We start from the raw sequence: 55,178 nt of genomic DNA on the forward strand, positions 1-55,178 counted from the left end.
ATGACTATGAGCACCAGGGCATTGGCCAGGGCCGCAAGGACTTCGGCTCGCTGGTAGCCGTACGTCCTGAGGTCGCTGGCCGGACGGGCGGCAATCCACGCGGCCAACAGTGCGACGAACACCCCGGCGGCGTCGGACAGCATGTGGCCCGCGTCCGCCAGCAGTGCCAGCGAACCCGAAACGATTCCGCCCACTATCTGAACCAGGACCACTGCCAGCGTGATAGCCAGGACGGCTATCAGCCGGTTTCGGTGGCGCCCGGTCGCCGTCATCCCGTGTGTGTGGCCATGATCATGTCCCATGCCTACAAGGCTAGTCCCAACGGTGCAGGTGCCGGAGCGGCGAACCCCCAGGAGTCAGTGCTCCGCTCAGCCCCAGCCCAGCTCGTGAAGCCGCTCATCGCTAATGCCGAAGTGGTGGGCAACCTCGTGGGTAACTGTGATGGCAACCTCCTGGATCACCTCTTCACGGGAGCTGCAGATATCCAGGATCGGTTGCCGGTAGATGGTGATGCGGTCGGGCAACGATCCTGCGTCCCACCAGCCGTCCCGTTCGGTCAGGGGGACGCCTTCGTAGAGCCCCAGCAGCACGGTGTCCGGGTCTTCTCCCGGCTGAGGGGTGTAGTCGTCATCGATGAACACCGCCACGTTGTCCATCGCCTTTGCGATGTCCGCGGGAATCCGTTCCAAGGCGGCGCTTACGGCAGCTTCGAAATCCTCAGCGGACATTGGAAAGGGTGCGGAATCGCCGCCATCCGGGACGATCGGAAGGCCCGGCGGCAGGTTTGCTTGCATACCCGAAACTCTAGCGGGATCTGCGCCTCGTCAGGCCCACGCCTACAAGGCAGATGATGCCGCCGATAAGGCCCCAAATGGTGGGGACCTCACTCAGGATCAGCCAGGAAATCAGAATGGTGGTGCCTGGGACGAGGTAGGTGGTGGCGGCCATCTTGCCGGCGTCGATCAGGGACAGCGCGTAGGCCCACGTGGTGAAGGCGATGGCTGTTGGGAAGATTCCCAGATAAAGAAGCCCCAGTGTTGCCGGGATGGGCGCCTGCTGAACCTCTGTGACGAGCTGCCCCGTGAAAGGAAGGCAGCATACTGTCCCGACCATGATCCCGAACCAGGTTGCCTGGGCTGCAGGGAACTTCTTCAACACGGGTTTCTGGATGATCACGCTGACGGCGGCAAGCACGGCGGCAAGGAGGCACAGCAACACTCCCACCACGTCCGCCGTCGACCTTTGACCGGAGCCGACGGCGATCATGGCCACACCGCCGAACGCCAGAGTGCTCCCAATGATCAGCCAGCGGGGAAACCCTTCCTTCAGGATGAAGCCGGCCAGAACCGCCACGATGATGGGGGAGACGCTGATAAGCATCGCGCTGGTCCCCGCGTCCAGGAGGTGCTCGGCGGCGTTCAGGGCCACGTTGTAGCCGCCGAACCACATCACACCGTAGGCAAGGATCGGCCACCACTCTCGGCCACGGGGAAGCCTGCGCAGTGTGGGGAGCACAAACAGGCCCAGGACGACGGCGGCGACCACCAGCCTGCCCAAGGTGAGCGGGCCGGGCGAGAAGCTGGGGCCGATGGCCCTGATGCCCACGAAGGCGGACGCCCAGAGGACTACGGTGATGACGACGGCGGCGACGCCCAGCTTGTTGATGGGTTCCTTGCCGGTGGGGACGGTGCCGGTGGGTAGCTGTTGTTGAGCGGACGCGGCGGCAGTCACCTCAGGAGTCACCTCAGGGGAGCGGGACGGTTGCGCGGGGTTGGTTTCGGCTGTGCTTGCCATCAGGCAAATCTAACCGCTGCGGGGATGGAACGGCTGGCGGAAATCGGCCACGTCTACCCGAAAAACTGCCAACTTTTGGAGAGCCCTTCCCTCCTGTGACAAGGGCCCCATCTCGCCGATTTTGGATAATCCCGGGGTTGCCCCTATAGTTTTATAGGTCCAGTTCGACGGAAACGAAAGGACAAAAACGGAAGGCTTCGGCCCTTAATTTTTGCCCTCGTTCAGGCGGATTGAGTTCTGGCCCCCATCGTCTAGCGGCCTAGGACACCGCCCTTTCACGGCGGCGGCACGGGTTCGAATCCCGTTGGGGGTACGCAAGGAACGCGGTCAAACCGGATGTGAAAGTCTGGTAGGCTAAAAGCCTTGAAAAATTGCAGTAGCGGTATTCATATCGGTGATGCAGAAAAGCAAGAAAAAAGCAAGGCCCTGTAGCGCAGTTGGTTAGCGCGCCGCCCTGTCACGGCGGAGGTCGCGGGTTCAAGTCCCGTCAGGGTCGCTCTGATTGCCAGAAGAAATTCCGGCTGTCATGGTGACATGTCACCTAGGCTCTGTAGCTCAGTTGGTAGAGCGTTCGACTGAAAATCGAAAGGTCACCGGATCGACGCCGGTCGGAGCCACCACTGGGAAGCATCAGTTCTTCGGAACTGGTGCTTTTCTTCTTTAAGCGCCGATCCAAAGTTGGCGCGAGGGTCAAGATCGGGGCAGTAGCCCAGACGGCCAGGAGCGCCGGAGAAAGCAAGTGGTGCTGGCCTCTACTGGGCCAAAAAAACGAGTACACACTACGCGTGTGGAGGGGTGCCACTGCGCGATTAACTGAGAACGGCAGTTAGTGGCGGCCCCACCGAACCTGGACCGTTCCGCCAGTTGCCCAGGTCTCGCGAGAGGGTTTCCCAGGTCACGGCCGGGGAGATTGACGGGGCCGACGATGGCAGAGCCTTCTGAGACCGAGGCTCCCCCCCAGCCGTCGTCGGCCCTTCCCTTTGACTCCACTCTTGGCCCTTTCTGATGCCGCCCTTTCCGCTGCCGGCCCTTGTTGCAGCGACAATTTTCTTGCTGCTGGATGCCCGTATTTTTCGGCACCAGGCCCCTCCCACAAGTCACCCCGCTTGGAAACCGGACAGCATTCCGGGCTAGACTCGCACGCCGGGGACATATGCTGCCGCCAGCGTCGGAAACGACCGGTGGTGCACTTTCAACAGAAACTATCCTCAACAGAAATGTGACTTGTGAAACTCTTTGCACGCCCTCTTGCCGCCGCCCTGTTCACTGTCCTCGCACTGTCCGCATGTTCGGCACCTCAAGCCAGCAGCACTGGCAACGCGCCGGCGTCAGAGGCTGCAGCTCCTTCCGCGACACCCAGCCCCACCATGTCCTCCGGCCCTTTCGGAGGTTTCGCCAGCGCTGCAGAAGCATGCACCACCATCTCGCAGCAGGCCACGGGAGCATCCTTGTTGCCGATGTCGGCGGCCCAGGGCAAGACGCAGGAACTTGAACAGCTCAAAGCCGAACTGGCGGAAACAGCGGAGAAGGCGCCAGACAGCGTTAAGGCCGATTTCGTACACCTCAATGAGGTAGCTGTCGCAGGCCTCACTGACCAGACCGTCTTTTCCAGCGGGAAGTTCAACGCTGCTATGGGGCCGGTGACAGCGTGGCTGGCCACTAACTGTAAATAGGCACGACGTGTGATTGCCCGCGGGCTCCGTCCAGGGACACCGGCCGGGGTCCGCGCGGTTGTCGTGGCCAAGGGATAGGGTTGTTCCAAGAAGAGGGGAGTGCTCGATGGAATACCAGAACCCACAACCCGGCCAGGGGGTCCGTGCGGACGCCGCCGTTGCAGTACCAGGCGGTGGACGTACCGTTATTTCCGAGACCGCCGTCGCAAAAGTTGCCGGCATCGCCGCCCGCGCAGTCCCAGGAGTCTATTCCCTGGGGACGGGGCCGTCGCGGGCCTTGGGCGCCATACGCGACGCCGTCGGCAACTCTGACCACGCCGCAGGCGTCCATGCTGAAGTCGGTGAGACCCAGGTCGCCGTGGACCTCAACTTGGTGGCTGTCTACGGCACCCCCCTTCATTCCCTTGCCAACCAAGTGCGTTCCGCCGTCTATTCGGCGGTGGAAGAGCTTGTGGGCCTGCAGGTGATAGAAGTCAACGTCGAGATCAATGACATTTACGTGCCGGGACCGGTGAAACCCGGAACCAACCCGGAGCCGCGTCCAGTACTCAATACTCCGGCAGTCCCCGGAAGCCGTCCGGAGAGAGAGGCAATCCCATGAGCCTGACTGTTGCGGGAATTGCAATGGGTGCCTTCGTCGCCTTCATGTCCTTCCAGTTCGGAGTCTGGGGCTTCCTGGGTTCCCTCCTTTTTATGGGGATCGGGGCCCTGCTGGGCCGCGCAGCGGAAGGGAAACTGGATCTGCGCAGCGTCATGGACGCCATTACGGGCCGGCGCTCTTCATCATGAGCAGTACGGCCCCGATGACAGAGCAGGGCCGGGTACTGGCGGGGCACAACAGGATCAGCACGCAGGCCCTCACCAGTTTGGCCCGTGCCGCAGCCGCTGAGGCCTTGGGTGTGGAGGCCCACGATGTCCGCGCTGACTGGTCCGACGACGACGGCCTGCTTGCGCTGTCACTGGTTTCCCCTATCAGGATCCCGCCGTTGACTTCTGTACTGCGGAACCCGGAGCGCGTGGCCATCTTTGGGGGTTCCATCCGGGACAGGGCTGTTGCTGCCAAATCGGTCATCCTGGACAGGGTCATGGAATTCAGCGGAGCCCAGCTGAGCCGCGTGGACATAAGAATCAGCGGCACAGCCGTTTCCGAAAGGGGGCGGGTACTGTGAGCCATGCCTACGGAAACAAACCCGACGAGGCACAAACTCCTGTTACAGAACAAGACACCGAAGTTATCGCCGGGCCTGAGCGTGAGCTGAAGGATAAAGACGGGGCAGATTACGGCCCCGGTTCCCTGATGCCATGGATCCTCCAGCGCGAAACACAGTCGTCAAGAGCCGGTGTCGCCGTCATCGCCGGTGTGCTGGTAATCATTCTTTGCGCTTATGCACTCTTGGAGGCTGCTGTGCGTGCCATCGGGCAGCCGCCCTGGCTTATCGATCCGCAGACCGCCGCCCACCGGATAGTCGCCCTCCCTGAAGGTATGCCGCCACTTCTCCTGGGAGTCACCGGAGGAGTCGTATTCATGGCTGGACTGTTTTTCTTCCTCAGCGCGGTGCTTCCTGGACGCAAAGCCCGGCACATCCTCCAGGATCCCCGGGCGGGCGTGCTGGTGGACGATGAAATTATTGCCGCCGCGCTGGCCAGACGGGCCCGGCTCGCCGCCAACGTCACACCGGAACAGGTGATGGTGGTCGTGTCCAGATATCAGGCAGTGGTCAACGTCCGCCCCACGTCCGGCGTGCCCGTCAGGCACGACGACGTTCTTGCGGCTGTGCAGGATGAACTCACCCGAATGGCACCGTCGCCCATGCCGGACGTTCGGGTGAACCTGGCGACGTCCGGGGTAGTGGGAGCATGAACAGCACGCCCCGCCTTCTTAACCGAATCCTGATCGGCATTCTGGGACTGGTTCTGCTGGTAGTCGGCGCCCTCCTGGTTCTGCTGGCAAGCGTCCCTGCTGTCGCCTCTTGGTGGCAGTCGTGGTCTGCGGGATTGTGGTCCGGCGCCCAGCAGTTATTTGACCAGACCAGGTTTCCGGGCCGTCAGGAGAGCTGGGTGTGGATCCTGCTGGTGCTTCTGTTGGTGCTGCTCATCGGCGCCATGGTGGCGTGGATTGCTCAACAGGGTAAGGGCCGGGCCGATCTCATCCTGTTTGAGGAGGATCCCGGTAGCGTGCCGGGTGATGTCCGGATCGGCGGCGGCGTGGCGGAGCAGGCGCTCAAGGCAGCCCTTGCCGACCGTCCGGATCTGGCTGGCGTATCTGTAGCGACGTACGAGATCCGTGGGGAACCTGCCTTGAGAATCAGGTTGCAACCGCGACTGGGGGTGGCTCCGAACGCGTTGGCGGCCGAAGTTTCGGCGCTCGTGGAGGCCCTGGACCATGTTGTTGGCAAACGTACCCCCGTGTTGATTCACCTCGGGGCAGGCACTCGTGCCCGTTTCAGCAGGGCCGAACGCGTCCGCTAAAGCCTGCGCTGTGTTGCGATTCTGATATCAGGTCTCCTTTCGATTAAGGTTTATGTAAACGCTTGCATTTCTGTACGCAGGCTTACTAGGGTGATTGAGGTCACAAAGTCTGCACCGCGATTTTCTCTTGTCACTCAGCGAGGAGTCTCCAGTAATGAAAAGCCCAAAGTTCCTAATTCCGGCCGCAGCGGTCGGTGTCCTGGCCCTAACCGTTACGGCATGTAGTCCCGAAACTGGTGGCGGCGGGGGTGGCGAGGCTGCTGACTGCTCCGCCTACTCCGATTATGGCAAGCACGAAGGCAAGACTGTTTCGGTCTACTCAACCATCGTCGACATTGAAGCCACGAACCTTGAGACAGCCTGGGCGGACTTCGAAAAATGCACCGGCATCACGGTCAAATACGAAGGCAGCAAGGAATTCGAAACGCAGATCGGTGTGCGGGCCCAAGCCGGAAACCCACCGGACGTTGCCATCTTCCCGCAGCCCGGCCTGTTGGCCGCTCAGGCCAGCAACCTGAAGCCGGCGCCGAAGGCCGTCTCAGACCTCGTAGACGAGAACTGGTCGGCCGACTGGAAGAAGTACGGAACCGTCAACGGAACGTTCTATGCGGCCCCCATGCTTGCCAACGTCAAGGGCTTCGTCTGGTACGCGCCAAAGACATTCGAGGACAAGGGCTGGGAAGTTCCCAAGACCTTTGACGAAATGATGACCCTGACAAAGACCATCGCGGACGACGGTGCCATGAAGCCGTGGTGTGCGGGCTTCGAGTCCGGTGAGGCCACAGGTTGGCCGGGTACTGACTGGATCGAGGACGTCATCCTCCGTGAGGCAGGCCCAGAGGTCTACGACCAGTGGGTCGCCCACCAGATCCCGTTCAACGATCCCCGGATTGTTTCGGCCATGGACAAGACCGGTGAGATCCTGCTCAACCCGGACTACGTCAACGGTGGCTTCGGCGATGTCCGTTCCATCCTGACAACCGGCTTCGCCCAGGCAGGCCAACCTGTCCTTGACGGCCAGTGCGCCATGCACCACCAGGCCAACTTCCAGGCCGCAAACTGGCCCGAAGGCACCGTTGTGGCTCCCGATGGTGATGTTTGGGCCTTCATGACACCTCCCATCGACGAGAGCAAGGGCAAGGCCATCACCGGCGGCGGCGAGATGGTGGGCGCCTACAAGGACACGCCCGAGGTTCAGTCATTCCTGCAGTACATGGCAAGTGCGGACTTCGCGAACAACCGTGTCAAGCTCGGCGGTGTAGTCAGCGCCAACAAGGGCCTGGACCCTGCTAACGCCCAGACAGAGCTGGACAAGCTTTCTGTTGAGCTCCTTCAGGATCCCGAGACGGTATTCCGTTTCGACGGTTCTGACCTGATGCCCGCAGCCGTCGGCTCCAACTCCTTCTGGAAGGGAATCGTGGCGTGGATCAACGGCACCCCGTCAAAGCAGGTCGCCGACAGTATTGAAGGCAGCTGGCCTAAGAGCTAAGAGCTGCAGTGCTGCGTTCCCCTGCACGAGCACCCGTGGGGGAACGCAGCATTTTGTCTTCAATCAACTCATCCACCCACACCTTGGAGGTTGGCCATGGAATTCGTCGGAGGGAAACTTCTCCAAGTAGGGATCGCGATCGCGGCTTTCGCAGCCGTCATCGGGCTCATCATGCTGCTTGTAGACAGGGCACCAAAATCAACAAGAGACAAAGTTACAGTCATCGGCTTTCTAGCGCCGGCGGCCATCCTGATGATCGTCGGGCTGGTCTACCCCGCGGTGCAAACGTCCTACCTTGCATTTACAGACGCGAAGGGGACGCCGAACGGAGTGGACAACTTCGTCTGGATGTTTACCCAGCCTGAGGCGGTCATCACGCTGCGGAACACCGTTATCTGGACCGTACTCGTCCCCCTACTATCAACAGTCTTCGGCCTCGCCTATGCGGTCTTCATCGACAAAGCGCGGGGCGAGAGGATCCTGAAGGCCCTGGTATTCATGCCTATGGCCATCTCATTCGTGGGCGCAGGCGTTATCTGGAAGCTGGTCTACGACTTCCGCGGCGCCGGCATCGAACAAACGGGCGTTCTCAACGCACTGCGTGTGGCAGTTGGGATGGAGCCCAAACAGTTCCTCCTCGATGCTCCGGAAAACACCATCTTCCTGATCATCGTCATGGTTTGGATCCAGACAGGTTTCGCCATGGTGATCCTTTCAGCCGCTATTAAGGGTGTCCCTGTGGAACTTGTTGAGGCGGCAAGGCTTGACGGAGCCAACCCGTGGCAGCAGTTCCGTAACGTCACGATCCCCGGGATCCGTGGATCTTTGGTTGTGGTGCTGACCACCATCACCATTGCCACCCTCAAGGTGTTCGATATTGTCCGCACCATGACGGCCGGTAACTTCGAGACCTCTGTGGTGGCCAATGAAATGTACACCCAGGCTTTCCGCGCCGACGAACCCGGCCGTGGTGCCGCCTTGGCCCTTGTACTTTTCCTTCTGGTCCTACCCATCGTCGTTTACAACGCACGTGTCCTTCGTCAGCAAAGGGAGATCCGATGACCGCCACGCCAGCACGGGACGAGGCAGATAAGGCCCTGGTGGGTCTTCCTCTTGGCGAGAAGGGCCTCCAGGCCGCCGATGAGCCCATCATGCGCCGTGTGAAAACCAAGCTCACCTCGCCTTTTGCCACCGCTGCCGCCCTCATCATTGCCGCAATCTGGACTGTGCCCACTTTTGGCCTTTTCGTTCAATCGTTCCGTCCGGCCGCAAAACAGGTGGGCCCCCGCTCCGACGGTTGGTGGAATGCCTTTTTTGACGGGCAGTTCACTTTCAAGAACTATGTCGATGCGACCGCCGCTGCAGGGTCGCAGTCACCCAATCTGTCCCAGTACTTGATCAACTCGGTGGCGATCGTCATCCCCGTCACGTTGTTCGTCCTGGTGCTGGCATCGATGGCGGCTTACATTTTCGCCTGGGGCAATTTCAGGGGGCGCCATGCGATGTTTATCTTCGTTTTCGCCCTGCAGATTGTCCCCCTGCAGATGGCCCTGATTCCTCTGCTGCAGCTCTTCACGCAGGTCCTGCAACTGCCGGCCGGGTCCTATGCCCAGTTGTGGATTGCCCACACGATCTTTGGTTTGCCGTTGGGCATCTTCCTGTTGCACAACTTCATTTCCGAGATCCCCGGGGAAGTGATTGAGGCAGCAAGGGTCGATGGGGCAGGACACACCACAATCTTCTGGCGAATCATCCTGCCACTGTCCGTTCCGGCTCTGGCTTCCCTGGCGATTTTCCAGTTCCTGTGGGTGTGGAATGACTTGCTGGTGGCTTTGGTCTTCTCCGGCGGAACTCCGGACGTTGCTCCTATTACCCAGCGGCTTGCGGAAATTTCCGGCACACGCGGCGCGAGGGACTACCTGAACCCCGCTGCTGCCTTCGTGTCCATCATCATTCCATTGGGGGTCTTCTTCGCCCTCCAGCGCTACTTTGTCCGAGGTCTGCTTGCCGGAGGCCTCAAGGGCTGATCCTCTGCATGACCCGCTTCCGGCTGTGCCGTCTGTAACGTACGGACCTCAGGCGGCCCAGCTGGAGCGCGGGCACTAGACTCATTTGTTGCGGACAGGGAGCACAGCAGCGACTTCCGCGGCATAACCGAATAAGGGGAGATCGTGGCACGGACAACTGAGAGGGCCCAACGGGGAGGCCATTCCGGTGTCAGCATTGAGGACGTGGCAGCCGCAGCGGGAGTGTCCACGGCCACGGTGTCACGGGCGGTACGGGGACTGCCCAGGGTTTCGCCGTCCACACGGGAGAAGATCCTGCGCGTTGCCGCGGAGCTCGGCTATGTTGCTTCCTCCTCAGCCTCCGGACTGGCTACGGGCCGTACCAAGACCATTGGAGTGCTCGCGCCCTTTGTGAGCCGCTGGTTCTTCTCCAAAGCCATTGAGGGAGCTGACCGGGAGCTGCATGCCCGGCAGTACAACCTGTCCCTGTTCAACCTGGGCGGGCACGGGAGTAACCGCGAGCGTCTTTTCAGCAGGACCATGGTTTACAAGCAAATTGATGCCCTGTTGGTCCTGTGTATGGCGCTGACCCACGAAGAACTCAACCATCTGCAAAAAATCGATATTCCCCTTGTGGTGGTGGGGGGCCACGTGGAGGAATGCGCCTACATCGGCATTGATGACTACGCCGCTGCCTCAACGGCTGTCCGCCACCTCATCAGCCTGGGTCACAAGGACATCGCCCTGCTCCATGGCGACGACGAGACGGACCTGAATTTCGACGTCCCCCGGGTCCGCATCAAGGCCTTCCAGGACGTAATGACCGCATCAGGGCTTGACCTGCGTCCGGAGTGGGATGAGGTGGGGGACTTTACAGTCAGGAGCGGGCAGCAGGCGTTTATCAAGCTGTGGGGGAATTCCGGTCCCAAGCCCACAGCCATTTTCTGCGCCTCGGATGAGATGGCTATGGGCGTTATTTTCGAGGCCAACCGCCGGGGCGTACGCGTTCCCGAGGACCTATCCGTGATCGGCATCGACGATCACGATTTCTCTGTGACTCTGGGCCTGACCACCGTTGGCCAACGCCCGGACGTGCAGGCAGAGCTGGCAACCAGGATGCTGCTGGATGAGCTGGATGGCCGCACCGGATCCGTCCGCTCCATGGTTGCGCCGCACCAGCTCATTGTTCGTTCGACGACGGCGCCCCCGCCGGCTCACGGTGCACCCGAACAGAGGGAGCCCCGCCCGGTCAAAGCCTAGGACGCGCGCGCCAGCTGCCGGATGGGAATCCAGCGGGAAGCCAGCCTGCGGTAGGCTGCGGCAGCTCCGGTCATGTCACCTTCGGCAAGGCACTCGATGCCAAGCCGGACGTCCATGGGGGAGTCGTCAGGGTAAACCTTGTCCGCCACTGCTCCGTAATCGAGTTCCACCCAGGAGTCGCTGTGGAACAGTTCCAACCATTCAGTCAGCTGGGCAAGATCATCGAGCATATCCAGGTCCGGGGCAGCCAATGCAAGGTTGGCCACCGCGTAGCGGACCCGCTCCAGCGCATCACCGATGTTGGTCCGCACTCGGACGGTGAGGATGCGGCCACCTGATTCCACCACGTCCTTATGGTCGGATTCCTGGAACAGCGAGAACCAGCTGAACGGAATTCCCCAGGTGGAGGCACGGGTGTGTACCTTGCCGACGCCTTCCTTGGCCTTCACCAGGTCTATGCGTTCCTGATGGCGGTCCCTTTGCTCTTCCGCGATCAGCAATTCTGCCAGCGGTCCGTGGATGCCTTCCATCAGTGCATTCGCTGCCAGGCCTGCCCGGAGAACCAGCTGGCTGGGGCAGTACAACAGCGTGACGGAGGGCTTCCCCTCGGGGGTGCCGCCGTCGGGCTTCCCGGTCAGGGGCATCACCCGGACAAGATCGGTGCGTCCCGTGGGGAACGGATCTCCGCCCGGCCTGGTGATGCGTCCCAGTGACGCGAGGAGTTCGGCGTTTTCCACAGCGGCCCGCGATTTCGCGCGGGCAGCGGAAGCCCTGATGGCAGCGCGCTGCTCCTCCGGAAAAGCAGTCAGAGGCTCGTAGATACGCAGGGTTGAGGAGAAAGGCAGCCCGGCCTGTCCCCGGTAAAGGTTGCCGGTCATGGCAGCCACCTCCCGATCATCCCCTGCGTTGCGTTCATCAGTCAGTCAACTCAACAATAACCGGCGCATGGTCTGAAGCACCCTTGCCCTTGCGTTCTTCCCTGTCGATCGAGGCGCCGGTGACCCTTGCCGCCAGTGCGGGGGAGGCCAGGACGAAGTCGATCCGCATGCCTTCCTTCTTGGGGAAGCGGAGCTGGGTGTAGTCCCAGTAGGTGTAGACGCCTGGCCCAGGTGTGTGGGGCCGGACAACGTCCGTGTATCCGGCAGCCTCGAAGGCGTGGAAGGCAGCACGTTCGGGCGGGCTCACGTGGGTGTAACCCTGTGAAAGGAAAAGGTCGATGTCCCAGACGTCTTCATCCTGCGGCGCGATGTTCCAGTCGCCCATGAGGGCAATCTGGGACTCAGGGTTTTCAGTAACCCAACTCTCGGCGTGGTTCTTGAGGGTGCTCAGCCAGTTGAGCTTGTAGGGCATGTGTTCGTCGTCGAGCGACCGTCCGTTGGGAACATACAGGCTCCAGATCCTGACGCCGCCGCAGGTGGCACCGATAGCACGGGCCTCCGCCACCGGATCCTTCCCGGCTTTGCCGAATGCCGGCTGGTCCAGAAAGGTGCGTTGGACGTCGTCGAGCCCCACGCGGGAAGCGATAGCGACGCCGTTCCACTGGTTGAGGCCGAAATGGGCTACTTCGTAGCCGTCCCGCTCAAAGAGCTCCCAGGGGAAGTTGTCGTCGGAGCACTTGGTTTCCTGGATCGCCAGGACATCGCAGTCACTGCGGCGAAGCCACGCCTCAACACGGTCGGCTCGGGCACGGAGGGAGTTCACATTCCAGGTAGCAATCTTCACAGTTCCTAACTTACCGAACTTGGCCCCCATGATCCCCTCGGCCGGTCCCACAGGCCGTTGCGCGGCGAACAACGCAGGGTAGGCAGCGACCCGCAACGGCTCTGGAATTTAGTAGGAAGTCCGAGTATATTCGGCAGCAGATGGCGTGGGTCGCACTTGCACCGGGCTCACATGTTCCAGTGGCAGGGGACCCAAGGCATCTGCTGCCGGACCGGCATTCCAGGACCCACATGCAAGGGAGCATCGATCATGGTTCGCGAGCTAGGCCATTACATTGACGGACAACGGGTGGAAGGTACCTCAGGACGTTGGGGAGAGGTCTATGATCCCTGCACGGGTGACGTGCAGGCCCGGCTTGCGCTGGCGGCGGGGGAAGAAGTCCAGCGGGCAATAGCGAGCGCCGAAAAGGCCCAGCCGGAGTGGGCAGCGATGAACCCGCAACGACGCGGGCGCATCCTGCTCAGGTTCGTGGAACTCGTCAACCGACACATGGACGAACTGGCCGGATTGCTGGCCTCTGAACACGGCAAGACCCTCCCTGATGCCAAAGGCGACATCCAGCGGGGAATCGAGGTGGTGGAATTTGCCGCCGGCGCCCCGCATCTGCTGAAGGGTGAATTTTCCGACGACGCCGGTGCCGGCATCGATGTCCACTCCCTCCGGCAGCCGTTGGGGGTGGTCGCAGGCATCACCCCCTTCAACTTCCCTGCCATGATTCCGCTGTGGAAGTCCGGTCCTGCGCTCGCAACCGGAAACGCCTTTATCCTCAAACCCTCGGAGCGTGATCCGTCGGTTCCGCTGCGGCTCGCCGAACTGTACAGCGAAGCGGGGGTTCCTGACGGCGTCTTCAATGTGGTCAACGGGGACAAGGAAGCGGTGGATTCTCTTCTGGGGGATCCGCGGGTGAAAGCGATCGGTTTTGTTGGTTCAACCCCTATTGCCCAGTACATCTATGCCACGGCTGCGGCTCACGGCAAGCGGGCACAGTGCTTCGGCGGGGCCAAGAACCACATGGTCATCCTCCCGGACGCGGATCTGGAGATGGCCGCCGATGCCCTGATCGGGGCCGGCTATGGCTCCGCCGGCGAACGCTGCATGGCCGTGTCCGTTGCGGTGCCTGTTGGGCGGGAGACAGCGGATGCGCTGGTGGCCAAGCTCGAAGAACGGGTCAAGGCCCTGAGGGTGGGCCACAGCCTGGACAAGGAATCGGACTTCGGCCCTGTTGTTGCTGCATCGGCTAAAGAGCGGATCGAGGGCTACATCCAGTCCGGCGTCGATCAGGGCGCCACCCTTCTTGCCGACGGACGTGGGCTCACAGTCGAAGGGTACGAGAACGGCTTCTGGGTGGGACCGACCCTCTTCGACAACGTCACCAAGGACATGAAAATCTATCGGGAGGAGATCTTCGGCCCAGTGCTCAGCGTGGTCCGCGCCAGGGACTATGAGGAGGCACTGCGGCTCTGCAGCGAGCATGAATTCGGCAACGGCGTGGCCATCTTCACGAGGGACGGTGATGCGGCCCGGGACTTCGCGAGCCGTGTTCAGGTGGGGATGGTCGGAATCAACGTGCCCATCCCAGTGCCGATCGCCTACTACACCTTCGGTGGCTGGAAAGCCTCCGGGTTCGGCGACCTCAACCAGCACGGCGCCGACGCGTTCCGTTTCTACACCAAGACCAAGACCGTGACCACGCGCTGGCCCTCGGGCATCCGGCAGGGCGCAAGCTTCATCATGCCGGAAGGAAGCTGATGGCAGGCAGCGACCCGGCAGGCAGCGACCCGGCTGGCAGCGACCCGGCAGGCAGCGACCCGGCTGGCGAGCCGGCTGGCGGCGACCCGAACGAGGTGCTCGTTGAACAACGGGGGCACCTTGGCATCATCACCCTGAACCGTCCCAGGGCCGTCAATGCGCTCACGACAGGCATGGTTCACGCCATGCTGGAACAGCTTGCTGACTGGGCGGAGGACCGCGGCGTTGCCACTGTGTTGGTCCAGGGTTCCGGGAGCCGGGGGTTCTGTGCCGGCGGGGATATTGTGGCCATTTACCAGGACATGCTGACAGGAGGGTCCGGGACGGCCGAATTCTGGGAAGCGGAGTATCGGCTGAACGCGATGATTGCCCGGTACCCCAAGCCTTATGTGGCGTTCATGGACGGACTGGTGCTCGGCGGAGGTGTGGGGATCTCGGCGCACGGCTCCGTCCGGATAGTCACGGAGCGCACCCGCACAGGAATGCCAGAGACCACCATCGGATTTGTGCCCGACGTCGGCGGTACCTTGCTGCTCTCGCGCTCGCCGGGTGAAACAGGCACCCACGCCGCCCTGACCGGCGCCCACCTGGACGGCGCCGATGCCTTGTTCCTCGGGCTGGCCGACCACTTTGTCCGCTCGGAGACCCTTCCAGCGCTGGCCGCTGCCCTCGAGAGCGAGACAGCGGAAGACGCCGTCGGCCGCTTTGCAGAACGGGCACCGGACTCCGCGCTGGCAGGTCAGCGGACCTGGATCGATGAGTGCTACGCCGGCAATGATGTTGAAGAAATCCTCGGCCGGCTGCGCGCTTTCGGCGGGGAGGCCGTCGTGGCCGCGGAGACCATAGAGTCGAAATCGCCGACCGCCGTGAAGGTTGCGCTGGAGTCATTGCGGAGGGTGCGGGGGATGACTCTTGAGCAGGCTCTGACGCAGGAGTTCACGGTGGGCCTGCACTGCCTGGCCGGTCCTGACTTCCGCGAAGGGATCCGGGCCCAGGTAGTGGACAAGGACAGGAACCCGCGCTGGCGTCCGGCCACACTGGCGGAAGTGCGGGACGCCGACGTCGTCAGGTATTTTGAACCGCTCGGGGATCGCGAGCTGAATCTTTCAGTAAAGGAGACGGACAATGCCTGAGGTATCACCCAATGGAGCCGGAACCATTGCTTTCCTGGGGCTCGGGCATATGGGCGCTCCGATGGCCCTGAACCTCGTCAACGCCGGTTACCGTGTTGTGGGCTACGATGTGATGCCCACGGCCCTGGAAACCGCCCGGAGCCACGGAATTCCGACGGCGGACACGGCTGCTTCCGCCGTTGAGGGTGCCTCTGTGGTGCTGACCATGCTCCCCAGCGGCAAGCATCTCCTGGATGCGTACAGGGGGCGGGACTCCGCCACCGGCAGCGACTTTTCCGCCGGGAGTGACTTCTCCTCCGGAGGAGGCTGGGAACCCGGACTGCTGGCAGTGGCTGCACCGGGCACCATGTTCCTGGACTGCTCCACCATCAATGTGGATGAGGCCCGGGAGGCGGCAGGGCTGGCTGTGGATGCCGGGCACCGCTCGGTCGACGCCCCTGTGTCCGGGGGTGTTGTGGGGGCTGAGGCCGGAACCCTGACGTTCATGGTTGGCGCACTTCCTGAAGATTTCGAGGCGGTCCGGCCGCTGCTGGAAGTGATGGGCAAGCGTGTTGTCCATTGCGGCGACCATGGGGCCGGGCAGGCAGCTAAAATCTGCAATAACCTGATCCTCGGGGTTTCCATGATCGCAGTCAGTGAGGCCTTTGTTCTGGGAGAGAAGCTTGGTCTCACCCATCAGGCTCTCTTCGATGTTGCCTCGGCGGCGTCAGGCCAATGCTGGGCGCTGACCACCAACTGCCCTGTTCCGGGCCCTGTACCCAGCAGTCCCGCCAACCGCGATTATCAGCCAGGTTTCGCCGGCGCGCTGATGGCCAAGGACCTACGGCTGGCGCTGAACGCGCTGGAAAGCACCGGGGTCGCGGCCAGGGTGGGTCCCCTGGCGTCCGAAATTTACGATACGTTTGCGGCGGAGGGCGGTGCCGGAAAGGACTTCTCGGCAATCATCACGGCCATCCGGGACAAATCCGGTCAGGCACAAGAGCCTGAACGGGCGGCGGAACAGGACCAGGATCAGCGACAGGCGAGGGGCCACGGATGACCGAACAGTACTCAAACATCCTGGTCGAGCGCCGTGGACGGGTAGGGCTGGTGACCCTGAACCGGCCCCAAGCCTTGAACGCCCTCGACAAAGCCACCATGGACGAACTCGTTTCAGCCGTGGGCGCTATGGACAGCGATCCAGAGGTGGGTGCCGTAGTCATTACCGGTTCAGCCAAAGCCTTCGCCGCCGGAGCCGATATCAAGGAGATGGCGGTGAAAGGCTACGTCGACATGTACTCCGCGGACTGGTTCCGCGGCTGGGAGGATTTCACCAGGCTCCGCATCCCGGTGGTGGCGGCTGTTTCCGGCTTCGCTTTGGGCGGAGGCTGCGAGCTGGCGATGATGTGCGACTTCATCATCGCCGGCGACAACGCAAAATTCGGCCAGCCCGAAATCAATCTCGGCGTCCTGCCAGGAATGGGTGGCTCACAGCGGCTTACCCGCGCTGTGGGCAAGGCCAAAGCCATGGACATGATTCTCACCGGACGGTACATGGACGCCCAGGAGGCTGAGCGCTCAGGACTGGTATCCCGGGTGGTTCCGGCCGCCGACGTCGTCGAGGAAGCGCTGCGGGCCGCAGAAGTCATTGCCTCCAAATCCAAGCCGGTGGCAATGATGGCCAAGGAAGCAGTCAACGCAGCCTTTGAAACCGGACTGGCCCAGGGTGTTCTTTTCGAACGCAGAGTCTTCCATTCCCTCTTCGCCACTGAGGACCAGAAAGAAGGCATGGCGGCGTTCAGCGAGAAGCGCACGCCGGAGTTTAAGCACAGGTAGGCCACCATGAGTCATCAACCCAAGGCGCCGGCTGCGGACCGGACCTTCGGCCCGGGTAAGGCGGACAGGACCTCATTGAGCCTGGTCCCTGCAGCGCTGCTGTCCTTGTCAGGTTTTGTCCTCTTCGTCCTGGAGGACCGCGCCGCTGGATACCTCGTGTTGGGAACAGCCCTGGTGCTCGCCGCGATCATCAACCGGTCCCTTCTCACGGACCTCGCGCTGATTTCGGTTGGCCTGATTGCGATGAGCGCCGTTCCCATCACCACGGACATCAGCACCGAGCACATGCTGGTAATGGGAACGGCCATGATCCTGGCGGTTGGAATCCCGTACTCCGTCTCGCGGTTTGTCCTCAAGGACTATGCGATAAGATTCCCCATCCGTACCGGCCAGCCCTGGACCCGGGCCGAGAAATGGTACTTGCCCGCCGTCGTCGTGATTGGTTATGCCTTGATCCCGGTGTACATGATCCAGACCGGTGTCTACAACAACTGGCCTGCGGTCAGTGACCCTGAGGGCATTGCCCGCCTTTTCATCGGAACAAACGGTTTAGGCATCTGGGATGAACTCTTCTTCATCTGCACCGCGTTCACCCTTCTGCGGCGGCATCTTCCGGATTGGCAGGCCAACCTGCTCCAGGCGGTCCTCTTCACCTCCTTCCTCTGGGAGTTGGGATTCCACGCCTACGCCCCGTTTTTTATCTTTCCGTTTGCGCTGCTCCAGGCCCGACTCTTCACGATTACAAAATCCCTGCTGTACATCGTGTGCGTCCACCTGCTGTTCGACTTTGTCCTGTTCCTGGTCCTGGTCCACGCACACAACCGAGAGTGGATCGATATCTTCCTCTACTGAGCGTGCCCTTGCCAGGCGTTATACCGCGGGCGCTACACGGAGACGCGGTGCCGGTAGGCGGCCACCGCCGCTCGGAGTTCTTCTGCCATCAGATCGGAGTTAATCGCGACGGCGGCCGCGGCGCCCCCTGCTGCTGACGACAGCACTTGGGCGCGAAGATCCGCCACGTTCCCCGCGGCCCATACACCCGGAACGCCAGTGGCGCCGTCGGCGTCGGTCTCAAGGTATTCGCCCATTCCGCTGGGATGTTGCTGGATTCTGAGTCCGAGACGGGAAAAGACGTGCGTACGGGCCGTGAAAACCGGCGCCACCGCCAGGGCGTCAACCGAAACGACGCCGCCAGTGGCCAGTTTCACTCCGCTGAGCCTGCCCCGATCCATCTGCAGCCGCTCCACCGCCCCATGCATCACCGTGATATTCCGTGCCGCCAATTGCTCCAGCTCAGCCTCGTCAGGGCTGACGGAGCCGTTGAGGAACAGTGTGATGTTGCTGCTCCATTGCCGGAACAGGAGTGCCTGAAAGACGGCCATCGGTCCGGTTCCCAGGATTCCGATTTCCCGGTCCTGGACCTCCCAACCGTGGCAGTACGGGCAATGCAGAACGTCCTTGCCCCAAAGTTCCTGGATGCCAGGAATATCAGGCAACCCGTCCACCAGTCCGGTGGTAATCAGCAGGCGCCGGCCCTTAATCGTACTTGCCAGAGCCGTCCCGTCCTGGAGCCGTGCTTCAAAGCCCCCGGATTCCCCGTGTTCCCCGTTCAGGCGTTCGACGGCGACGACTCGCCCGTTGAGGATGCGGCCCCCATAGGACTCCACCTCAGTCCGGCCGACCTTGAGCAATTCGGCGGGGTTGATGCCGTCGCGGGACAGGAAGCCGTGGACTGCCTCGGCAGGAGCGTTCCGCGGCTCCCCGGCGTCGATCACCAGCACTGATCGGCGGGCACGGCCCAGCATTTGGGCTGCACTCAGGCCGGCCGCGCCTCCACCGACAATTACCACATCATACATAGCGTTTCCTTTCAGGGTTTTTCGTTGTTCTTATCCTTCTCGCCACCGGCCTGGAGTGGCAAATGATATTGCTGAAATGGCAAACTATCGGTATGGATGAAATGATCGACGACGTTCTTTCCGCGGTGGGGCCCCGCCTCCGTGCAGTGCGCTTGAGCAGGGAAACCACCCTTGCCTCCCTGTCTGACGCAACGGGCATTTCCGTGAGCACTTTGTCCAGACTGGAATCGGGGCAGCGGCGTCCCAACCTGGAACTACTGCTGCCCCTCGCCAAGGCCCATCAGGTGCCGCTTGATGAACTGGTGGGCGCTCCTGCCACCGGAGACCCCAGGGTTCACCTGCGCCCCATTGTGAAGAAGCGGATGACCATCATCCCGCTGACGCGCCGGCCCGGTGGAGTACAGGCGTATAAGCACATCCTGCACGCTGGCGGGCCTGAGCAGCCCGACCCGCAGGTCCACGAGGGCTATGAGTGGCTCTATGTTCTCAATGGGAACCTGCGGATGATCCTGGGTGAGCGGGACCTGATTCTTCCGGCCGGTGAAGCTGCTGAGTTCGACACCAGGGTGCCGCACTGGTTCGGACGGGCTGATACCCAGGCTGTGGAATTCCTGAGCCTGTTCGGCCGGCAGGGGGAGCGGATGCATGTGCGGGCGAAACCGGCAGGGCGGTAAGAAGCAGATTTCTATTGACGTGGGGGAACGTCGGCCCTCCTGTCATGGGCAGGTTTCCTGATTATCAGTAATCCTGATAATTGATCCACAACACATGGCAGCAGCAGCACCTTTGCGGCTACCTCCCTCCGTTTCAATGTCGAAAACCAGGGTGTTCCGATGAACAGCAAGTTTTGCTCCCGCCGTCGTATCTTTCGTCCTTGTCATTGCCGGCCCCGTCCGGGGATCCAGCACAGTCGCCTGGCCCCATTGGTGAACAGGGAGTTACTGGTGCCATGTGGGAAGGCGAAGGACTGATCCATGGACGTTGCGGAGGAGATCCACAAAATCACCGGTGGAGGTGCTCACGCGGCCATCGAGGCCACGGGAAACACGAGGGTTCTCGAACAGGCCATCGGCGCCACCCGGGCGAGGGGACACATTGTGGTGATCGGAGCTCCAGCGTTCGGGGCCACTGTTGCCGTGGACGTGAACTTCATGATGCCCGGACGCCGCATCGAGGGAGTGACTCTGAGTGACAGCGAGATTGAAACCCTGATTCCTTCAATCATCACCCTGATGGAATCGGGGAGGTTTCTCGTGGAACGGCTGGTGCAGACCTATCGCCTGGAAGATATCAACCAGGCCGTGGCAGACACTAAATCCGGAGCCGTGATCAAACCGGTCCTGCTGACCTGAAATGATCAAAGACCCCCAAGCGCAAAAATGGACTGGTCAAATGCGCGTGGGGTCTTGATTCAGGGCTCTGTTAGGTGAAATCGCCTGCGTTCTTCCGAAACGCACTGAGGATCCTGATCAGCTGGTCCACATCCTGGTCAGCGAATCCCGACTGGATGAATACCTCAGAGTTCAGCGCCGCCGTCGCGCTCTTGGCAAGAGTCCGCCCCTCGGAGGTGAGCTCTATTAAGGTGGTCCGGCCGTCAGTAGGGTGGGCGGACCGGACCACCAGGCCTGCGGCCTGCAGTCGGTCGACCGCGTTTGTCACCGAGGTCGGATGGACCTGCAGGAGCGCGCTTGCTTTGTTCATCGGGAGTGCTCCACTGCGGGCGAAACTGAGCAGCGCCAGGAGCTCGTAGCGCGCGAATGTCAGGCCGAAGGGTTTGAGGACGGCCTCGATCCGTCCCAGCAGAATCTGCTGGGTGCGCATGATGGCCGTGACGGCAGCCATGGGGGCTGCCTCATTTACCCAGCCGTGGCCTTCCCAGTTTTGCTGGGCATCCGCGATGGGGTCACGGGGAAGTGGAGTTCCCACCGTTCCTCCTTAGCCTTGCCCGGCCAGGGCGTCTGCTCAGCCTAGTGATCCACATCACTGTGCAATATACTAGGACATCCAAGGGTTTGGAAGAGCGAAGAGGCCGGGGGACGGGTGCAGCCATCAGGACGTCATGAGGGGCCGGCCGCGGACCCGCCGGCAACAGCCGGGATCCCTGCCCCTCTGCCATTTGCGGACGCCGATCTGATGTACATCGCCGGACTCCTGCCCGCTGCCGAGCGTTCCCGGTATCTGGAAGTGAGGGAGTTTCTGCAGTCCCGGATCCGTGCTGCATCCATCGACTACTGGAACCGGGAGGAATTCCCTTTCACCCTGGTTGCGGAAATGGGGAAATATGGGTTGGGAGGCCTGCAAACGGACGGCAGCTCGCAACTGTTTAAGGGCCTGATGTACGTCGAGGTGGCGCGTGCTGACGTATCACTCTCGGCGCTGGTGGGGATCCACAACGAGCTCATCGTGGGGATGATCGATCAGCTCGGTTCCACCGAGCAAAAGAGGCAATGGCTACCGGGCCTCACTGCCTTCACACACCTGGGCGCCTTTGCCCTGACCGAACCCGATCATGGCTCGGACATCGCAGGCGGGCTGGAAACCACTGCACGGCTCGATGGCGAGGAGTGGGTGATCAACGGCGCCAAACGATGGATCGGCGCCGGCACTATCGCTGACTTCGCGCTGGTCTGGGCCCGGGACCTTGAAGACGGCCAGATCAAGGGCTTCATTGTCGAAACCGACCGCCCAGGCTACTCCGCCATGAAAATCAGCAACAAAATCGGCCTCCGGATCATGCAGAACGCGGACATCACGCTCTCGGAGGTTCGGATCCCCCAGGCCAACCTGCTCCCCGGTGCCACCGACTTTTCAAAAGCCAACAGCCTCCTGCGGGATTCGCGCGCCTGGGTGGGCTGGCAAGGTGCCGGAATCCAGTTGGCCGCCTTCGACGTCGGGCGTGCCTATTCATTGCAACGCAAGCAGTTCGGCAGGGAACTTGCGCGGTTCCAGCTCATTCAGCAGCAGCTGGCCGACATGCTGGGAAACGCCACTGCTTCCCTTGCCCTGATGGTCCAGCTCGCGCGGATTCAGGACGAGGGCAAATTGGAGATGGCCCAGGCGGCCATGGCCAAAGCCACCACCACTCGGCTGGCGCGCTCCACAGTAGCCATGGGGCGATCCATCCTGGGCGGCAACGGCATCAGCAGTGATTTTGAAATGGCCAAGTTGTTCGGGGACGCTGAGGTCCTCTACACCTATGAAGGCAGCTACGAAATCAACTCGCTCATTGTGGGGCGCGCCGTCACCGGGAAATCCGCCTTTACCTGATCCGGCCGGGCCTGAACTGGGCCACAGGCTGCTGCCCTGCGTGCCGCTACTCTTTGTCCCGGCGCGGGTAGGCTCAGCCTATGGACGTTGTGGAGTTCCTGCTCGAACGAATCAAGGAAGATGAGAAGGCCGCGCAAAAACTCCTCGGAGACCGTTCTGTCTCCCAATCCGGGCGATGGTACGAGCATCGGCTGCTGCGTGAATGCGAAGCAAAACGGCGTCTCATCGCGGTCATCGAATCGGCCCGGCAGGCCAGCCTGGCCCGGATTGTGGCCTCATCGCCGGGCGAGACCGTCGGTGTCACAGAAGCAATAGCGTGGACTGCCTTGGCCCTGCACGCCCTTGCCTTCCCTTATTCGGACCACCCTGATTTCCAGGAAGGCTGGCGGCTGACGGAATAGCTGTTGGGCTGCTCAGGTTGCTTCGGCTGGAAACAACCTGGCGGTGGTCGGAGGGCGCACGGTCCGGCTCAAGAGTTCGCAAACGGGCAGCGCAGCCGAAACCAGGGCCTGGCTGTGCTCGTGTTGTGGGCGCGTAAAGAACTCCCCGGTTTCGGCTACCTCCACAAGCCGGCCTTTGAACAGCACAGCCACCCTGTCACTCATATAGCGGATGACGTCCATGTCATGGCTGATCAGGACGAGGGACAGACCCTTGTCCCGATGCAAGCGCAGGAGCAGGTTCAGGACCAGCCGCTGAGTCAGGGCGTCCAGCGCCGACGTCGCCTCATCACAGATGAGGATTGAGGGCTCCAGGAGAAGCGCCCTGGCGATGGTGAGCCTTTGGAGCTGACCTCCCGAGCATTGGCCGGGGAGCCGATCCAGCAGTCCCGGGTCAAGCCCTACTTCCTCAATTGCCTGAAGAATGCGTGAGGAACGCTCGTCCTTCGTCAGGTCCTTGCGCCGGAGCAAGGGTGCTTCCAGGCTGGTCTGCAGCCGCATGCGTGGATCAAAAGAATCGTGTGGTTCCTGGAACACGAGCTGAACCCGGGAATGCTGAACGGCCCTCCCTGCATCCTGGAGACCAACATCCTGGGAGCCAGGATCTTGGCGACCGGCATCTCGGAGATTAAGGCTGATTCTTCCGCGGTCGATGTTTTCCAGGCCGATGATCGACCTGGCAAGGGTGCTCTTCCCCGAACCGGATTGCCCCAGAACTCCGAGAATCTCACCCTGTCCAAGGCCAAGGGAAATATCGGTTAAGGCCGGCCGGTTTCCGCGTTTGCTTGCCCGTTTCTTCGCCCTGAAGTCTTTGCTGACACGCTCCAGGGTCAGCACTTCGCGGAGCTCCTGGCCCTGGCGCTGCTGAATCCCCTGTTCCGCAACCTGGCCCTGCCGCGGGCCGCGGTTCCCTTCGGGGGCAAGGCTTGCAGCCTCCAGCAGACGCTTGGTGTACGGGGAACGAGGGTAGTTGAGGACCTCCTGGGCAGGGCCTGATTCAACAATCGTGCCGGCCTCCATCACCAGGACCTTGTCGGCAAACTGTGCCACGGTGCGGATGTTGTGGGTGATGTAGAGAATCCCAAGACCCCGTTCCCGGCGTTCCCGGTCAAGCAGCTGCAGGACCTGGACCTCAAGCATCTTGTCCAGTGAGGAGGTCGGTTCATCGGCCAGCAGGATGTCCGGTGCACCGGCCAAAGCAAGGGCAGTCATGGCCCGTTGGGCCATTCCACCGGAGAGCTGATGTGCTTTGGCCTGGGCTCCTAACTCGGGTTCGTCGAAGCCGACTTCAGCAAGCAGTTCCAGCACTTTAGCGTCGGCAGCTTTTCCTTGCAGCCCGCAATGGCGCTTGAGCGGCTCCTTCAGATGGCTGGCTATTGTCTTGCGGGGATTGAACATGCGCTTGGGCTGTTGATACAACATTCCGATGCCGCCACCGCGAACGCTGTTCAGTACGCCCTCAGCCGCCGTCGTCAGCTCCTGGGATCCGAGGCGGATGCTCCCCGATTGGAGGTGTACGTGGGGCGGAAGCAGCTGAAGGATGGACATCGCCGTCATCGTCTTCCCGCAACCGGACCCGCCAACCAGGGCCACGAATTCGCCCGGATTTACCGACAGGCTGACACCGGCCAGAATTGAACGCGCTCCACCTGTGCCGGTGTGCAGATCTTCTATAACGAGTCCCTCAGTCATCTTTCACCGCCCCGGTGGGAATAAGCAGTCGGCTCCCCGCCATGTGGGAGATACGTTGGCCGGTCAGCGTTACGCACAATGCCACGGTGAAGATTGCGAGCCCCGGGGCCAGGATTGCCAAGGGTGCCCGCTCGGAATATGGCTGTGCGGCAGCGAGCATGGAGCCCCAGTCCGATTGTGGCGGCTGGACACCGAGGCCCAGATAAGAAAGAGCGCCGACGCTGATCAACAGTTGACCGAACCGCAGCGTTGCCTGTCCCAGCAAAGGCCCCGCCAGATGCGGGAGAATGTGGCGGAAAATGATGAACGACGGCGGGCAGCCCACTACCTTGGCTGCCTCCACGAACCCCTCCGCTGACACGTCATAGGCAAGCGTCCTGGCAAGCCTCGCGAAGGGAGTCCAGCCAGTTATCGTCAAGGCAAGCAGAAGGGAAGGAAAACCCGTGCCCATAGCCGCGACGATAAACAGGGCAATCACCATCTCGGGAAGCGCCAGGAGGACGTCATTGGTACGGGTGAAGAACTCATCGAACCATCCCCGGCGTCGAGCGCTGATCACGCCTATTGCCGTTCCAAGGAGACCGGTCAGCAGGGTGGCCAACGCTGCTATCGACATAGAGAACCGCCCACCGTCCAGCAGGCGGCTGAGCGTATCCCGGCCCAGGTGGTCAGTCCCCAACCAGTGGTTGAGGCTTGGCGGGCTCAGGCGCAGCGCCAAATTCTGCTGTCCCGGGGGATGCGGCATGAGCCAGGGGGAGAAGGTCACGGCCAAGACAATAATGGCCAGGATCACGACGGCGGCCCAGCCGGCCGTTTGTTTCCTAACCAAGACGTCCACCGAGCCTCGGGTTCAGGAGTTGGTGTACAAAATCGGCGCCTGTTGTTACCACCACAGCCAAAGCGACAACCACAACAACGCCTCCTTGGGCAAGCGGAATGTCACTGTTGAGGACTGCGTCGTAAAGCAGCCTGCCCATTCCGGGAACGGCGAAGATCACTTCAACGATGACCGATCCGCCCAGCAACCCGGCAAACCACACAGCGAACAAGGTGGTCAGCGGCAGCAGGCCATTGGGGACTACGTGCCTGAGGACCGCCTGCGGATAGCTCAATCCGCGGCTTCGGGCGGCGTTGACGTGGTCGGCTGCCAAGGCGTCAATCATCCCTGAGCGTGCGGCAGAGGTGAAATAGCTGATCGGACGCAGGGCCAGCGTGGCAACGGGCAAGACCATGGAGGCCGGACCCGTCCATCCTGCCGAGGGCAGCACTGCCAGGCGGAGGGCGAACACCAGTACCAGCAGGGGAGCCAGCCAGTATTCGGGCATCGCAATGAAGGACTGAGTGATCGTAGTGATGATCTTGTCAGTCCGCCGGCCTTCCCGGAGGGCGGCCGTGATCCCCAACGGCAAGGAGATCAACGCTGCTGCGCCAAGGGCCAGGATCACCAGGCTTACCGTCACAGCGAGGGCAGGCAGCACCTGTTCCACCACAGGGGTCCGGCTGATGTGGGACAGCCCCATGTCGCCAGTGCAGAAGCGGGCCAGCCAACGAAAGTACTGCACGGGCAGTGGATCCTGCAGCCCGAGACTATCGCTCAAAGCCTGGACCGAGGAGGCGTCCACCACATCGCCTGCAACCCGTGACCTGATGATCTTGCGTACAGGATCGCCGGGGGTCACATACGGGACCATGAAGACCGCGATGGACGCCAGCAGGACGGCGACCACAAGGGTCGCCGTCCGCCTGGCGATAAAGGAGATCATGCGTTTCTGCTACGGCGTCAGGCTCCCTACGAGCCGGACCCCGACTTCGCTGTCTGGGCTGTGAGGACGTACCGGGACAGAGGGTCCTGAACGTACGACTGCACACTGGTGCGGACGGCATCGGTGGCTTGTTCGTTCACCAGCCAAGCGTTGACTGCCTGCGCGTCCAGGATCTTCCCGGCCTCGGCATAGAGCTTGTGACGCTCTTTAGTGTCGTTGGTCTGAGCTGCCTTGGCGATGGTTTTGTCGTACTCCGCATCGCAGAAATGGCTCAGGTTGTACGTGCCGGCGCACGTGTAGTCAGCAGTGAGGAAGCCGATCGGATCAGCGATGTCGATCAGGCGGTTGCGCTGGCTGAGTACCATGTCGTAGTTCCCTGCAAGCAGGTCCGGCTCCACCGACGCGTATTCTTTGGTCTGAATGCTGACCGGGATACCGATGTTCTTCAGGTTCTCCTGGATCACGGTTGCAACGTCCGCGAACTCCGCCCGCTCCACGATCGCAATGATTTCCAAGGGCCGTTCGGCTGTGTAACCGGCTGTTGCCAGCAGTGACTTGGCTTCGTCAAGATCCTGCTTGGGAGATTCGACACCAGCGGGTGCCCAGGGTTCGGTGGGAGCGAAGGGGCCGGTGGCCGGCAACGCTGCGCCTTCGTAGACGCTGGCCGCCAGCGAATCGAGATCCAAGGCGGTGCGGATCGCTTTCCGGAAGTTGAGGTTGTTGAATGGCGCACGGCCGTTGTTCATATAGAGGGTGGCAGTCCTGGGTGAGTCTGCCTTCAAAATGCCAACACCGGGGGCTTTCTCCAAGGCGGGCAGGCTGGAAACAGGAACCGAAAGGGACACATCGGCTTCCCCGGTCTGAACCTGGGCAGCGCGGGTGGCGCCATTGGTGATAAAGCGTATCTCGGCACCCGCCAGTTGGACCGGGCCTCCCCAGTAATCCTCGTTGCGGTCCAGCGTCAAGGACTGTTTGGTTTTTTCGGAGACGGGTTTGAAGGGACCCGTGCAGTGTCCAAAGGGATCGATGGTGTCCTTGGCATACGCGGCAGGGGCAAGGATGCCGGTGTTTACACTGGCCAACCGGTAGGGAACCAGAGGACTCTCAGTGGGGGTCGTGACGCGCACCGTGTGTGCATCCAGCACTTTGACTCCACTGACCATCTTGGGATTGAAGGCGCGCGCGGGCACTTTGGCGCCGAGCACGTGCTGGAGGGAAGCCGTTACGGCTTCCGGCGTGAGAGCCGTGCCGTCCTGGAATTTCACGTCATCCCGAAGTGTGAAATCCCACTCCAGCGGCGAGACTTGCTTCCACTCGGTGGCGAGGGAGGGGACAACTTTTCCCTGCGCTTGGTCGTACTTCGTCAGGGTCTCAAGGCACCCGGCCAGGGAAAGGATGTACGCAGAATCTGTCTCCAGCTCCCAGCCGGCCACCGGCGCGCGGAAGTTGTCCACCACAATGCGCTGGTTCGTGTCTACAGGCTGCGCTGAGGCGTTGTTCTCGGGGGTGAAACCACAAGCGGAAAGCGCGAGGACTGCTGCCGCGCCCGTTGCCACCATTGACGGGACAGGAAAACGCACAAAACCACCTTCATAGGATTCTCAAGACGCTTCTGGAACGAAGGCCGCCTACTGAGGGTAGCCTTACCTATCGTAGTTGTCGATTTGGCCTGGTAATAAAGGCGCCTTCACTCTTCCTCGAGGTGCGATTTTGGTCACTTTCGACGGTGGCTGACTGCTCGAAGCAGGCATATAGTAAGCATACTGACGAAATGGATTTGCTTTCGTCGTGACCTGTTCTAGTCGAAGGAGACGCTGTGAGCACGAAGGTTGAGAAGCGCATTCTGGTCAACGTTCCCGTAAGCACTGCCTATAACCAGTGGACCCAGTTTGAGGATTTCCCCCAGTTCATGGGAGGCGTTAAGAGCGTGACCCAGCTGAGCGACGACCGCCTCGAATGGGTGGCGGAAATCGCAGGTGTCCGGCGGCGCTGGGAAGCCAAAATCCTGGAGCAGGTACCGGACCGCAAAGTGGCCTGGGCCGCCACCGAAGGAGCAACCAATGCCGGCGCAGTCATGTTCGAAGATGTGGGCGGAGGACAGACGTCCATCCAGCTGACCCTGGAGTACGAGCCCGAGGGCCTCGTGGAAAAGGTCGGTGACAAGCTTAATGTGGTTGAAAACGAGGCTGAAGCCGATTTAAAGAGATTTAAGGAATTCATTGAGGCCGAAGGATATGCCAGCGGGGCATGGCGTGGCTCAGTTAATGAAGGTGCCTCAGCCGGGACGCCGGGCGTTGAAGATGCGGCCGGATCACATGGTGACTCTGGCAAGGCAGGAGTATCCGGAAAGGTTGCTGCCGGAGTCGGGGTAGCTGCAGCGGCTGCGGCGGGAGTTGCTGCTGCGACGCAAGGAAAAAACAAGGGAATGGAGGAGGACGTCACCCGGGTTGACACTTCGCGGACAGATGCGGCCCCGGCGCCCGGGGCATCCATGGCGGGTAGCTCCGGGATGAGCACAGGAACGGCAAGGGAAATGTCCGGTGCCTCTTCGGATCCATCTGCTGAACGGATTGCACGTCCATTCGACCAGACCAACGGCCTGGCGGACACGCTTGGCGAGTCGGACGAAATGGCCGGGAGCGAGGCGAAGAGTGCAGCCGACCGCGAGAACGAGGACGGCGACGACGGTACCGTTCCTCCGATCGTGCCGCCTGCCCCAACGCGCTACTGAGGGGCCGTCCGCTAGACGGTTTGATCAGCCGGTTCCGCCGCCACGACTATCGACCGCTGCGCCGTGCCGTTGGCCAGTACAAGGGCGGCTATGGCCCGGGCAATTTTCTGTCCTCCATGGGCTGAGGGCTCAATGGGATTGGCGTAGTCCTGATCCTCGTTGCAAATCAGCCGGAGGTCGATGACAGAGACGCCGCGGTCAAACGCAGCCCTTGTAATGGAGTCGTTGAAGAGCGCCAATGCAGTTCTGATGATCCTTTGCCCTGGGGCGGACGGGGGCGTGTCGTAGATAGTGCTCACGGCTGTGGGCAGTCCCTTCGCCACTGCGGCGTCGATCATCGCCGCATAGTCGGCGGCGAACCGGTCCTGTGCCTTGCCCAGGATGAGGAGGGCGTCGGTGACAGTTCCGGCGTCCTCCTCGAGCAAGGGAGCGAAACCGAGCGCGTCGTTCCCGCCCACGCTCACCACAAGGTGGGTGGTGTCCGGCGGCAGAAAGCGAAGCTGCCGGTCGACGTCGGAAATTCTGTCCCCGTCCACGGCGAGGAGCGTACAACTCCAGTCACCGGGCAGTTCCTGGCGAAGTTGCTGCACAACATCGGGGGCGCCGTCGACATACGCCTGATTATCGAAAATTGAATCTCCGAGCAGGACCACATGGCCGGTTGACGCTCCCGGTTGCCGTTCCATCATGGCTGCCTCCTTTCCGTGTTTTCTATTTTCTTCTTCGTAATGGCACCAAGGTCAATGACCGCAAAACTTGAATGGCCTTGGACGCCCTTGCCCCATCGGCGAAAATGGAAGGGGCGATTGACCAGCCGGGGCGGAGGCAGGCGATGAATGACAGGGCCACAGAGAATAACGAGCGGCGACTGGAGCGGGCAGCTGAACTTCGGGCCGCCCAAACCTCCAACCGGGCCCCCCACGAGGAGGCCGAACCCGGTGCTGCTGCTGCGGACGCCGACGCACGCCAGAAACGTCGAAAGATCAGTGATGCTCAACGGGCGGACTACCTGATCAGGGACGCCATGGCCAGGGGCGAGTTCGACAACCTCAAATATGCAGGAAAACCCATCCCTGGCCTGGGCGAGAACACCGATCCTGACTGGTGGATCAAGGGACTCATCAGCCGTGAGAACCTCACCGGGCTGGGACCACCTGCAATTCTGCTTCGCAAGGAGGATGCGGAACTGGACTCGTTGCTGGATGGCCGCTACTCCGAACAGCAGGTCCGCGAAACGGTCGAGAGCTTTAACAAGCGTGTCATTGAGGCCCGCCGGCAGCTTCAGGGAGGCCCTCCGGTCATTACCAAAACGAGGGACGTCGACCATGAGGTGGATCGCTGGCGCGAACGGCGGATCGCGGCCGCAGCTGCGCGCCCGCCTGAGCCTGAACCGGAAGTCCGCCGGGGATGGTGGAGGCGGCTTTGGTCAGTCCGCGGCCCCAATTGACCCAGGTCGGCTACACGGCTTCCAGCACACTGACGTAGTTGGCTATGCCCACCCCGCCCATGTTCTGCACGGCGGCGCGGCGCGGATTGGCCAGCTGCATGGCCCCGGCAGTGCCGGTGAGCTGCATGGCGGCGACGACGTGCTGCGAAACTCCGGTGGCACCAACCGGATGGCCCTTTGCTTTGAGTCCGCCGGAGATGTTGATGGGGAGTTTTCCGTCCTTGAACACCCAGCCTTCCTCCAGGGCACGGACGCCTTGGCCCGGCTCGGTGAGCCCCATGGCTTCGTACATGAGCAGTTCGGCAATGGTGAAGCAGTCATGCACCTCGGCGAAGTCAAGATCCTCCAGCCGGGCGCCGGCCATGGCCAGTGCCCGCTGCCAGGAGCCACGGGTCGCGGCGAACGCTGTCGGGTCCCGGCGTTCGGCAGGCATGAAGTCGTTCGCATGGCCGAAGCCCGCCAGGCGGACCGGCCCTGTTGCTGACCTCTGTGGCGCCGCGGCAGAGAGGACGACGGCGGCGGCGCCGTCAGAGACGGGGGAGCAGTCGGTGCGGCGCAGGGGGTCGGCCACCATCGGGTTCTTGTCCGAGACCGTTCGGCAGAATTCCTCGCCGAGGTCCTTGCGGAGCTGGGCGTAAGGATTGTCCACCCCGTTCCGGTGGTTCTTGGCTGCGATAGTGCCCAAGACGTCGCCAAGATTTCCGAAAGAGCCGCCGTAGCCACGTTCCCCGAAGCGCTTTTCATAGTGTTTTGCCACCTCGGCGAAGAGCCCGGTGAAGCCAGTGGTGGAGGCTTTGCCTGCCATGTCGTAATCCGCTCCCAGCAAGGCGGAGCCGACGATGTCCGCGCCGGCGTGGGTCATCTTTTCCGCGCCGATCACCAGGACGGTTTTAGCAGTTCCGGCCAGCAGTGCTTTTGCCCCTTGTTGAAAGGCGGCCGAACCTGAGGCACAGGCGTTCTCCACCCGGGTGGCAGGAACGTACGCGAGTTCCTCCGAAACCTGTAGGGCGAGGGAGGATGGAAACGCCAAGGGCACCATTCCGGAGTTGAACTGTCCCAGGTAGATTTCGTCGATCTGGCCGGGTTCGATACCGGCATTCTCAATCGCTTCGGTGGAAACCTGGACGATGAGTGACTCCAGGGTGTCATCGCTCAGTTTCCCGAAGCGGCTGTGGCCCCATCCCGTCAGCAGGATGTCCTTGCCGAACTGTTCTTTCAGGCTCATGCGGCTGCTCCTTCAGTTTCGAGGGCAACCGTGAATTCGGCCGCGGTCTTTTCGCGGATCTCCTGCTCGGTCACGCCGGGGGCGAGGCGGGTTAGCGTGAGTTGCCGCCCGCCGTCGTTCTTGATGAGGTCAAATACTGCGATGTCGCTGATGATCCGGTCCACAACGCCCAGTCCTGTCAGCGGCAGGCTGCATTCGGAAACGATCTTTGGTGTGCCGTCCTTGGCAACATGCTCGGTGAGGACCACCACGCGCGGCGTGCCGGCCACGAGGTCCATTGCACCGCCCATGCCCTTGACCATCTTTCCGGGGATGGTCCAGTTGGCGAGGTCGCCGCTGCCGGAGACCTGCATGGCGCCGAGGATTGCGACCTTGACGTGCCCGCCGCGGATCATGCCGAAGGACGTCGCTGAGTCAAAGATGCTTCCGCCCGGGAGGACCGTCACCGTTTGCTTGCCTGCATTGATGAGGTCTGCATCCTCCTCACCCTCGTAAGGGAAGGGGCCCATGCCGAGCAGCCCGTTCTCACTCTGCAGGACCACCCGGACACCGTCGGGCAGGTTGTTGGCCACAAGGGTGGGGATCCCGATGCCGAGATTCACGTAGTCGCCGTCGTTCAGTTCTTCGGCTGCTATCGCAGCCATTTCATCCCTGGTCCAGGCCACGGTTTTCTCCTTTGTAGTCATGGAAGCAGATCAGGCGGGAACGAATCCGGTATGCTGCCGGACCGTCCGTTGTTCGATGTCCTTGATCCTGCCGCTGGCCTGGACCAGATGCTGGACGTAAACACCGGGAGTGACGATGTGATTGGGATCAAGTACCCCGGGTTCAACGATCACCTCTGCTTCAGCGACGGTCGTTGTGCCGGCGGTTGCCACCACCGGGTTGAAGTTCCGGGCGGTGAAGCGGTAGATGAGGTTCCCGTCGGTGTCTGCGGTGTGTGCATGGACGAGTGCGACGTCGGCCCTGATGGCGCGCTCCTGAACATACGTTTCGCCGTCGAACTCTGCCAGCGGTTTGCCTTCGGCAACCAGGGTTCCGACGCCCGTTTTGGTGTAGAAGGCGGGGATTCCGGCGCCGCCTGCCCGGAGCCGCTCGGCCAGGGTGCCTTGGGGTGTGAATTCCACTTCAAGGAGGCCGGCCAGGTATTGCTCCGCGAACAGCTTGTTTTCACCAACGTAGGAGGCGATGACTTTGCGGACCTGTCCGGCCTCGATGAGGATGCCGAGTCCCTTGCCGTCAACGCCCATGTTGTTGGACACCACGGTCAGGTCCCGGACACGTGAATCCCGCACAGCTTCGATGAGGTCTGCGGGGATGCCGCTCAGGCCGAAGCCGCCCACAGCCAGGGTCATGCCGTCTCGCAGCACGTCCTGTAGCGCAGCCGCCGGATTGGATCGAACCTTTGACATCGCATCTCCTCATTGAGTGGTTTATCCTCTCCACTTTGTGGACGGAGAGTCCTGACTCAGGAGCCTAGGGTTGCTCGGAGGCTTCTGTCAAGGAACGGAATAGGGCCAGAACTCGCGTGATTACACTGTGGACGATATGCTTGGGGCTATCCATAATATGGACGGATTGGATGGAAAGTGGGAAAGCAGTGACGTCGGTACCAGTTCAAGGGGCGCAGGTAGTGAGCAGGGTGGCAGCCCTGCTTCGCATCGTCGCGAGGAAACCCGAAGGGGTTCCGCTCGTCGGGGTAGTACGGGAATCAGGGCTGACCAGGCCAACAGTTCACCGGCTGCTGACGTCGCTTGCTTCCGAGGGGCTGTTGGATCAGGATGCCCGGACGGGCAACTGGGTGCTGGGGCCGGAGATCCTGCTGATGTCCTCCGTCGCCACCGCCCGGTTCCCTTTGGAGGAAGTGGCCCGGCCCAGCCTGCGGCGGCTGGCCGAGGAAACCGGGGAGAGCGCGTTTTTCTCAATCCGCCGCGGGTTGGAAACGGTGTGCGTGCTCAGGGAAGAGGGCAGCTTCCCGATCCGCTCTTTCGTGCTGCATGAAGGCGTCCGCTTCCCCCTTGGCGTTGCCTCAGCCGGCACGGCGATCATGGCCTTCCTGCCCGAAGCGGAACAGGAGGAGCTGTTGGGCCGATGGAATAGCCACGCTGGAACATTTGCCGAGGGGCATCCGGCCTCTGTGGTCAGGGAGAACCTTAAGCGGACGCGCCATGTTGGCTACTCTGTGAACCCGGGGCTTGTGCTGGAGGGAAGCTGGGGGATGGGGGCGGCAGTGTTCGACGCCAAGGGCCGTCCGGCTTGTGCCTTATCGCTGACGGGTATCGAGCCGCGGTTCCGCGAGGACAGGCAGGAATTCCTGGGCCGGCTGCTCATGGAGGAAGCGCACCGGATCACAACCGCACTGCGCACAGCTGAAAGGTAGGCGGCGGAACCGCTATTTCCACCAGGAATCGAAAATGGTGACGGGGACAGTGCGCTTGTGCCTGGTCCGCAAGTACTTCTCCTCGATCAGCATGGCTACGCCTTCAGGCACCTCACGCCCCTCAAGGTAGTCGTCAATCTGGTCATAGGTGACGCCGAGTTCATCCTCGTCAGTGCGGCCGGGCCTGCCGTCAAGAAGATCAGCTGTGGGGACCTTCTCCCAGACCCGGGCGGGGGCGCCAAGCTCGCCGAGCAGGGCCCGGTTCTGACGCTTGTTCAGGCCGAACAGCGGCAGGATATCGGCGCCGCCGTCGCCGTACTTGGTGAAGAACCCGGTGACTGATTCCGCACCGTGGTCCGTGCCGACCACGAGGTAGTTGAATTCACCGGCCAAGGCGTACTGCGCGGTCATGCGGGCACGGGCTTTGGTGTTGCCCTTGTGGAAGTCAGAGATGGGGGAGCCGGTGCTTTTTTCGAACTCGTCCTCAATGCCGTTGACGGCGGCCGAAACGTTGAAGGTTCGTTCAGTCTTGGCCTGGATAAATTCCAGGGCAGCCTGGGCGTCGTCTTCGTCATGCTGGACACCGTAAGGCAGGCGGACGGCAATGAAGTCGGCGTCCACTCCCTCTGCGTTCAGTTCCTCCACGGCAAGCTGGGTGAGCCGGCCGGCGAGGGAGGAATCGATGCCTCCGGAGATCCCCAGGACGAAGCCCTTGGTGCGGGTGGCCTTCAAGTACTCCTTGAGGAAAGTGACGCGTTTGCGCACCTCCCCCGCGGGATCGATCTGGGGCTGCACGCCCATTTCTTCAATGATCTTGGCCTGGAGTTCGCGCATGTGTCCCAGCCTAGTCAGGAGTGTCAACTGCCCTCAACTGCGACGTCCGTTTTCCCCCTCGCCTGGTTCTCAATTGGGGTTGCCGCTACGCCTGAGCCGGTTGCCGCTACGCCTGAGCCGGGGCAGGGCCTGTGGAAGCGCGGATGGTGAGGTGCGTCGGCATGACGGCAAGCTGGCGGCTGGACCGGCCCGGGGTGGGATTGAGCTGGGACAGAAGCATCGAGACCGCCACCCGGCCCGCCTGTTCAATGGGGCTCGCGATGGTGGTGAGCGGGGGATTGCAAAAGTCAGCACCGAAGATGTCGTCTGATCCAACGATGCTGATGTCCTCCGGTACACGGATCCCTCGTTCCCGCAGCCGCTGGAGCATGCCGATAGCGAGAAGGTCGTTGAACACAATGCATGCCGTTGCACCTGTCCGGACAGCGGCGTCGGCGGCGGCAGCCCCCGAAGTGGTTTTGGGGATAAAAGGCCCGATGCGGTGGGTCTCCATGCTCCGGTGGGCCGACTCCTCTTCAAACACCTTCCAGCGCATGTGGTTAGACCAGGAGGTTGGAGGCCCGCTGACGTAGCAGACGCGTTGGTGGCCCAGGGACGCCAGGTGCTCCAGTGCCTGGATGATGGCGGACGGCGTGTCGATCACCACCGACGGCGCGATGGCTGAGGCCCGGTTGATGGTCACCAGTGGCTGGGTCCCGGAGACCTCGGCCAGTTCCGCATCCGTCAGGCGGGAAGCGGCAAGGATAAAGCCGTCGGCGGATCGTCGCATCTTGTGCAGTGCATCAAGTTCCATCTCGCTGGACTCCTCGGTGTCCACCAGGAGTTGGGTGAAGCCGGCTGCCTTGAGCTGATGCTGGGTGCCGCGAATGATGTCGAAGTAGAAGGGATTCGTGATGTCCGGAACCAGGACGGCGACGGCGTTGGTGCGGCCGGAACTAAGGCCGCGGGCCTGGGAGCTGGGTACGTAGTTAAGCCGGGCAGCAACCTCTTCGATGCGTTCCCTGGTGCGTCGGTTCACGCGGTCCGGATTGGACAAGGCCCGCGAGACAGTGGAAGTGGCCACTCCGGCAAGCTCGGCAACGTCTTTGATGGTGGGCAGGCGGGTAGGCTCGCCCTGTTCTTGCTTTGGTGCCTCCATGATGGCCATCCCCTCCGAGTACCAATCCCCGTTTAGCGTCCCGGGGAGGCAGGTTCCACGGGAACCCGCTCTTCTGATTTCAACACTTTTGGCAACTTTTGGCAAACGCTTGCCGCCGTTGTTGCCACTTCCTAAACTAGAACCCGGTCGCCTGCAGTGACGTGTGCCACATGAAGCTGTGGCCTTGTAGGTGCTCAGAGGAGGAAACAATGAAGTTTGCATCGTCGAAAGGCCTGTCCGCCGTCGTTGCGGTCGCAGCCTTGGCACTCACAGCCTGCAGTTCCGGATCAGGAGGCTCCGGAAGCCCCGGGGGAGCTGTTGACGGAGCCGGTAAGACCCTCAATGTCCTGGTCGCCAGCAACGCAGCCTACCCGGAGCAGCAAAAGACCTGGATGACTGACATCGCAGGGAAGTTCAAGGAACAGACCGGCGCGGAGGTCAAGTTCGAGACGTTTGCGAATGCGAACGAAGAGCTGACCCGCATCCAGACCTCTGTCGTTTCCGGAGAGGGCCCCGACGTCTATGGCCTCGGCACCACTTTCACCCCCACTGCCTACTCCACCAAGGCCTTTGTGACCCTCGGCGATGCGGAGTGGGAGAAGGTGGGCGGCAAGGACCGCTTCAACCCGGCCGCCCTGGGAATCTCCGGGCCTGATGAGGACCACCAGGTGGGCATCCCCTTCGTCAGCCGCCCGTTTGTCATGGCGTACAACAAGGAACTGCTCGCAGCGGCGGGCATCGACAAGCCCGCCACCACCTGGGATGGCCTGGTGGAGCAGGCAAAGAAGACCACCAACGCATCCGCCGGAACCTATGGAATGGCCGTGGCCTACAAGGACAACTTCGACCCCTGGAAATTCATCTGGGCGATGTCAGTTCAAGCCGGTAACCCCCTTGTTGACGGCGACACCGCGAAACTCGACGACCCCGCCACCAAAAAAGCCTACGAAACGTACTTCGGCTGGCTCACCAAGGAAAAGGTGGTCTCTCCTGATTCAGTCGGTTGGACCAACTCCCAGGCCTTGGCGGAATTCGCTGCCGGCAAGGCCGCATTTTTCCCAATGACCAGTTCCGGGTCCGTCCCCACGTTGAACAAGTCCGCCGTCGCCGACAAGTACGACTATGCCCTCATGCCTGTGGCCGCTCCGGGTGAAACCAAGCCCCAGGACGGCAAGGAAGTAGCGAGCATCCTCTCGGGCGACAACCTCGTTGTGGCTGACTACTCGGAGAACAAGGACCTTGCCTACGAATACATCAAGCTCATCACCTCCAAGGAAGAGCAGCTGAACTACCAGAAGATCTTCGGCGACCTGCCCGCCAATGCCGAGGCTCTGAAGGAACTCAGCACGGATCCGAAACTCGACGCCATCACCGTAGCCGCCGAGAAATCGCAGGCCACGCCGTTCACCGGCGCCTGGGGAGACTTCCAGCTGGGCCTGATGAATGTTGTGGTCCAGTCAGTCCCGGAACTCGCCGGTGGCTCTGTTCCGGATTCGGCCCTTGCTCAGCGGCTCAAAGAGGGCCAGGGCAAGGTCCAGTCCTCCCTTGACCGGGCAGCCAAAGGCTAGGACGCCATGCCCATCAATTCACGAGAAGAGTCGTTGCTCGAGGGGGGCTCAGTAACAGTCACCCCGCCACGTCCTGTGGAATCAGTGACTCCGGTGGCGGAAAACCTTGAACCCGGTGGCAGGAAGGGCGGGCAACGGCGTCGACGGATGTCCAGTGAAAAGAACCGCCCACTGTGGATGCTGATCCCGGGCGGTGCCCTGATGGTCGTCATCGTGGTCCTGCCGATGCTCCTGGGCATCTACATGGCCACCCTGAACCTGGACCAGTACTCCCTGCGCCGTTGGGTCAGCGCTCCCTTCATCGGTGCCGAGAACTTTGTTGAAGCGTTGACGGGAACACCGTTGATCCGGGCGATCTGGCTCAGTGTGAGCTACTCACTCGTGGCCATGATCATCACCCTCCCGCTCGGAATCGCCGCAGCGGTGGCAACCCAGAACTCCTTCAAGGGGCGGGGGATTGTCCGTTCCGTCTTCCTCATTCCGTACGTGCTGCCGGCGTTTGTGGTGGCTACCGTCTGGCGGACCATGTTCCAGCCTGGCGGCATCATTGACAACGCACTTCAGGGCATCGGCATCGAGTCAGGACTCTGGCTCAACGGACCGAACAGCTACTGGACCCTGATCATCGTGCAGGTCTGGGCATCATGGCCCTTCATCTACCTGCTGGCATTGTCCGGGCTCCAGGCAGTTGACCATGAAGTCCACGAGGCTTCGGCAATTGACGGGGCGCTCTGGTGGAACAAGCTAAGATACGTCGTTTTCCCGTACCTGAAGGGTCCGTTGTCGCTGGCCTTCCTGATCGGCATGCTGCACCACATCAACAACTTCACGCTGCCGTTCGTCCTCTTCGGACTGCCAGCCCCCAGCGACGTTGAAGTCCTCCCGCTGCTGACATATGTAACGAGCTTCCAGAGCTTCCGTTTCGGCCTCAGCGCCGCCATGGCGTTCGTGTCGCTGGTGCTCGTCGCGATCCCGCTGTTCGTCTACCTCCGCGCCGTCAAGCTCGATGATGCGGAAACTCCAGGAGTCCGCAAATGAGCACCTCGACTGCCACCCGCCGGGATACAGCAACGTTCCGCCCCGGCTCCCGTCGCCAGCATGAGGTGACGCGACTGCTCCCCACCCCGCTGCTGGTGATCGTCATCGCTGTCCTGGCGGCCATCGTGCTGGTGCCCATGCTGTACATCTTTTTGGCCTCCATCAACACGGACATCAGCGTCGCCCGGGGCGACTTCTGGCCTGCCGAAGTCACGTTCGAGAACTACTCCAAGATCTGGACCAGCGTCGGCCTGGCTAACGGGCTGATGAACAGTGTGCTGGTGGCGGGTTCGACGGCGGTCGTTTCGGCGGCTGTCTCCGTCTCCACCGCCTACGTGCTGGTCCGTTACCAGTTCCGCGGGAGGCTCACCATCCTTCGTGGGCTGCTGGCACTGCAGTCCATTCCCGGCACCCTGATGCTGCTCCCCGTCTTCGTTCTCTTCTCCTCCGCGGCCACCTACCTCGGCGTCCGGGTGATCGGCACCCAGTGGGGATTGTTCCTGACCTACCTCACCTTCGCCCTGCCCTTCTCCACGTGGGTCATGGTGACCTACCTGCGCGGTCTGCCACGGGAACTCGAAGAGGCGGCAAGGATCGACGGCGCCAGCAACCTGGGCGTCCTGTTCCGGATCATCCTCCCGCTGAGCTGGCCCGGAATCGTCGTGTCCGGCATCTTCGCCTTCCTACTCGGGTGGAACGACGTCCTGTTCGCCTCTGTCATGACCCGGCCGGAAAGCCAGACGGCCGCCGTCGCGCTTCAGGTCTTTGGGTCCTCGGCAGAGGGCGGCGCCATCCCCTTCTACGGCCAGATGATGGCCTCCGCCCTGGTGTGTGCCGCGCCAGTGGTGATCCTGTACCTCATTTTCCAGCGTTACCTAGTTGGCGGACTGACCGCCGGAGGAGTCAAGTAAAACTTATGAGTGAGAACACTTCACCCACCTGGTTGCTATCCGGTTTCGGAGACGAGATCGACGACGACCCCGCCATTCAGATCGCGGTGCTGCAGGCCCTCGGTGCCAGCCACATCGAAGTCCGCAGCGCCTGGGGCACCAACATTGTGGATCTCTCTGAGGAACAGCTAAACAGGCTGAACGAGCTCCTGGCCGAGAAGGACATGAAGGTCTCCGCCATCGCCTCCCCGATCGGGAAGGTCGATGTCAGCTTGCCCGCTGAGCACGAGGTGGAGCGGCTGCACCGGGCCGTGAATGCCGCCAAGGTGCTCGAAGCCCAGTACATCCGGATCTTCTCCTTCTACTACGGCGAGGGTGTCGCAGTGGAGAGCATCCGCGATGCGGTCATGGAGCGGATGACTGCCCTCGCCCGTGTGGCAGAAGAAGCCGGCGTTGTGCTGCTGCACGAGAACGAAAAGGACATCTACGGCGATACACCTGACCGCGTGCTGGACATCATCGAGACCGTGAACTCGCCTGCCTTAAAGGTGGCCTGGGACGCGGCGAACTTCGTCCAGGTGGGGGTCAAACCCTTCGACGAAGGCTACGGGAAGCTCCGCCCCCATCTTGTGTATCTGCAGGTGAAGGACGCCCTGTTCTCCAACGGCCACGTCATGCCTGCAGGCGAGGGCGACGGGGACCTGCTGCGGACGGTCGAAGCACTGAAGGCCGACGGCTACACCGGATTCGCATCCCTGGAACCCCATTTGGCCGGGGCTCACGGCCTGGGCGGTTTCTCAGGGCCTACGGCGTTTGGAATTGCAGCCAGGGCGTTTGCCAAAGTCACCTCAGAGGCAGGAGTCCAGACAGCATGAAAGACACCCTGAACGTTGCCATCACCGGTTGCGGGATCATCGGCCGCACCCACGCCGCTGCGCTGCAGGAGTTTCCGCAGGCCAGAATCGTGGCGCTCGTGGACGCGATCCCGGCCGCCGCCGAATCCCTGGCGGACTACATCGAACACAGCGGACAGCCGCGTCCCGGCGTCTACGCCACCCAGGCCGAGGCGTTCGCTGCCCGGGACGTCGACCTCGTTGCGCTCGCAACCCCGAGCGGCCTTCATATCCAGCAGGCCCTCGAGGTGCTCGCCGCCCGCAAGCACGTTGTGATCGAAAAACCGCTCGACGTCGACCTGAGCCGAGCACAGGAGATTGAGTCCGCCGTCGAGGCAGCAACCCCAGACGGCGTTGTTGCTTCAGTCATTAGCCAGCACCGTTTCGATCAGGCAAGCATTGCTGTTTCAGACGCCGTCGCCAAGGGCCGCTTCGGCCGGTTGACCTCGGCCATCGCCTCCGTGGCCTGGTGGCGGAGCCAGGGGTACTACGATTCCGGCGACTGGCGCGGCACCTGGGCGATGGACGGCGGCGGAGCCCTGATGAACCAAGGCGTGCATACCGTGGACCTGCTGCTGTGGTTCATGGGCCGTCCCGTGGAGATCAATGCCCGGACAGCACGCCTGGCCCATGACCGGATCGAGGTCGAGGACACCGCGGTGGCCACCATCACGTTCGAAAACGGGGGACTCGCCGTGCTCCACGCCACCACCGCGGCGTATCCGGGACTGACGGTCCGCGTGCAGTTGATGGGTTCTGAGGGTTCCGCCGTCGTGGACAATGACCTCCTTGCCTACTTCCACGCTGCCGATGCGAGTGATGAAGCCTCCAGCATGGGACTGGCAGGCGGAGGTAACCAGGCGGCACAGGAACTGGCCAACTACCCGGCTGAGGACTATGAGGCGAAGGATCCCACTGTGAACCCGGCAGGGCACGTCCGCCAGTACCGGGACATTCTCGGTGCCATCGAGGAAGGACGTGCGCCCGGGGTAACCGTTACAGATGCTGTCAACGCGCTGGCGGCAGTCCGGGCCGTCTATGTGTCGGCCACCCTGAACCAGCCCGTGCTCTTCGAGGACGTTCTGGCCGGAAAGTACAACGATCTCGTGGCCCAGACCGGCACGGCGTCATCGGAAAGGGTCTGAAGCCATGAAATTCTCAGTATTCACCGCCTCCACCCCGGACTGGACCCCGGCCGAGGCAGCCACAGAACTCTCGGCGCAAGGCTGGGACGGCGTCGAATGGCGGATCACGGACCAGGCGGAGGCTCCGGAGCCTGGCTTCTGGGCAGGAAACCGCTGTACCTGGCCGCTGACAGGGCTGGAGGACAACCTCGGCGAGATTGCCCGCGTGACCTCCGACGCCGGACTGGAGTACTCGGGCCTCGGCGGCTATGCGCGGTGCGACAACCATGACGACGTCGAACGCATGTTGTCGGCGACGGCCGCCCTGGGTGCCCGGCAGGTCCGCGTCAACGTCCTTCCGCTCGGAACCGCCGGACATGCGGCACAGCCACCCACCGGCATCCCGTACCCGGAGCTGTTTGCGGAGACCCGAGAGCATTACGAGTGGGTCGCGGAAAGGGCCGCGCATCACGGCGTCAAGGCCCTGGTGGAGCTCCACCATGGCACTGTGACCTCTTCCGCGTCGGCCGCCCGGCGCCTGCTCGAAGGCCTGGACCCCCGGCATGTAGGCGTCATCCACGACCTCGGAAATCTGCTGATCGAGGGGTACGAAGTCCCGCTGCCAGGCTTCCAGTTGCTGGGGGAGTACCTGGCCCACATCCACGTCAAGAACACCCGCTGGGCCCGCCGGGAGGCCACCGATGAATCCGGTGCTGCGGTTTGGGAGAGCGAGTGGGCTCCGCTGCAGTCCGGGCAGGGGAGCGTGCTCCGGTATTTCCGCGCGCTCGCCGAATTTGGCTATGACGGCTGGGTCACGGTGGAGGACTTCTCCACCGATCTGCCGCTCAAGGAACGTACAGCCGGAAACCTCGATTACCTGCGCCGCACGGCAGCCCTGGCCGGGCTCACCGTCGGTGCCGGAGTCCGCTGAACCAGACCAGAACGGCCGCCGGACAGCTGCCGCTCCTGACCACCCGAAAGATTTGAACCATGCCACAGCCGATAGCAGCCCACCCGGACCGACTTCTCCCCGCAGACCCAGGAGTGCGGCAGATAGCCCGCTCGCTGCTTTCCCGAGTGGAGAATTTGCCCATCATTTCCCCGCACGGGCACGTGGACGCCGCCGTCATCGAACAGAACCTGGCGTTTCCGGATCCCGCAGCACTCCTGGTGACGCCGGACCATTACGTGACGCGCCTGATCCATACGTCCGGAGTCCCGCTTGATCAGCTCGGGCTGGGGTCTTCAGCAGCCGGCTCTCGGCGAATCTGGCATGAGTTTTGCAAGGCATGGCCGCTCTTCGAAGGGACGGCCTCGGGATACTGGATCCGCCAGGAGTTCGAGCACGTGTTCGGCATCAGGGAGGAGCCCGCCGTGGAGACGGCGGACCAGACCTACGATGCCATCTCCGCCAAGCTTGCTGAACCGGGGTTCCGTCCAAGGGAGCTTTTCAAGGAATTCAACATAGAGGTCCTCGCCACCACGGACGATCCCCTGGACAGCCTGGACAGCCACGCTGCCCTGGCGGCAGACGGCGCTTTTGCCGGCCGCGTGCTGCCCACGTTCCGCCCGGATGCCTACCTGAACATCGCGCACCCCCAGTGGCAGACGAACGTCGAAAGGCTGTTGGGGGCGGTGCCGGGGTCATCCGGCTATGCCGGTTACCTTGCGGCCCTGGCGGAACGACGGCGCTACTTCGTTGAGCGGGGCGCCGTCTCCGCCGATCACGGTGTGCATACACCGGCCACGCTCAAGCTGGACGACGCCGAGGCCGGCCGGATTTTCGAGCGGGCCCGCGCGGGAAAGGCCAGCGCTGAGGACCGCGAGGTGTTTGAAGCCCACATGCTGTACCAGATGGCCAGGATGTCTGTGGAGGACGGGCTGGTCATGACTATCCACCCCGGCTCGTACCGGAACCACCATGAACCCACTTTCAAGGCCTTTGGCGCTGACACCGGGCACGACATCCCCTTCGCCGTAAACTACACGGAGGCCATCCGCCCCCTGCTGCAGGACTTCGGTACCGCCAAGGACTTCCATCTGGTGCTGTTCACCCTGGATGAGACTGTGTTCTCACGGGAGCTGGCGCCGCTGGCCGGCTTCTACCCCTCGGTCTACGTCGGCGCCCCCTGGTGGTTCCTTGACGCACCTGACGCCATGCTGCGTTTCCGCTCCGCGGTCACGGAAACGGCTGGCTTTTCCAGGTCCTCCGGCTTCATCGACGACACCCGGGCGTTCTGCTCCATCCCCGCCCGCCACGATACGTCCCGGCGGATCGAGTCCGCGTTCCTGGCCCGGCTTGTGGCTGAGCACCGGATTACCGAGGAGCGTGCCCACGAACTCATCCTGGACATAGTGGATTCCTCCCCGCGAAGGGTCTTCAAACTATGAGCGGGAACCCGCCTGTGCTGGACCGGACGCTCCTATCCTTCCCCAAAGCTCCGGTCCGGATAGTGCACCTCGGGCTCGGTGCCTTCCACCGCTCCCATCAGGCCTGGTACACGCAGCATTCCCGGGACAGTGCTGAGTGGGGGATTGCCGCCTTCACCGGCAGGCGCCCGGATGCGGCGGACGCGCTCGCGGAGCAGGATGGCCTGTTCACGCTGATTGAACGCTCCGGCCGGGAGGACAGCTTTGAAGTGATCGGCAGCATCGTCGAGGCAGTGGACGGGGCCGACGTCGGACGCCTCTGTGAGCTGGTCTCTGCAAAGGAGACGTCCGTGGTCACCCTGACCATCACTGAGGCCGCCTACGGCCTGGCCTCCGACGGCAGTTTCGACGCCCGATCGCCCGCTGTGGCGGGGGATCTGGCCCGGCTTAGGGGTGGCGCCCGTGGCGCCGCCCGCGCTGCCGGCAGCGAAAATCCGACGACGCCGCTGGGCCGCCTGGTCCTGGCCCTGGCCGCCCGCAGGGACGCCGGAGCGGGACCTCTCGCCGTCGTGAGTTGCGACAACCTTTCCGGCAATGGTGACGTGGCGCGTCGTGCTGTTCTTGGCATGGCGGAAGCCTGGGACTCGTCGGTCGCGGGCTGGATCGATGAGAACGTCAGTTTTGTCAGTACCTCTGTGGACCGGATCACGCCGCGGACCACGGCGGCTGACGTCGCCGAAGTTGAGGAGAGCTGCGGCTACCGCGACAACTCGCCGGTGGTGGCCGAGCCGTTCTCCAACTGGGTGCTCAGCGGCGATTTCCCGGCGGGCCGCCCTCGGTGGGAGGACACCGGTGCCGTTGTTGTGGATGACATCGAGCCGTACGAGAACCGGAAATTGTGGCTCCTGAACGGCGCACATTCGCTTTTAGCCTATGCCGGGCGGTTGCGTGGCCACACCACAGTGTCGGAAGCACTCAACGACAGGTTGTGCAGGCAGGCCATGGAGCTTTTTTGGGATGAGGCGGCCGCGCACCTGGACGGTGCAGACCTCCACATCCCCGAATACCGCCAGGCGCTGCGGGAAAGGTTCGGCAACGGCCGCATCGCCCACCACCTTTCCCAGATCGCGGCGGACGGCACCACCAAGCTCAGGATGAGGGCTCTTCCGGTCCTGGCCGCCGAAAGAGCCCAGGGCCGCTCCGGTGCCGGCAGCGCCTTGATGCTCGCGGCCTGGATTGACTACCTCGCCCAAGAACACGAGCCGCAGGACCCGCAAGCCGGGGCTCTCCGCGCAGCCAACAGGTTAGTAGGACAGAGCCGGGTGGCAGCCCTCCTCAGCCTCGTCAGCCCGCAACTCTCCGCTGACCCGCAGATCGTCTCGCTCGTGGCTGGCCTTCTTGGGGCCTTCGCCCCTGGCGCAACGCGCACCATGAGTCCCACCCCGCAAAAGATTTCCGGAAGGAACAGCTGAAATTATGAAGATCGTCGCAGCCGAAGTTTTTGTCACCAGCCCGTCCCGTAATTTCGTGACGCTCAGGATCACCACTGAGGACGGCGTCACGGGCATCGGTGACGCCACGCTCAACGGGCGGGAACTCGCCGTCGCCGCGTACCTGAAGGAGCATGTTGCGCAGTTGCTGGTCGGCAAGGACCCCCAACGGATCGAGGATACCTGGCAGTTCCTTTACCGCTCTGCGTACTGGCGCCGTGGGCCGGTAACGATGGCGGCGATCGCCGCCGTGGACATGGCGCTGTGGGACATCAAGGGCAAGATGGCCGGCATGCCGGTGTACCAGCTGCTGGGTGGTGCGTCTCGGAACGGGTTGCGCGCCTATGGGCATGCCTCGGGCATGGATCTTCCCTCGCTCTTCGACTCTGTCCGCGAGCACCTGGAACTGGGCTACAAATCTGTCCGGATCCAGACCGCGGTGCCCTCGCTGAAGTCCATCTATGGCGTTGCCTCCCAGGTGCAGGCCACGGGCGAACGCTACGACTACGAGCCGGCCGGCCGCGGAGCCTTCCCGTTGGAGGAGGACTGGGACACCCGCGCCTACCTGCGCCACCTTCCGAGTGTGTTCGAGGCTGTCCGGAACGAGTTCGGCCCGGAGCTGCCGCTGCTGCATGACGGCCACCACCGGATGACCCCCATCCAGGCGGCGAAGCTCGGCAAGGCCCTGGAGCCGTATGACCTGTTCTGGCTGGAGGACTGCACGCCGGCCGAGAACCAGGAGGCGCTGCGCCTGGTCCGCCAGCACACCACCACGCCTTTGGCTATCGGGGAAATCTTCAACACCGTATGGGACTTCCAGACCATCATCAAGGAACAGCTGATCGACTACGTCCGGGCAGCCTCCACGCACTTCGGCGGGATCTCGCCGCTAAAGAAAGTCATGGACTTCGCCGCGCAGTATCAGATCAAGTCAGGCTTCCACGGCCCCACCGATATCTCCCCGGTCGGTTTCGCCGCCCAACTCCACGTGGGCCTGGCCATCCACAACTACGGCATCCAGGAATACATGCAGCACTCGCCGCAAACGAACAGCGTCTTCGAGCAGTCCATGACGTTCGTGGACGGCTACCTGCACCCGGGCGATAAGCCGGGCATCGGCGTCGAGTTTAACGAGGAAGCAGCTGCTGCTTTCCCCTACCAGCAGGCGTACCTGCCCTACAACCGCCTCGTCGACGGAACCGTCCATGACTGGTGAGGAGGGGCTGCCGGTGCCTGGCAGCTCCGGCATTGTGGTGATGGGGGTGTGCGGTTGCGGGAAGACCACTATCGGTAGTCTGGTGGCACGGCAACTCGGCATCCCCTTCCTCGATGGCGATTCGCTCCACCCCGTGGAGAATGTCGTCAAAATGGCCAGCGGGACGCCCTTGACGGATGAAGACCGCTGGCCGTGGCTCGCCGTCATAGGGAGTGAGCTGGCCGGCGCCGGAGCGCGGGGCGTGGTGCTTGCCTGCTCCGCACTGAAACGCAGCTACCGTGACGCCATCCGCGCCTACGCCCCGCAGACCGTCTTCCTGCACCTGGACGGAGCGAGGGAGGTCCTTGCCTCACGCCTGCAAGACCGCAGCGGCCACTTCATGCCCGCAACGCTGCTCGAGTCCCAACTGGCAGCGCTCGAGCCACTTGAGCCGGACGAACCCGGCGTGGTGGTGGATATCGCAGGTTCGGTTGACGGCGTGGTGACAGAGGCGCTGGCCGGTCTGTCCAAGGCGGGGGCACTTACGCGCAGCCACTAAACTGGAACCCATGACTTCCACCCCTGACTTTGCAGCTGACGCTTCCGCTGCCCGCGCCCGCCTGCTGGAACTGATCAAGGAACTCGCCGTAGTCCGGGGCAAGGTGATCCTCTCCAGCGGTGCCGAGGCCGATTACTACATCGACCTACGGCGCATCACTCTGCACCACGAAGCGTCGAAGCTGGTGGGTCAGGTCATGCTTTCCCTCGTTGACGACGCCGGTATCGACTTTGAGTGCGCCGGTGGGCTCACGATGGGGGCAGATCCTGTCGGCACGGCAGTGATGCATGCGGCTTCCGATGCCGGCCGCGCTGTTGATGCTTTTGTGGTCCGGAAGGCGCAGAAATCCTATGGAATGGGACGTCAGGTCGAAGGCCCCTCAGTCGAAGGCCGCAAGGTTCTCGTACTGGAGGACACCTCCACCACTGGAGGCTCAGCCCTGACCGCAGTGGAGGGCGTCCGCAAGGCCGGCGGCAATGTAGTGGCCGTAGCAGTCATTGTGGACCGGGACACCGGTGCCAAAGAGAAGATTGAAGCCGAAACAGGAGTCCCTTACCTCTTCGCCTTTGGCAAGGATGAGCTCGGCCTCAGCTAGCGCTTGCGTGTGGACGGCAGTTCGGCAGTGACCTATCATTTGCCTATCCACACGTCAGTACCTGCCCTTTGGAGAACCGTGCCATGGCCCCGCCAGAAAAATCCTTGACCACCGTTGACCAGATCCAGAACCTGATTCTGGAGAGCGCTGACTTCGAGGATTTCCTGAACGAACTGGCACGGTTTTCAGCTCACCAAATGGCCGGCGACGGCGACGACGCGCTCTGCGGAATCACCCTCCTGCGGGACCGTAAGGCCGCTACCATAGGTTGGAGCAGTGATTCTGCCCGCGAGGTGGACGAAATCCAGTATTCCTTGTCGCAGGGACCATGCCTGACGGCTGCCGAGGAAGAGCGGGAAGTCCACGTTCCTGATCTGTTCGAAGAGGACCGGTGGGGCCCGGACTATGCAAACGCGGTTGCTGCCCATGGCCTGCGCTCCGTGTTGTCGCTTCCGTTCCATCTCCAGGGTGATGCCAAGGCGGCCCTGAACCTGTACTCGGATGCTCCGAACAAGTTCGATGAGAAGGCTGCGGCGAAGGCCCGGGGCTATACCCGCGAGATCTCCCAGGCCCTCCGGCTCGCTGTGCGTTTCTCCCTTCACGCCGACAGTGCCACCAACCTTCGCGCCACTCTGGAATCACGCACCACCATCGATATCGCCGTAGGAATCGTGATGGCACAGAACCGCTGCAGCCAGGATTCGGCAGCCAGGATCCTCACGGATGCCTCGAGCAACAGCAATGTCAAACTCCGGGATATCGCAAAGTCGCTTGTGGAATCGGTAGGCGGAGCGGCCACGCGAACCCATTACCAGGAGCCCGAGAAAAGCCAGGCCGGCTGAAGTCTTTTTGGAACCCTGCGGCTTGTAGTAACTCTTCAGCCGGGATAAGCTGACCACGGTTGAGCCGTCGGCCATAGAAATCCATTTTTGGAGTACCTATGGACCGCAAGCTGCAAGCCCTCGTTAAACTCGACGTCGTGTCTGACGTTGTCCGGATTGACGTCCAGGGAAACCTCACACAGGATTCCCGCTCTGCCCTGGTGCACGTCATCCGCAGAATCCGCCGCATGGGCATCAAGTCACACATCCGCGTTGACCTTTTCCGCGCCATGCACGTTGAATCCGCCGCTCTCGCAGGCCTTCGCAACGACCTCAATGCCATTGACGGAGGCGCCACCGGCGTGTCCCTGGAATTGATCCAGCGCGGCCTGGATTCCCACCAAGACAGTGACAATGACGCGCAGGCGCTTGAAGTTACAGGAGAATTCTTGGCTTCAATCGATCCCTCAGGTTCCCATCCGCTCGCCAAGTACTCTGACGACGAGCTGCTCGCTGCCAGTGATTCCGTGTTCGGTATGCTGGACGATCCCGCTTCCGTGACCGGATCTGAGCTGCTGGCGAAGTACGAAGCCATCGGCATGGAGATTGAACGGCGCCAAAGCAGCCCCTCGGAGAGAGAATCCGAACGTAAATCCCTCATCGAGTAATTCGTACTCCCCCCGCTCCGCCGCCGCGTCCTGGGAATTGCACCACAGGGGCCACGTGTGGATACGGTAGGAGTATGCCGCGTGTGGAGGATGTGGACCCCAACAGTGGCCCCAGCCCTGACGGGGTCCGTCTACTCCGGCACGCCGCCGAGCTCAAAACCTTCTCCCGTCGAAGCTTTTTTATTGGTGCCGGAGCATCCTCCGTCCTGGCCGCAGACATGCTGTTCACCCGCCGTGTGCAACGCGAGCGCCAGGTCAACAAGATCCTCACCGTGGAAGACGACTTTGCTGAGAAGTACTTTCCCAACTCCAGCTGGATCCTGTTCCCGGGCTACAAAACCAGCTGGGAGGAGGCACAGTGGATCCTCAACTCGCTCCGTGGTGCCTTGCGCGAACGCGGCCAGCTCGCCGCCGTCGGGTATTCCAACGAGGGGCTGGACATTGACCAGCTGGTCATTGCCATCATTGAGCATGTCCGGGCAAGGCAGCTGACAAAGCTTTACTTCTACGGCCATAGCTTTGGCGGTATGGTCGCCACGCAGGTGGCCGCGAGGCTGCTGGAACTCCACGGGGTGGGTGTCGAGCTGATTCTGTTGGACTCCAGCCCTTACAGCAAATACGACGTCTTGGACCAAAGTTGGTTCGAAGGAGTGGTGGTCCTGTACGAGAGTGGTTTCCGGGTGCCTACAGTGTTGCGTGGGGGCTATGAGCTCGGCGAACGGATCGTGCACAAGGACGAGCGCACCTGGCGTCAGATCATGGACCAGACACTTGAGCAACTGTCACCGCTGGCGCCATCGAGCATCCTGATCCAGTCCGAATCCGCCTACATCTACCACTTTGATGCCACCCGCTTTGTGGACAAGCTTGGCAAGGCGCGCATGGCTTTTATCGGAAACCCGCGGGACAAGACCGTCAATTATGAAACCGCCCGCAGGTCCTGGTCACGTACTTATTCCCAGTACATGACTTCCAACGAACTGCTGACGGAGGGTGCAGTGCCGGCCCACGCCAGCCCTCAATGGAATCCTTCCCTGTACAGCCGTGTCGTGGCAGACCTCGAGGAACAGCTTTTCCCCCTGCCTGGCGGCGGCGGGCGTGTGACGGCTTACTAGCGGTCCTGTCGGGAAGCCTGTGGCCCTTGCCAGGAAGCAACGCGCCGGTCAGATTTGGTTTTTCAGGTCAGCCACAGAGTCCAGGATCTGGTTGGGGCGGAAGGGGTAGGCCGCAATGTCCTGCTTCTGGGTGATTCCGCTCAACACCAGAACTGTGTGCAACCCAGCCTCCATGCCGGCAATGATGTCGGTATCCATCCTGTCGCCGATCATGGCTGTGGTTTCGGAGTGGGCGTCGATCTGGTTCATGGCAGAGCGGAACATCATCGGGTTCGGCTTTCCCACGATGTAAGGTTCCCGGCCGGTTGCCTTGGTAATCAGGGCTGCAATGGCTCCAGTGGCAGGCATCGGACCGTCTTTGGATGGGCCGGTGGCATCCGGGTTCGTTGCAATAAACCTTGCGCCGGCAAGGATGAGACGGATCGCCATGGTGATGGCTTCAAAGGAATAGGTCCGTGTTTCGCCGAGCACCACAAAGTCCGGATTCTGGTCGGTGAGGATAAAGCCCGCCTCGTGCAACGCCGTCGTGAGCCCTGCCTCACCAATCGTGTACGCGCGGTTCCCGGAATCCGAGCCGTGAACCTGGTCCTTCAGGAACTGGGCGGTTGCCAGCGCTGAAGTCCAGATATTCTCCTCCGGAATCTCGAGCCCTGAGGACCGGAGACGGGCAGCGAGGTCGCGGGGAGTGAAGATGGAGTTGTTGGTGAGGACAAGGAAACGCTTGGACGTATCCACCCATCGCTGGATGAGTTCGGCTGCGCCGGGGATGGGTTGGTTTTCATGAACCAGCACACCGTCCATGTCAGTGAGCCAGCACTCAATTTCCTGATTGTTGCGGTACACCGCCGCCGATGAACGCACTTTGTCTGACTCTGCCATGGGGGACCTCCGGCACTAGTTGGGGGAGACGCTGTTTCCGGACCCAGTCTTTCATTCTTCGGGTAGCGGAACATCCGGCGCCGGAACATGACGGAGCAGCCCTTGCCGCTCCGTCCACTAGGCTCATAGCTGGCATCAGTGCCAGCGGCCGCGGATCGGGGGATATCTGCGGTGGTTTGTTGTGCCGGACCCGTGCCGGCAGGTCCCCGAAGCCGGACATCTCCTGGCATCCGGAACCGCAGGATGCCAGCAAGCACCTGAAAGGGCTCGCAATGAGCAACAGCCATGGCGCACCGCCGCCACCCGGAGATTCATTCCCCGGACAACAGTCCGGAGATCCCCAGGCCTACCCGCCGCCAAACTTCCCGCCCCAGAACCTCCCGACCCAGAACCTCCCGACCCAGAACCTCCCGACCCAGCAGTATGGCATCCAGGATCCTACGCAGCCCTACCCCCAGCACCAGCAGTACGCGCAGCAGCAGCCGCACCAGCAGTACCCGCACCAGCAGTACCCGCACGAGCAGCCGCCGCCGCACAACAACAAGAATCTGATTATTATTTTGGGCGCCGTCGCAGCTGCGGTGATCGTTGCGCTGGTCGCCGTGTTCGTTTGGGTCATTCCAGGGTTCAGCCAGCCGCAGGCACAGGACAATCCTGTGCCCACGGCCTCGGGTTCGGAAGCCGCGTCTCCCCAAGCGGCGGACGAGACCAGCACGCCCGAGGGAACCGCCGCACCGTCGGAGAACTCCGCTGGCGACATGCCCGCCGGGTCCGTACCGCTTCCCGACGGGTGGGATCAGCGGCAGGGCCCCGCCAACGTTCCGGCGGCCGACGATCCACAGTTCACCCGTTTTGTCACGGGAGAATCGTCCTTCGCCTACTTGGCCTCGTGGAGCAGCGACGGCACGTTCGGGATCAGCAAGGACCCTGTCTCCGGAACCCCGATGCAGCAAAAGGCGGAAGGCACCGAAGAGCGTGATGGTGACGGCATCTCGACGGCCTTCGCTTTCTTCGCCGAAGCAGAGGAAGGAAAGTTCGGAAAGGAACCTGCAAAGGTCCAAGCAGCCGTCAAGGACATTGAGGCAAAGCTCAAAGCCATCCCCGCTGCTGAACTGCCCCAACATCTCGTGGGCCACAAGTGCGCCGCAGATTTTGTGTCGTCTACGCCGGAAATCCGCGAGTTCCGCCGCTCTGAGGCCGTCGTGGTCCAGTTCACGTGCACCAACGCCTGGGGCGATGCCATCCGGGCCGTCAACCTGTTCACGGTGACTCCGTGGGGCACCCCACAGATGGTGGGTGTGAGCGGCCACGAGAGCTATTGGAGCGCCAACCCGGAGTTGCTGGAGAAGATTGGCAACTCCTACCGCGCCAACCGCTGGAAGCTGGCTGGCTAGCGTTGTTGGATTCCGTCCGAACGCAGGCACAGTGCCGGATGACGCCGGATGGGCGGGACGGACGCGGCTAGAGTTGAGGCGTGACTGACCACCCCCAGACCCCTACGCTGCCCATCCCCCCGTCCGAGGAGGAGCAGGAGCCCAAGCCGGAGGTCGGCGTCGGCCCCTGGGAAGGTGAGCTGCCCGAAGGGGACCACTGGGATCCGGACCTCCTCGCCGACGGTGACCGCCGGAATGTGGTGGACAAGTACCGCTACTGGAAACATGAAGCGATCGTTGCTGACCTGGATTCCAAACGTCACGAATTCCATGTGGCTATTGAGAACTGGCAACACGACCTCAACATCGGCACTGTTGTGCGCACCGCCAATGCGTTCCTCGCCAAGGAGGTCCACATCATCGGCCGGCGCCGGTGGAACCGCCGGGGCGCCATGGTCACCGACCGCTACCAGCACGTCCGCTACCACCCCACTGTTGATGATTTCGTGGCCTGGGCGCAGGGGGAGGGCCTGGCGATCATCGGGATCGATATCTTCCCCGACTCCGTGCCGCTGGAGACTTATGAGCTGCCCAGGAACTGTGTGCTGGTCTTCGGTCAGGAAGGGCCGGGCCTGACTCCTGAGGTCCACGCGGCCGCAGAGGCCACATTGTCAATTGAGCAGTTCGGCTCGACCCGTTCCATCAATGCAGGATCGGCAGCAGCCGTGGCGATGCATGCGTGGATTCGCCGGCACGTGTTCAACCAGCACCCCTAGCCCCCCGCCTCTCACCCCACCCCGCCCCCCCGAGATGGCAGTTGACGGCAGTGTTCGGCCGTGCAACTGCCGCGAAGTGCCATCTCGTTTCCGGACCGAGCGTTGCCCTGTGGATAACGCAGGGGAGGGGCCATGGAGCGGCCGCAATTGAGCATGCACAGGGCGCCACTCCCGGAACATCTTATGAAGGGCTCCTTCTCGCTTCGCGCGTCCGACAAGGCCGGAGTCAGCAGGACGCGTACCGAGGCCAAAGACCTCGCCACTGTTTCACGGGGAATCCGGATGCACCTCGGTTCGGCAGCGGCAGGAGCAGCAGCACTTCGGGCGTACACAGAGCTCGATGATTCCTCGGTCCTCTCGTTCGGGTCTGCTGCCCGGATTGTGCAGGCTGCCCTGCCCTCGTGGCTGGAGGACGACTGGCGTGTCCATGTGGCCCGACGGCGCGGTTTCAGCATGCCACGGAGGGCGAACGTCGTGGGCCACCTCCTCACGCTTCTCCCGGATGAGGTTGTGGAGCACGACGGCGTCCGGCTCACCTCCCCTGCCAGGACCTGGCTTGATCTGGCCTCGATTCTGAACCTGGACGAACTCGTGGTTGCCGGTGATTCGCTGGTATGTTCGCACGGTCCCGACTTCCCAATGCCACGCGAGGCGCTGTGCACTGTTGATGAGCTCCGGTCCATGGTCGAGCGACATCCGGGGGTCCGCGGCGTGCGGACAGCCAGGGCGGCCGTGGAGCTCATCAGGGTCGGAGCGGATTCCCCACCGGAAACGAGGATGCGACTGTGCATCGTCAGGGCAGGGTTGCCTGAACCGGTTCTGAACCACCGAGTGCTGGGGGCCTACGGGACTCCCGCGCTGTGGCCAGATGCCGCCTATCCTGAGCAGCGCGTCGCCCTGCAGTATGAGGGCGCTCACCACAACGGATCGGATCAGTACTTGAAGGACATACGGCGGGCGGACACAACAACTGAATGTGGCTGGATTGAAGTTCGTGTGTCTAAGTTCGATCTGGCAGGCGGACGCCCCGCCGTCGTCAGTAAAGTTCGCACGGCGTTGGAGAGCAGGGGCTGGCGCGCGAAATGACACTTGGCAGCAGTTATAGGCGCCGGGACTGCCGCGAAGTGCCATCTCGTTGGTGATCGGAGCCAAGTATGACCAGGCTGAGTGACCCGGACCACGGCCCTTTGCCAAGAAATGACTAGGATGGTTCGTAGCCGACGAGGTTCACTCTCCAGGGTCAACCACACCCGCAGACGAAAATACTTAGGAGTCAGCATGCCCATTGCAACCCCAGAGATCTACGCCGACATGATCGACCGCGCAAAAGAGGGCGGCTTCGCATTCCCGGCGGTCAACGTCACCTCCTCCCAGACACTGAATGCAGCCCTGCGCGGCTTCGCAGATGCTGAGTCCGACGGCATCGTCCAGGTCTCCACAGGCGGTGCCGCCTACTGGTCCGGCGCCCAGACCAAGGACATGGTTGCCGGCTCGCTTGGCTTCGCAGCATTCGCCCGCGAGGTGGCCAAGAACTACAACGTCAACATCGCGCTCCACACGGACCACTGCCCCAAGGACAAGCTTGACGGCTTCGTCCTGCCGCTGCTGGCTGCCTCCGAGGCTGAGGTCAAGGCCGGACGGGACCCGCTGTTCAACTCGCACATGTGGGACGGCTCCGCAGAAACCCTGCAGGAGAACCTGCGGATTGCCCGCGAACTCCTGGAGCGCACTGCCGCCGCCAAGATGATCCTCGAGGTCGAGATCGGCACCGTGGGCGGCGAGGAAGACGGTGTGGAGAACGCCATCAATGACAAGCTGTACACCACGGTCGAAGACGCACTGGCCACCATCGATGCCCTGGGTGCCGGCGAGAACGGCCGCTACATCACCGCGCTGACCTTCGGCAACGTTCACGGCGTGTACAAGCCCGGTGGAGTC

58 protein-coding genes and 3 tRNA genes (2 of these 61 cut by a window edge) are annotated in these 55,178 nt (G+C 62.3%); 43 read left to right on the forward strand and 18 right to left on the reverse strand.

From position 1 onward, the window contains the following. From M1D88_RS02755 to M1D88_RS02765, 3 genes are all read right to left on the reverse strand, one after another. Positions 1–302: the start of a cation diffusion facilitator family transporter gene (locus M1D88_RS02755; protein WP_458113089.1), read on the reverse strand. The gene continues 619 nt to the left of window position 1, outside the view; the window shows 302 of its 921 coding nt (coding positions 1–302); its start codon is at positions 300–302; its stop codon lies off the left edge, out of view. A gap of 66 nt (positions 303–368) precedes the next feature. Next, a complete protein-coding gene (locus tag M1D88_RS02760) occupies positions 369–794 on the reverse strand; it encodes a metallopeptidase family protein (protein WP_458113090.1) in 426 nt (141 codons plus the stop codon). 10 nt (positions 795–804) lie between these two features. Next, positions 805–1,794, reverse strand: a complete 990-nt coding sequence (locus M1D88_RS02765; RefSeq protein ID WP_458113091.1) for a DMT family transporter — start codon at positions 1,792–1,794, stop codon at positions 805–807. Between the two features lie 240 nt (positions 1,795–2,034). Between M1D88_RS02765 and M1D88_RS02770 the strand changes: the two genes are divergently transcribed. From M1D88_RS02770 to M1D88_RS02830, 13 genes are all read left to right on the forward strand, one after another. Then, positions 2,035–2,107 (forward strand) — tRNA-Glu (locus tag M1D88_RS02770). A gap of 109 nt (positions 2,108–2,216) precedes the next feature. Beyond that, positions 2,217–2,290 (forward strand) — tRNA-Asp (locus M1D88_RS02775). Between the two features lie 48 nt (positions 2,291–2,338). Further along, positions 2,339–2,414 (forward strand) — tRNA-Phe (locus tag M1D88_RS02780). A gap of 606 nt (positions 2,415–3,020) precedes the next feature. Further along, positions 3,021–3,467, forward strand: a complete 447-nt coding sequence (locus M1D88_RS02785) for a hypothetical protein (RefSeq protein WP_458113092.1) — start codon at positions 3,021–3,023, stop codon at positions 3,465–3,467. Positions 3,468–3,573: 106 nt separating this feature from the next. Next, entirely contained in the window at positions 3,574–4,068 is a 495-nt protein-coding gene (locus M1D88_RS02790) for an Asp23/Gls24 family envelope stress response protein (protein ID WP_458113093.1), read from the forward strand. After that, positions 4,065–4,256 (forward strand): hypothetical protein, encoded by a 192-nt coding sequence (locus M1D88_RS02795; protein WP_309108420.1) that lies wholly within the window; start codon positions 4,065–4,067, stop codon positions 4,254–4,256. Before M1D88_RS02790 ends, M1D88_RS02795 begins: the two co-directional genes overlap by 4 nt. Next, the gene (locus M1D88_RS02800) at positions 4,253–4,636 is read left to right on the forward strand and encodes a hypothetical protein (protein ID WP_458113094.1); all 384 of its coding nucleotides are present in this window, start codon (positions 4,253–4,255) and stop codon (positions 4,634–4,636) included. The genes M1D88_RS02795 and M1D88_RS02800 overlap by 4 nt, the downstream gene beginning before the upstream one ends. Positions 4,637–4,764: 128 nt before the next feature. Next, on the forward strand, positions 4,765–5,328 hold the full coding sequence (locus tag M1D88_RS02805) for a hypothetical protein (RefSeq protein ID WP_458114616.1): 564 nt from the start codon (positions 4,765–4,767) through the stop codon (positions 5,326–5,328). Continuing rightward, the gene (locus tag M1D88_RS02810) at positions 5,325–5,936 is read left to right on the forward strand and encodes a hypothetical protein (RefSeq protein ID WP_458113095.1); all 612 of its coding nucleotides are present in this window, start codon (positions 5,325–5,327) and stop codon (positions 5,934–5,936) included. Before M1D88_RS02805 ends, M1D88_RS02810 begins: the two co-directional genes overlap by 4 nt. 154 nt (positions 5,937–6,090) lie before the next feature. Beyond that, positions 6,091–7,425: an ABC transporter substrate-binding protein gene (locus M1D88_RS02815; protein WP_458113096.1), complete on the forward strand. Its 1,335-nt coding sequence runs from the start codon at positions 6,091–6,093 to the stop codon at positions 7,423–7,425. Between the two features lie 96 nt (positions 7,426–7,521). Next, positions 7,522–8,487, forward strand: a complete 966-nt coding sequence (locus M1D88_RS02820; RefSeq protein WP_458113097.1) for a carbohydrate ABC transporter permease — start codon at positions 7,522–7,524, stop codon at positions 8,485–8,487. After that, positions 8,484–9,452 (forward strand): carbohydrate ABC transporter permease, encoded by a 969-nt coding sequence (locus M1D88_RS02825; protein ID WP_458113098.1) that lies wholly within the window; start codon positions 8,484–8,486, stop codon positions 9,450–9,452. The genes M1D88_RS02820 and M1D88_RS02825 overlap by 4 nt, the downstream gene beginning before the upstream one ends. Positions 9,453–9,596: 144 nt before the next feature. Then, complete coding sequence (locus M1D88_RS02830; protein ID WP_458113099.1) at positions 9,597–10,691, forward strand: LacI family DNA-binding transcriptional regulator; 1,095 nt, start codon at positions 9,597–9,599, stop codon at positions 10,689–10,691. Here M1D88_RS02830 and M1D88_RS02835 read toward each other — a convergent pair. Beyond that, complete coding sequence (locus M1D88_RS02835) at positions 10,688–11,569, reverse strand: hypothetical protein (protein WP_458113100.1); 882 nt, start codon at positions 11,567–11,569, stop codon at positions 10,688–10,690. The two genes, M1D88_RS02830 and M1D88_RS02835, sit on opposite strands and share 4 nt — an antisense overlap. Before the next feature lie 37 nt (positions 11,570–11,606). Then, positions 11,607–12,413 carry an exodeoxyribonuclease III gene (locus M1D88_RS02840; protein WP_458113101.1) on the reverse strand — a complete coding sequence of 269 codons (807 nt, stop codon included), beginning with the start codon at positions 12,411–12,413 and terminating at the stop codon, positions 11,607–11,609. A 249-nt stretch (positions 12,414–12,662) separates the two neighbouring features. On the opposite strand from M1D88_RS02840, the gene M1D88_RS02845 reads away from it, so the two are divergent. From M1D88_RS02845 to M1D88_RS02865, 5 genes are read left to right on the forward strand one after another with little or no spacing between them, the layout of a single operon-like run. Then, the gene (locus M1D88_RS02845) at positions 12,663–14,162 is read left to right on the forward strand and encodes a CoA-acylating methylmalonate-semialdehyde dehydrogenase (protein WP_458113102.1); all 1,500 of its coding nucleotides are present in this window, start codon (positions 12,663–12,665) and stop codon (positions 14,160–14,162) included. Next, a complete protein-coding gene (locus tag M1D88_RS02850) occupies positions 14,162–15,295 on the forward strand; it encodes an enoyl-CoA hydratase/isomerase family protein (RefSeq protein ID WP_458113103.1) in 1,134 nt (377 codons plus the stop codon). Before M1D88_RS02845 ends, M1D88_RS02850 begins: the two co-directional genes overlap by 1 nt. Then, positions 15,288–16,334 (forward strand): 3-hydroxyisobutyrate dehydrogenase, encoded by a 1,047-nt coding sequence (gene mmsB / locus M1D88_RS02855; protein WP_458113104.1) that lies wholly within the window; start codon positions 15,288–15,290, stop codon positions 16,332–16,334. The genes M1D88_RS02850 and mmsB overlap by 8 nt, the downstream gene beginning before the upstream one ends. Next, positions 16,331–17,110, forward strand: a complete 780-nt coding sequence (locus tag M1D88_RS02860) for an enoyl-CoA hydratase (protein ID WP_458113105.1) — start codon at positions 16,331–16,333, stop codon at positions 17,108–17,110. Before mmsB ends, M1D88_RS02860 begins: the two co-directional genes overlap by 4 nt. Before the next feature lie 6 nt (positions 17,111–17,116). After that, complete coding sequence (locus tag M1D88_RS02865; protein WP_458113106.1) at positions 17,117–17,962, forward strand: CPBP family intramembrane glutamic endopeptidase; 846 nt, start codon at positions 17,117–17,119, stop codon at positions 17,960–17,962. 32 nt (positions 17,963–17,994) lie between these two features. Here M1D88_RS02865 and M1D88_RS02870 read toward each other — a convergent pair whose 3' ends face one another. Continuing rightward, a complete protein-coding gene (locus M1D88_RS02870; protein WP_458113107.1) occupies positions 17,995–18,969 on the reverse strand; it encodes an NAD(P)/FAD-dependent oxidoreductase in 975 nt (324 codons plus the stop codon). 92 nt (positions 18,970–19,061) lie between these two features. Here M1D88_RS02870 and M1D88_RS02875 point away from each other — a divergent pair, with 92 nt between their 5' ends. Both M1D88_RS02875 and M1D88_RS02880 read left to right on the forward strand, forming a co-directional pair. Further along, a complete protein-coding gene (locus M1D88_RS02875; RefSeq protein ID WP_458113108.1) occupies positions 19,062–19,643 on the forward strand; it encodes a helix-turn-helix domain-containing protein in 582 nt (193 codons plus the stop codon). A 300-nt stretch (positions 19,644–19,943) separates the two neighbouring features. After that, complete coding sequence (locus tag M1D88_RS02880; protein WP_458113109.1) at positions 19,944–20,321, forward strand: zinc-binding dehydrogenase; 378 nt, start codon at positions 19,944–19,946, stop codon at positions 20,319–20,321. Between the two features lie 70 nt (positions 20,322–20,391). Here M1D88_RS02880 and M1D88_RS02885 read toward each other — a convergent pair whose 3' ends face one another. Further along, positions 20,392–20,895: a MarR family winged helix-turn-helix transcriptional regulator gene (locus M1D88_RS02885; RefSeq protein WP_458113110.1), complete on the reverse strand. Its 504-nt coding sequence runs from the start codon at positions 20,893–20,895 to the stop codon at positions 20,392–20,394. A 207-nt stretch (positions 20,896–21,102) separates the two neighbouring features. On the opposite strand from M1D88_RS02885, the gene M1D88_RS02890 reads away from it, so the two are divergent. Both M1D88_RS02890 and M1D88_RS02895 read left to right on the forward strand, forming a co-directional pair. Continuing rightward, positions 21,103–22,236: an acyl-CoA dehydrogenase family protein gene (locus tag M1D88_RS02890; protein WP_458114617.1), complete on the forward strand. Its 1,134-nt coding sequence runs from the start codon at positions 21,103–21,105 to the stop codon at positions 22,234–22,236. A gap of 80 nt (positions 22,237–22,316) precedes the next feature. Next, a complete protein-coding gene (locus tag M1D88_RS02895; RefSeq protein ID WP_458113111.1) occupies positions 22,317–22,637 on the forward strand; it encodes a DUF6221 family protein in 321 nt (106 codons plus the stop codon). Positions 22,638–22,649: 12 nt separating this feature from the next. Here the strand turns inward: M1D88_RS02895 and M1D88_RS02900 are convergent, their stop codons facing one another. Genes M1D88_RS02900 through M1D88_RS02915 form a run of 4 tightly spaced genes read right to left on the reverse strand, consistent with a single transcriptional unit; the run spans position 22,650 to position 27,690 of the window. Then, positions 22,650–24,368: an ATP-binding cassette domain-containing protein gene (locus M1D88_RS02900; protein ID WP_458113112.1), complete on the reverse strand. Its 1,719-nt coding sequence runs from the start codon at positions 24,366–24,368 to the stop codon at positions 22,650–22,652. Further along, complete coding sequence (locus M1D88_RS02905) at positions 24,361–25,197, reverse strand: ABC transporter permease (RefSeq protein ID WP_458113113.1); 837 nt, start codon at positions 25,195–25,197, stop codon at positions 24,361–24,363. The genes M1D88_RS02900 and M1D88_RS02905 overlap by 8 nt, the downstream gene beginning before the upstream one ends. Beyond that, positions 25,190–26,131, reverse strand: coding sequence for an ABC transporter permease (locus tag M1D88_RS02910; RefSeq protein ID WP_458113114.1), 942 nt, complete (start codon positions 26,129–26,131; stop codon positions 25,190–25,192). The genes M1D88_RS02905 and M1D88_RS02910 overlap by 8 nt, the downstream gene beginning before the upstream one ends. A 26-nt stretch (positions 26,132–26,157) precedes the next feature. Next, positions 26,158–27,690 carry an ABC transporter substrate-binding protein gene (locus M1D88_RS02915; RefSeq protein ID WP_458114618.1) on the reverse strand — a complete coding sequence of 511 codons (1,533 nt, stop codon included), beginning with the start codon at positions 27,688–27,690 and terminating at the stop codon, positions 26,158–26,160. Positions 27,691–27,947: 257 nt separating this feature from the next. On the opposite strand from M1D88_RS02915, the gene M1D88_RS02920 reads away from it, so the two are divergent. Further along, a complete protein-coding gene (locus M1D88_RS02920) occupies positions 27,948–28,862 on the forward strand; it encodes an SRPBCC family protein (protein WP_458113115.1) in 915 nt (304 codons plus the stop codon). Positions 28,863–28,873: 11 nt separating this feature from the next. On the opposite strand, the gene M1D88_RS02925 is transcribed toward M1D88_RS02920, so the two are convergent. Next, entirely contained in the window at positions 28,874–29,551 is a 678-nt protein-coding gene (locus M1D88_RS02925; protein WP_458113116.1) for an SGNH/GDSL hydrolase family protein, read from the reverse strand. A gap of 143 nt (positions 29,552–29,694) precedes the next feature. Between M1D88_RS02925 and M1D88_RS02930 the strand changes: the two genes are divergently transcribed. Further along, on the forward strand, positions 29,695–30,309 hold the full coding sequence (locus M1D88_RS02930) for a DnaJ family domain-containing protein (RefSeq protein WP_458113117.1): 615 nt from the start codon (positions 29,695–29,697) through the stop codon (positions 30,307–30,309). 10 nt (positions 30,310–30,319) lie between these two features. Here M1D88_RS02930 and M1D88_RS02935 read toward each other — a convergent pair whose 3' ends face one another. The 3 genes from M1D88_RS02935 to M1D88_RS02945 are packed head-to-tail and all read right to left on the reverse strand — an operon-like array spanning position 30,320 to position 32,946. Continuing rightward, positions 30,320–31,534, reverse strand: coding sequence for an acetyl-CoA acetyltransferase (locus M1D88_RS02935; RefSeq protein ID WP_458113118.1), 1,215 nt, complete (start codon positions 31,532–31,534; stop codon positions 30,320–30,322). Further along, positions 31,531–32,199: a 3-oxoacid CoA-transferase subunit B gene (locus tag M1D88_RS02940; protein WP_458114619.1), complete on the reverse strand. Its 669-nt coding sequence runs from the start codon at positions 32,197–32,199 to the stop codon at positions 31,531–31,533. The genes M1D88_RS02935 and M1D88_RS02940 overlap by 4 nt, the downstream gene beginning before the upstream one ends. Before the next feature lie 30 nt (positions 32,200–32,229). Next, positions 32,230–32,946: a CoA transferase subunit A gene (locus M1D88_RS02945; protein ID WP_458113119.1), complete on the reverse strand. Its 717-nt coding sequence runs from the start codon at positions 32,944–32,946 to the stop codon at positions 32,230–32,232. Between the two features lie 188 nt (positions 32,947–33,134). On the opposite strand from M1D88_RS02945, the gene M1D88_RS02950 reads away from it, so the two are divergent. Beyond that, positions 33,135–33,914 carry an IclR family transcriptional regulator gene (locus tag M1D88_RS02950; RefSeq protein WP_458113120.1) on the forward strand — a complete coding sequence of 260 codons (780 nt, stop codon included), beginning with the start codon at positions 33,135–33,137 and terminating at the stop codon, positions 33,912–33,914. Positions 33,915–33,926: 12 nt separating this feature from the next. Here M1D88_RS02950 and nadE read toward each other — a convergent pair whose 3' ends face one another. Then, on the reverse strand, positions 33,927–34,748 hold the full coding sequence (nadE, locus tag M1D88_RS02955; RefSeq protein WP_458113121.1) for an ammonia-dependent NAD(+) synthetase: 822 nt from the start codon (positions 34,746–34,748) through the stop codon (positions 33,927–33,929). 106 nt (positions 34,749–34,854) lie between these two features. Then, positions 34,855–35,886: a LacI family DNA-binding transcriptional regulator gene (locus M1D88_RS02960; protein WP_458113122.1), complete on the reverse strand. Its 1,032-nt coding sequence runs from the start codon at positions 35,884–35,886 to the stop codon at positions 34,855–34,857. 209 nt (positions 35,887–36,095) lie between these two features. Between M1D88_RS02960 and M1D88_RS02965 the strand changes: the two genes are divergently transcribed. The 14 genes from M1D88_RS02965 (at position 36,096) to M1D88_RS03030 (ending at position 50,212) form a co-directional block, all read left to right on the forward strand. Continuing rightward, positions 36,096–37,454, forward strand: a complete 1,359-nt coding sequence (locus M1D88_RS02965; protein WP_458113123.1) for an ABC transporter substrate-binding protein — start codon at positions 36,096–36,098, stop codon at positions 37,452–37,454. Positions 37,455–37,460: 6 nt separating this feature from the next. Then, positions 37,461–38,492: a carbohydrate ABC transporter permease gene (locus M1D88_RS02970; RefSeq protein WP_458113124.1), complete on the forward strand. Its 1,032-nt coding sequence runs from the start codon at positions 37,461–37,463 to the stop codon at positions 38,490–38,492. Then, positions 38,489–39,403, forward strand: a complete 915-nt coding sequence (locus M1D88_RS02975; RefSeq protein WP_458113125.1) for a carbohydrate ABC transporter permease — start codon at positions 38,489–38,491, stop codon at positions 39,401–39,403. The genes M1D88_RS02970 and M1D88_RS02975 overlap by 4 nt, the downstream gene beginning before the upstream one ends. Positions 39,404–39,408: 5 nt before the next feature. Then, positions 39,409–40,257 (forward strand): sugar phosphate isomerase/epimerase family protein, encoded by an 849-nt coding sequence (locus tag M1D88_RS02980; RefSeq protein WP_458113126.1) that lies wholly within the window; start codon positions 39,409–39,411, stop codon positions 40,255–40,257. Beyond that, a complete protein-coding gene (locus M1D88_RS02985) occupies positions 40,254–41,420 on the forward strand; it encodes a Gfo/Idh/MocA family protein (RefSeq protein ID WP_458113127.1) in 1,167 nt (388 codons plus the stop codon). Before M1D88_RS02980 ends, M1D88_RS02985 begins: the two co-directional genes overlap by 4 nt. Before the next feature lie 4 nt (positions 41,421–41,424). Next, positions 41,425–42,330 (forward strand): sugar phosphate isomerase/epimerase family protein, encoded by a 906-nt coding sequence (locus M1D88_RS02990; RefSeq protein ID WP_458113128.1) that lies wholly within the window; start codon positions 41,425–41,427, stop codon positions 42,328–42,330. 59 nt (positions 42,331–42,389) lie between these two features. After that, positions 42,390–43,790, forward strand: coding sequence for a glucuronate isomerase (gene uxaC, locus M1D88_RS02995; protein ID WP_458113129.1), 1,401 nt, complete (start codon positions 42,390–42,392; stop codon positions 43,788–43,790). Next, complete coding sequence (locus tag M1D88_RS03000) at positions 43,787–45,241, forward strand: mannitol dehydrogenase family protein (protein ID WP_458113130.1); 1,455 nt, start codon at positions 43,787–43,789, stop codon at positions 45,239–45,241. The genes uxaC and M1D88_RS03000 overlap by 4 nt, the downstream gene beginning before the upstream one ends. Before the next feature lie 4 nt (positions 45,242–45,245). Further along, positions 45,246–46,475, forward strand: a complete 1,230-nt coding sequence (gene manD / locus M1D88_RS03005; protein ID WP_458113131.1) for a D-mannonate dehydratase ManD — start codon at positions 45,246–45,248, stop codon at positions 46,473–46,475. Beyond that, positions 46,465–47,013 carry a gluconokinase gene (locus M1D88_RS03010; protein WP_458113132.1) on the forward strand — a complete coding sequence of 183 codons (549 nt, stop codon included), beginning with the start codon at positions 46,465–46,467 and terminating at the stop codon, positions 47,011–47,013. Before manD ends, M1D88_RS03010 begins: the two co-directional genes overlap by 11 nt. A gap of 10 nt (positions 47,014–47,023) precedes the next feature. Beyond that, complete coding sequence (pyrE, locus tag M1D88_RS03015) at positions 47,024–47,608, forward strand: orotate phosphoribosyltransferase (protein ID WP_458113133.1); 585 nt, start codon at positions 47,024–47,026, stop codon at positions 47,606–47,608. An 83-nt stretch (positions 47,609–47,691) separates the two neighbouring features. Beyond that, complete coding sequence (locus M1D88_RS03020; protein WP_458113134.1) at positions 47,692–48,450, forward strand: GAF and ANTAR domain-containing protein; 759 nt, start codon at positions 47,692–47,694, stop codon at positions 48,448–48,450. Between the two features lie 98 nt (positions 48,451–48,548). Beyond that, positions 48,549–49,097 (forward strand): hypothetical protein, encoded by a 549-nt coding sequence (locus M1D88_RS03025; RefSeq protein WP_458113135.1) that lies wholly within the window; start codon positions 48,549–48,551, stop codon positions 49,095–49,097. 74 nt (positions 49,098–49,171) lie between these two features. Continuing rightward, positions 49,172–50,212 carry a thioesterase domain-containing protein gene (locus tag M1D88_RS03030; protein WP_458113136.1) on the forward strand — a complete coding sequence of 347 codons (1,041 nt, stop codon included), beginning with the start codon at positions 49,172–49,174 and terminating at the stop codon, positions 50,210–50,212. A gap of 48 nt (positions 50,213–50,260) precedes the next feature. Here the strand turns inward: M1D88_RS03030 and M1D88_RS03035 are convergent, their stop codons facing one another. Further along, complete coding sequence (locus tag M1D88_RS03035; RefSeq protein ID WP_309108080.1) at positions 50,261–51,091, reverse strand: HAD-IIA family hydrolase; 831 nt, start codon at positions 51,089–51,091, stop codon at positions 50,261–50,263. A gap of 272 nt (positions 51,092–51,363) precedes the next feature. Here M1D88_RS03035 and M1D88_RS03040 point away from each other — a divergent pair, with 272 nt between their 5' ends. From M1D88_RS03040 to fbaA, 4 genes are all read left to right on the forward strand, one after another. Continuing rightward, positions 51,364–52,485: a hypothetical protein gene (locus M1D88_RS03040; protein WP_458113137.1), complete on the forward strand. Its 1,122-nt coding sequence runs from the start codon at positions 51,364–51,366 to the stop codon at positions 52,483–52,485. A gap of 80 nt (positions 52,486–52,565) precedes the next feature. Continuing rightward, positions 52,566–53,240: a TrmH family RNA methyltransferase gene (locus M1D88_RS03045; RefSeq protein WP_458113138.1), complete on the forward strand. Its 675-nt coding sequence runs from the start codon at positions 52,566–52,568 to the stop codon at positions 53,238–53,240. 183 nt (positions 53,241–53,423) lie between these two features. Further along, positions 53,424–54,326: a hypothetical protein gene (locus tag M1D88_RS03050; protein WP_458113139.1), complete on the forward strand. Its 903-nt coding sequence runs from the start codon at positions 53,424–53,426 to the stop codon at positions 54,324–54,326. Positions 54,327–54,518: 192 nt separating this feature from the next. Further along, positions 54,519–55,178: the 5' portion of a class II fructose-bisphosphate aldolase gene (gene fbaA, locus M1D88_RS03055; RefSeq protein ID WP_309108083.1), read on the forward strand. The gene runs 360 nt beyond the window's last position; only the first 660 of its 1,020 coding nucleotides appear in the window; it begins with the start codon at positions 54,519–54,521; its stop codon lies beyond the right edge, outside the window.

The organism is Arthrobacter sp. R1-13 (assembly GCF_054161475.1).

Excerpts from the sequence above, each read along its gene's own strand:
- M1D88_RS02935 (WP_458113118.1), bottom strand. The coding sequence starts at position 31,534 with ATGAGCCTGAAAGAACAGTTCGGCAAGGACATCCTGCTGACGGGATGG.
- M1D88_RS02895 (WP_458113111.1), top strand. The coding sequence starts at position 22,317 with ATGGACGTTGTGGAGTTCCTGCTCGAACGAATCAAGGAAGATGAGAAG.
- M1D88_RS02865 (WP_458113106.1), top strand. The coding sequence starts at position 17,117 with ATGAGTCATCAACCCAAGGCGCCGGCTGCGGACCGGACCTTCGGCCCG.
- M1D88_RS02975 (WP_458113125.1), top strand. The coding sequence starts at position 38,489 with ATGAGCACCTCGACTGCCACCCGCCGGGATACAGCAACGTTCCGCCCC.
- M1D88_RS02980 (WP_458113126.1), top strand. The coding sequence starts at position 39,409 with ATGAGTGAGAACACTTCACCCACCTGGTTGCTATCCGGTTTCGGAGAC.
- M1D88_RS02945 (WP_458113119.1), bottom strand. The coding sequence starts at position 32,946 with ATGTCAAAGGTTCGATCCAATCCGGCGGCTGCGCTACAGGACGTGCTG.
- M1D88_RS02925 (WP_458113116.1), bottom strand. The coding sequence starts at position 29,551 with ATGATGGAACGGCAACCGGGAGCGTCAACCGGCCATGTGGTCCTGCTC.
- M1D88_RS03020 (WP_458113134.1), top strand. The coding sequence starts at position 47,692 with ATGGCCCCGCCAGAAAAATCCTTGACCACCGTTGACCAGATCCAGAAC.
- M1D88_RS02930 (WP_458113117.1), top strand. The coding sequence starts at position 29,695 with ATGAATGACAGGGCCACAGAGAATAACGAGCGGCGACTGGAGCGGGCA.
- mmsB (WP_458113104.1), top strand. The coding sequence starts at position 15,288 with ATGCCTGAGGTATCACCCAATGGAGCCGGAACCATTGCTTTCCTGGGG.
- M1D88_RS02960 (WP_458113122.1), bottom strand. The coding sequence starts at position 35,886 with ATGGAGGCACCAAAGCAAGAACAGGGCGAGCCTACCCGCCTGCCCACC.
- M1D88_RS02760 (WP_458113090.1), bottom strand. The coding sequence starts at position 794 with ATGCAAGCAAACCTGCCGCCGGGCCTTCCGATCGTCCCGGATGGCGGC.
- M1D88_RS03025 (WP_458113135.1), top strand. The coding sequence starts at position 48,549 with ATGGACCGCAAGCTGCAAGCCCTCGTTAAACTCGACGTCGTGTCTGAC.
- M1D88_RS02790 (WP_458113093.1), top strand. The coding sequence starts at position 3,574 with ATGGAATACCAGAACCCACAACCCGGCCAGGGGGTCCGTGCGGACGCC.
- M1D88_RS02850 (WP_458113103.1), top strand. The coding sequence starts at position 14,162 with ATGGCAGGCAGCGACCCGGCAGGCAGCGACCCGGCTGGCAGCGACCCG.
- M1D88_RS02820 (WP_458113097.1), top strand. The coding sequence starts at position 7,522 with ATGGAATTCGTCGGAGGGAAACTTCTCCAAGTAGGGATCGCGATCGCG.
- M1D88_RS02795 (WP_309108420.1), top strand. The coding sequence starts at position 4,065 with ATGAGCCTGACTGTTGCGGGAATTGCAATGGGTGCCTTCGTCGCCTTC.
- M1D88_RS02870 (WP_458113107.1), bottom strand. The coding sequence starts at position 18,969 with ATGTATGATGTGGTAATTGTCGGTGGAGGCGCGGCCGGCCTGAGTGCA.
- M1D88_RS03040 (WP_458113137.1), top strand. The coding sequence starts at position 51,364 with ATGAGCAACAGCCATGGCGCACCGCCGCCACCCGGAGATTCATTCCCC.
- nadE (WP_458113121.1), bottom strand. The coding sequence starts at position 34,748 with ATGCGCGAACTCCAGGCCAAGATCATTGAAGAAATGGGCGTGCAGCCC.
- M1D88_RS02825 (WP_458113098.1), top strand. The coding sequence starts at position 8,484 with ATGACCGCCACGCCAGCACGGGACGAGGCAGATAAGGCCCTGGTGGGT.
- M1D88_RS02805 (WP_458114616.1), top strand. The coding sequence starts at position 4,765 with ATGCCATGGATCCTCCAGCGCGAAACACAGTCGTCAAGAGCCGGTGTC.
- manD (WP_458113131.1), top strand. The coding sequence starts at position 45,246 with ATGAAGATCGTCGCAGCCGAAGTTTTTGTCACCAGCCCGTCCCGTAAT.
- M1D88_RS02860 (WP_458113105.1), top strand. The coding sequence starts at position 16,331 with ATGACCGAACAGTACTCAAACATCCTGGTCGAGCGCCGTGGACGGGTA.
- M1D88_RS02985 (WP_458113127.1), top strand. The coding sequence starts at position 40,254 with ATGAAAGACACCCTGAACGTTGCCATCACCGGTTGCGGGATCATCGGC.
- M1D88_RS03010 (WP_458113132.1), top strand. The coding sequence starts at position 46,465 with ATGACTGGTGAGGAGGGGCTGCCGGTGCCTGGCAGCTCCGGCATTGTG.
- M1D88_RS02815 (WP_458113096.1), top strand. The coding sequence starts at position 6,091 with ATGAAAAGCCCAAAGTTCCTAATTCCGGCCGCAGCGGTCGGTGTCCTG.
- M1D88_RS02965 (WP_458113123.1), top strand. The coding sequence starts at position 36,096 with ATGAAGTTTGCATCGTCGAAAGGCCTGTCCGCCGTCGTTGCGGTCGCA.
- M1D88_RS03030 (WP_458113136.1), top strand. The coding sequence starts at position 49,172 with ATGCCGCGTGTGGAGGATGTGGACCCCAACAGTGGCCCCAGCCCTGAC.
- M1D88_RS02890 (WP_458114617.1), top strand. The coding sequence starts at position 21,103 with ATGTACATCGCCGGACTCCTGCCCGCTGCCGAGCGTTCCCGGTATCTG.
- M1D88_RS03000 (WP_458113130.1), top strand. The coding sequence starts at position 43,787 with ATGAGCGGGAACCCGCCTGTGCTGGACCGGACGCTCCTATCCTTCCCC.
- M1D88_RS02910 (WP_458113114.1), bottom strand. The coding sequence starts at position 26,131 with ATGATCTCCTTTATCGCCAGGCGGACGGCGACCCTTGTGGTCGCCGTC.
- pyrE (WP_458113133.1), top strand. The coding sequence starts at position 47,024 with ATGACTTCCACCCCTGACTTTGCAGCTGACGCTTCCGCTGCCCGCGCC.
- M1D88_RS03035 (WP_309108080.1), bottom strand. The coding sequence starts at position 51,091 with ATGGCAGAGTCAGACAAAGTGCGTTCATCGGCGGCGGTGTACCGCAAC.
- M1D88_RS03050 (WP_458113139.1), top strand. The coding sequence starts at position 53,424 with ATGAAGGGCTCCTTCTCGCTTCGCGCGTCCGACAAGGCCGGAGTCAGC.
- M1D88_RS02915 (WP_458114618.1), bottom strand. The coding sequence starts at position 27,690 with ATGGTGGCAACGGGCGCGGCAGCAGTCCTCGCGCTTTCCGCTTGTGGT.
- M1D88_RS02880 (WP_458113109.1), top strand. The coding sequence starts at position 19,944 with ATGGACGTTGCGGAGGAGATCCACAAAATCACCGGTGGAGGTGCTCAC.
- M1D88_RS02810 (WP_458113095.1), top strand. The coding sequence starts at position 5,325 with ATGAACAGCACGCCCCGCCTTCTTAACCGAATCCTGATCGGCATTCTG.
- uxaC (WP_458113129.1), top strand. The coding sequence starts at position 42,390 with ATGCCACAGCCGATAGCAGCCCACCCGGACCGACTTCTCCCCGCAGAC.
- M1D88_RS02970 (WP_458113124.1), top strand. The coding sequence starts at position 37,461 with ATGCCCATCAATTCACGAGAAGAGTCGTTGCTCGAGGGGGGCTCAGTA.
- M1D88_RS02875 (WP_458113108.1), top strand. The coding sequence starts at position 19,062 with ATGGATGAAATGATCGACGACGTTCTTTCCGCGGTGGGGCCCCGCCTC.
- M1D88_RS02835 (WP_458113100.1), bottom strand. The coding sequence starts at position 11,569 with ATGACCGGCAACCTTTACCGGGGACAGGCCGGGCTGCCTTTCTCCTCA.
- M1D88_RS02990 (WP_458113128.1), top strand. The coding sequence starts at position 41,425 with ATGAAATTCTCAGTATTCACCGCCTCCACCCCGGACTGGACCCCGGCC.
- M1D88_RS02800 (WP_458113094.1), top strand. The coding sequence starts at position 4,253 with ATGAGCAGTACGGCCCCGATGACAGAGCAGGGCCGGGTACTGGCGGGG.
- M1D88_RS02765 (WP_458113091.1), bottom strand. The coding sequence starts at position 1,794 with ATGGCAAGCACAGCCGAAACCAACCCCGCGCAACCGTCCCGCTCCCCT.
- M1D88_RS02845 (WP_458113102.1), top strand. The coding sequence starts at position 12,663 with ATGGTTCGCGAGCTAGGCCATTACATTGACGGACAACGGGTGGAAGGT.
- M1D88_RS02900 (WP_458113112.1), bottom strand. The coding sequence starts at position 24,368 with ATGACTGAGGGACTCGTTATAGAAGATCTGCACACCGGCACAGGTGGA.